This is a genomic window from Paenibacillus vini, from assembly GCF_018403325.1.
In the GTDB taxonomy this organism is placed as follows: domain Bacteria; phylum Bacillota; class Bacilli; order Paenibacillales; family Paenibacillaceae; genus Fontibacillus; species Fontibacillus vini.
In genome coordinates this window covers 173,014-230,684 of the sequence record NZ_BOSL01000004.1, presented here as the reverse complement: position 1 = coordinate 230,684, position 57,671 = coordinate 173,014, and the positions used below count along the sequence as shown (strand labels likewise).

The window sequence follows — 57,671 nt, the reverse complement described above, 5'->3', positions numbered from 1 at the left end:
TGTTGCTTTCATTTGCCGGCTTGTTGAAGCTCACCTTGATGTCGCCTGCGGTACCCGTGCTGGCTGTGGTCTCGGACCATACGCTCACTCCGGTAACCGGCTGTACCTTTGAATTATCCGACAGCGTAAATTCCGCTGCGGAGGACAGAGCATTATTTCCGCCATAATTGCTATTAGCTACCGAGAGAACGTAAACCCGGTACTTAACCCCATTCCGAATCGGATGACCGTCATAGTCTTGGGCGTTTGAGCCTAAAGTCTGGGTCAGCGTGCTTCCGGCCTTATAGACCGGAGTAAAATATTGACTCGCATTTGCCTTGGCCAAATCAAGCGTAGTTGTTGCCTTGGCAACGATAATCCGATAATGGTTGATATTGGTTTCGTCCGAAGCCCGGTTAAACTTAACTTGAAGGTCACGACCATCGCCGTAATCGCTGATATCTTCCAATACAGGAGTCGAAGCGGCTCCTACGCCGTAGTTGTTGCCTAACGTAATCTGGGATGATGCCGGGGATAATGTATTTTCTCCCGTATAACTGCCTCTGCCAATCGACAGAACGAACACGCGGTAACTGATTCCGTTGCGGATCAAATCCCCGTCAACGTCTCGCGCACTGCTGGACAGGACTTTGCTGAAGTTGCTTCCCGTATTCGCCTGAGTGTAGTATCTGCTGTCAACTGCATTTGCTTTGGCCAGCGTGAAGCTGTCGGATTTAGAAGCCTTCACCACCAAAATGCGGTAAGAGCTAATATTCGACTCATCGGACGCCCGGTTAAAGGAGACCAACAGGTCACGGCCATCGTTATAATCGTTCACGTCGCTAACATACAAGTTCGATACAGACCCCACACTGTAATTGTTCAGCAGGGTAATGGCATTCGATGCAGAGGACAACGCGTTATTTCCAGCATTGCTGCCGCTGCCGATCGCCATAACGAAGACGCGGTAGCTGACTCCGTTGCGGATCAGAGCACCGTCAACGTCTCTGGACGAAGAGTTCAAGTTAGGATTTTGGTTGTATCCCGTCTTGCTGAACTCGGTGTAGTTCGAACTGGAAACGGCATTCGCCTTGGCCAGTGTAAAGTTCGAATAATCGCTTGCTTTCACTACAAAAATTCGATATCCCGAAATTTTGGACTCATCGGAGATTTTAGTGAAGCTGACCCGTAAATCGCGGCCGTCCCCGCTATCGCCGCGGTCCTCAACCAGAGTAATAATCGGTGCTGTAACGGTTCCCACGCCTAGCGTAATGGCCGAAGAAGCTGAAGACAGTTTGTTGGACGCGCTCGTATTGCTCATGGAGAGTACGAACGTCGTGTAGGAAACGCCGTTCTTGATCAAATCGCCGGAAGTATCCCGCGAAGACGAGCTAAACGTTCCCGTCAAAGTTGTATTGCTTCCTGTCGGTTTGTTCACGGTAGTGTAATACTGGTTTGCATTGGCTGCAGCCAGGTTAAAGCTTCCAGCATCTTTGGTCTTTACGACAAATATGCGATAGCTCGAAATATTGCTTTCCGACGACGCACGGGTGAAGCTTACCGACAAGTCGCGGCCGTCCGTGTAGTCGCTGATATCATTGGCTCTAACATTCGTAGCGGCAGCTACGGAAACACCCGTATCCAGAGTAATTCTAGAAGAAGCATTGGACAATACGTTGCCCGCATTGTTCTTTCCGATGGCCAAAACATAGCCCACATAGGATTGATTGGACTGAATAAGCGCTCCGTCAACATCCTTCGAACCCGAGGACATCGTGATCGCCGGATCGGAGCCGTTTGGCCGTACCGTCGTATAATTCGCGGACGATACCTTCAAAGCGGAAGCCAGATTAAAGTTTGAAGCATTCGCCGCTTTCACGATCATAACCCGGTAATGGTCCACCAACGATTCGCTGGAAGAACGGGAGAAGCTAACCTCCAGATCGCGTCCGTCTCCTGTATTGCCTACATCACGCAGGGTAACATAGGATACCGGATACAGAGTCCCCGGCTGTTCCGAAGAACCGCTGGAAACGATCGTTACCGTCTTCGCGCTGGAGTTCCAGTTCACGGCCTCGCCGAGCGCCTCGCTCACGAAGCGTACCGGTACCATCGTTCTGCCCTTGATCGCCTGGGCCGGAACATCGAGTGAAACCGTCTCGTTATTGATTGTCGCCGTTTTTGATTTAAGCTTTAAAACAACCGTTGTATTGTTCTTGGTTGCTGTAACGGTTTGTGTCCACTGATTCCAATCCACCGTAGCGTCCAGCGCTTCAAAAATCGCGCGGAGCGGTAAAAGCACGCGTCCTTGAACGGCCACCGGCGCCTGATCCGTCGCCAGCTTGCTGCCGTTAATATACACGCTGATAGGCGTAGCGGCTTGTGCTGTATTTTGCAGCAGCATCGGAACGACCAGAATCGCCGCTAAAAGCGTAGTCCATATTTTCCTCACAGTTTCATCCTCCCTCAATTTAAACAAAGCATGTGCTTCTCCATGACTATATGACGCATCGAGACAGATAAAAGTTTCTGCAATTTAGCATCCTAACAAAAATTACCCATAGGCGAAAATTTAGAACCCCAAAAACTGAAACTAACTAGCTTGCCCAGCCGTAATACCTGTAGAAGGCTGGTTACATCACTCAGACAATGAAAGAGGTTTCTCCTATATGAATATAAAAAGAATCGTCATTGTAGGCACCATGGCTTGCGTAATTACCGTCATTCCCGGCATTTCGGGACACACTTCAAGCAAAGCCTATGCCGCCGCTTTTCCGGCGATGCTGTCTCATCTGGACAAATCGAGGGAAACCGGAAAGGACCGGTTCATCGAATCCCTCGGCTTAACCAACGAGCGTGTATTGTATGACTCATTACTGGAAGGTCAGTCGCTGGCGGACATCGCGGAATCCAATGAGAAAGAAATCGACACGGTCATCCAACTACAGACGGAGCAACTCCAACAGCAATTGACGCAACGTTTTGCATCCGGCCAGTTGAGCGAAACAGCCTATAGGCTGCAAATGGAGGAGACGCCTGAGATTATAAAAGAGAGCGTTTACCAATCTTATCGCATCTTAGGGTAGAATCATTCGTTCATAAAAAAGGGCTGTTCCCAATTCATCCGTGGATGAAGGGAGCAGCCCTTTTGTTATGCGTGAATATTTTAATGCCGTTTCGGAATAAGCTTTACGTACTCATCGGACAGTTTCATCAATTGAGTAATGTAATCGTAGTCGCTGCGGTAAGCGGAAATATCCGACACCGGTTCCAGCGTGTCCAGCGATACGGCCGTACCGTCATCGAATCCCTGGCCAGGCACGAACATGACTTCGTTGTTGAAAAACGAGCCCGTCGGCAAATAGTAGCGCATGCCGATTACGTTGCGGTCGATGTTCAGCAAATCCTGGCCGAGTGCGGTAAACTTGTCATCCTTCAGGGAAACGCCGAGCAGGTTAGCCATCGTCGGCAGCATATCGACCTGTCCACCGGTTACGTTGGAGACAATACCCATTTGCTGTCCGGGTACATGCACGATGAACGGAATATTGAACCGGCTGATCCGGTCGTCATAAGGGATTCCGAGCTTCTCCGTAATTTCGGAGGCTCCGGTCTCGCTCGGCTGAATGCCGAAATGATCGCCGTAAATCGCCAGCATCGTGTTATCCCACATGCCGGCTTCCTTCAACTGCTCGATCAACTTCCCGATCGCGTAATCCGTGTAATTGACGGCGGTAATGTAATTGCCGAGATTCGTCCCTTTCAGGTTGTCGGGCAATTGGATTTTCACCTTATCTTTCGGTACCACGAACGGAGAATGGCTCGATGTCGTTACAAACTGGGCATAGAAAGGTTTGCCCTGGGTTTGCAGCTCCGTTAATTTTTCTACCCCTACACGGTACATTTCCTCGTCCGAGGCTCCAAAATCATTAAAATGGTCGTTTTCAAAGTACGGCTTGTCATAATATTTATCAAAGTTCAACGCAGGGTACAGTTTGTTGCGGTCCCAAAATGTCACCTTGTTAATATGAAACGTGTTCGCTACATAACCATGCTGTTGCAGTAAACGCGGCAAACTAGGAAGCTCCCGGCTTCCATACCCTTTGGACATAGCCACCGCCGCCGTCGGATAGATCGACGTATTGGACATGAATTCCGCATCCGAGGTATTTCCCGGTCCGATCTGCTGGAACGTATGCAGGAAATAAGCCCCATCCTTAGCCAGTTGATTCAGCACCGGAGTTACTTCCTGGTCCCCCACCTTTAGATGGATGGGGAAGTTCTGGAAGGATTCCATTTGAATGACGATCAAATTCATGCCTTGAGCGGCTCCGAAATGTTGTGGAATCGCTCCTGCGGCCCCCTCCCGATAAGGATATCCGTACTGCAAGCTCTGGATGTTTGAGATTGTCTCCTGAATATTGCCTTTCGCAATCATCTCTTCCTCTTCACGATTACGCAGCGCGGCATCCACCTGATAATTCAAAAAACCGATGCTTTCTGCGCGAACCAGCTCGTTGTCAATCTTTTTGCCGGAAGAGATAAACCGCCCGGATATCACCACACTGACGATTAGAACACAGGCAACTCCGATTCTCCAGCCCCAGCCGGTGCGGCGGCTGCCCTGTCCCCAACTACTGCTCCGAAAGCTGAGCGTGCGGTTTCGGCGATGCTCCCGAATGCGCCCCGCTACGGCAATAATAGCCAGCACTACAAAATCGGCAAAGAATAGAAACTGCTCCGGCCGAATCAGTGCATTGACGCTGGCCCGAATTTGCGGCACCTGATTCAATTCGCTTAATACCGCATAAGTGGGCACCGTCCCAAAATGTGCGTGATACAAAGTCGCAGCAAACAGCATAAATGAATAAATAAAATTAAAACTCCAAAAGACGGGTCCTTTTCGCTTTAAAGGGAAGATCAGATCGACCAGACATAAAATGGCCAGCACCGATAAAGCCTCCGCCGGAAGCCCCTTCCACTGGATCCCCTCGTAGAAGAAAGAGCGCATCAGCCCGATTTTTAACAGTAACAAAACGAATGTTAGAACAAACTTGCTCCGATTCGAAGATAGATAACTACTCATTGCTATATTCAACTCTTCTCTATTACAAAATAATAATTCAGTGCTCAATGAAGCAGCATGAATAATCGCCTTTACTATTCGCTATCCCGGCATATTCCGCATGATCCGCGGATAATTAGCTCTGTCGGGATAATAAGTGTCGGCGGGGCAATATGCGGAGTACGGATCAATTGATCAAGCTGCAGGACGGCCTGCCTGCCGATAGTTTGAAAGTCTTGACGTATTGTTGTTAGCGGCGGATTCGTATATCGGGAGATTTCAATATCATCGAATCCGATGACCGACAAGTCCTGCGGCACGGTTAAGCCCGCCTCCGCCGCCGCTTCGATGACCCCCAGCGCGCTCATATCCGAACAGCAAATTACGGCTGTCGGAGGTGCAGAACACTCCAAGAACTGCTTCATCGCGGCGTACCCGCTGTCTCTCGTAAAGTCGCCGAAGAAAGTATATTCCGAGCTATAAGGCAAATCCGATTCCTGAATCCCCTGGCGGTAACCCTCAAAACGCAGCTTGCCCACGTAGGAATCCTGGTAGCCGGCCACAAAAGCAATTTTCCGGTGCCCCAGTCCTGTTAAATAGCTGACAGCCTGCCGCATACTATCCACATTATCCGAAGTAATGAAGCCCGCCCTGCTTCCGATCAAATCCAAATCAATAAACATCGTCGGGATTTCAGACTGCAGCATCTCATCAAAATTGAGGTCGTTCCGTTGAAAACCAAAGATCAGCACTCCGTCCACATTCCGGCTACGACAATGGCGCACCAGACTATATTCCGGATTCCAGTCGATCTGGGCCAGGTAGATGAGGTCATAACCCGACTCTTTCAAAGATTCTTCCAAACCGGCAAGCAGTTGAACAAAATAAGGATGTGTTAAACCCGTCGTCAAAAAAAGCCCTAAAGTTTGAGTACTCCCCTTGACGAGCCCCCGCGCGGTTGAGTTGGGTACAAATTGTTCTTCCCTGACAACCCGAAGTACGCGCTCTTTCGTTTTGTCGCTCACATTTGGATAATTATTAATCACTTTGGAGACCGTCGAAACGGATACCCCTGCAGATTTAGCGATGTCGCGAATAGTCCGAACCATGTCCCACCTTGCTCTTCCTGAACTTATTTTCAAATCAATACAAGGATACTCTGTTTCCCCCAGGGATGCAATGAAGCGGATCTAAGGACTGCACTGCCCTCCCGTTCCTTCAGGCCAGACAGGTTACTAGATTTTCTCCAGCTAACCTACCCGAAAATGGGCATTTTGGGGTTGTTCATCTTATATAGCTGTATTTCCTACAGGTAATTTGCACGAAACCGGGCATTTTGAGAAATTAGCTGTATTTCCTACAGGTAAATTCCACTTTTCCCGCCTCTTTCGTTGAACGAGGCCAAATTAGATGCAATTTTTCCAGTTAATGTATGTAAAAGCGTGAACTTCAGGAAATTAGCTGCAGGTTTTGCAGTTATTAAGTCATTGAATCCCGCTGGAGAAATGTAAAAAAACAGCAGCCCGCCAATGGCGAACTGCTGCTGTGCTTCCTTACATATTTAAATGACGTAATCCCGCATCGAAGTCACCGACAATGCGCCCGGCGTACCCGAAACAAAGGCGTCGCTTGCGTTATCGCCGCTGCGGCGGCGGAATTCCACGGTGACCGGCTGCCCAGGGATCAGATCGAAGAAGTTGTCCGAGAAAATCCCCTCTGCCTCGGCATGCAGCCATACCTGTCTCGCCAAGACATCCGTACTCAGCGTAAAGGCTCCACCCTGGCTGCCAGGGATTTCTTCTACCGTGATCTTGGCCTCAGGGAGAGTCAGTTCCCGATGCGATTCAAAATAGAAGTGCTGGCTGTCCAGTACCTGGCCGCCACTCTCCAGATCGACATGCAATACAACGGACTTGCCGTCATGTCCATTCAGCAGCTCTGCTGCCGAAGCGCTGTACACGATCGCCGCCGAGTCAGCTTCGATGCTGACAGCCCGGGACTGTTCGGACAGCAGAGCCCCGCTAAAGTCATACAGGGACAGGCGAAGCTCAGCCTGAAGCTCCTCCCGCCGGTCGGATACGACATGGAAAGCTACTGTTTCCTTATCCGATCCGTCTACCGACAGCATGACCTCACGGAAGCTGCGCCGAACCACATATTGCAAAGCCCTCCAGCGGCCATAATAGTCCATGCTGGCCCAGGAAGCGACCGGCCAGCAATCGTTCATCTGCCAGTATAGGGTCCCCATGCAGAACGGCTTGTTTCTGCGGTGCGCCTCGATCGCGGTTTTAATAGCTTCCGCCTGAAGCACCTGGCTCATATACAGGAACGCTTTGAAATCCCGCGGCTCCGGCAAATACTGCTCCATATATTCCTTAATGAGCTGGTTACCCCTGCCGTTCTTCTGATGCGCAAGCATAACCTCCGATTCCAGCTCAAGCTGCTCTTCTGTAGCATACTTAAGTACCGAAGACAGCTCGGGGAACGATTGGAACCCGTATTCACTCATGAAACGCCCAACACGTTCATTGTAATTGGAGAACGGTTCGACCGCGTGCCATACGCCCCAATAGTGCACATCTCCCTCGCCCGTAACCTTAAGCGAGTGCTGACGATTATCATTCGTGATCTCCCGCATTGGCGAGGATGGCCAGTAGGCTATCCCGCCGCCCAAGCGCTCCACGACCTCAGGCAGAAGATGATGAAAGATCGCTTCGTAATCGGCCCAGATTTTCTCACGTTGTTCATGAGTATAGTCCTTCTTCCATCCCCAGCCGCCATCTTCTTCAAAGTGCGCCCATGCCGAATCGATTTCATTGTTGCCGCACCACAAAGCGATGCTCGGATGATTCCGCAGACGCTTCACGTTATATTCGGCTTCTTCGCGGACGCTTTGCAAGAACGCTTCGTCTCCGGGATACATGCTGCAGGCGAACATGAAGTCCTGCCACACCAGAAGACCGTACTCGTCGCAAAGCTCGTAAAATACGTTCTCCTCATAAAACCCGCCGCCCCAAATACGAAGCATATTCATATTGGATTCCGCGGCGGAGGCAATCTCATGCCGATAACGTTCCACAGTTACTTCGGGAATGAAGCTGTCGTTCGGAATATGGTTGGCTCCTTTGGCAAACACGGCAACCCCGTTCAATTCAAAACGGAAGGTGGTTCCTGCGGCATCTTTCTCCCGGATCAACCGGATTTGCCGCAATCCTGTCTTAACCGAGCGCTCTGCAACCACTCCTTCCGCACCACTGCTCCGCAAGCTAGCATTGAACTCATACATGGCCGGCTCACCAAGCCCCCGGCACCACCACAGGCGGGGATTCTCAATTTCAAGTCCCAGTTCTACCGTCTGATGGCCCTTCTTCAAGGAAACTTCCTTTTCCCAAGTCAGCCCGTCGGCGGCAAGCACGAGATTGCCTTGCCAGTCGGCGTCAGCTTCAATTTCTACCACAGCCGTAAGCTTCGCAATTTGTCCGCTTACCTCGTCCTGCCGGATGAACAGGTCGGTCAGACGTGGTCCGGACCAGCCGATCAAATGCACCGGCCGCCAGATTCCGCTCGTCACCAAGCGCGGACCCCAATCCCATCCATAATGGTACGGCGCCTTACGGGCGAATACGCTGACCCGGCGATCCCCCAGTCCCCCTAGCTCCGACTGGTCGTTTGACGCCGGAAGGTTGTAGCCGAGCTTCTCGAGCTTCGGTAAGTCCTCCTTGATCGGCGAGCGCAACCGGACGTTCACGACATTATCGCCAGGCTCCAGCAATTCTTTAACTTCCGCACTCCAGGCTTTAAACATATTATCCGCGGACAGAACCTGCCGCCCGTTTACAAACACATCCGCATAAGTGTCCAATCCTTCAAATAGAAGCTCAACGCGGGAGAAGTCCTTCCATTCCTCCGTGAGCGTGAACGTTGTTTGGTATTCCCAGTCTTTCTTATCGATCCATTGCAAATCATGCTCGTTCGTTCCATAAAAAGGATCCGGAATTTTACCTTGCCGCAGCAAGTCGCTGTGCACCGTCCCCGGTACCTGCGCCGCATTCCACTCCGTCTCGTCACAAGCTTTAAAGCTCCAGTTTTTCAGCTCTTGTTGTTGATTCCTCATAAGCCCTCCATGAAAACGATGTCTTATCTCTCATTATCCCTGATTATCTGTAAATATCAATATTTTTGTTAGCTATTTGTTAGATCAGCACTAGAACAAATGACCCATTCCCTGATTTCTTTCTGTAATATAATATGAAAACACGCAGACAAAACAGCATAATCCAGGACAATAAAAAATAACTCAGCACATTTAAAGTCCCCTAACAAGTAGTATACAATTTAACTGTAAGCGCTAACAAATACCATAAAAGAGGGGCGATCGAAGCATGAAGAAAGGCATTCTACTTACATTTCTGATGGTTTTCTCATTATCCGCCATCCTGGCCGGCTGCGGCGGCAATAACGGAAACAGCAAGTCCGGAAACAGCGGAAATACCGGCAAATCGAACACGAACCAATCCGCAGGGGAAAACTCCGGAGCTAACAGCGGCGAAGGAACGGCGGAAAAGCTTAGCGGCAAGGTCACTTTCCTGACGAACCGCACGGATATGATCGGCAAGGAGTACGACGAATACGTCAAACGTTTTAACGAGAAATATCCCGATATCAAAATCGAATTCGAAGCAAGCCAAACCGATTACAATCAGCAAATCAAAGTACGAATGGCCAGCGGAGAGTTGCCGGACCTGATGTTCATTCCGGACATTCCGAATTCCGATCTTCCCAAATATTTCGCTTCGCTCGATGACTTGCAGTTCAGCAGCGAGCTGACCTTCAAAGACTTTAAATCGTATGACGGCAAGCTTTACGGAATCACTACCGGTAACTCGACTTCCGGGATCGTGTATAACAAAAAGGCGTTCGCCGATGCCGGAATTACGGAAGTCCCGAAAACCTGGGACGATTTCCTTGCCGCTTGCGAGAAGCTCAAACAAAACGGCGTCATCCCGCTCTCTTCCAACTTTAAGGATAAATGGCCGCTCGGAAGCTGGGTATACGATATGCCGCGCATCATCGAGAACAACAAGGATTTCCCTAACGAAAGAATCAATATGGAAGCTCCGTTCTCCATGGATAACGGCTACGGCAAAGCTATGATGCTGTTAAAAACGCTGAACGACAAAGGTTATCTGGAAAAAGACATCAACTCCACCAACTGGGAACAATCCAAAAAAGATATCGCTAACGGCAAAATGGCTATGTACTTCCTTGGCAACTGGGTTATCAACCAAGTTATCGGCGTAGGTGCCGAATCCGACAACATCGGTTTCTTCCCGCTTCCGTTTGACAACTCCGGCTCGAACAGAGCTCCGTTTAACCCTGACTTTTTCTACGCGGTAAACAAAGACAGCAAGAACCTGGAAGCAACCAAAGCTTTCCTGACTTGGATGATTGAAGAATCCGGCTATGAAGATTTCGCAGGCTTTATTTCTCCGCTGAAAGGCCGGGAATCCAAGCTTTCGCAATTGGCTGAATTCCAGGCAACCGGCGTGGAGATGCAAGAAGGCGTAGCTGATGATCCGAAGGTCATCGAAATCTCGAACAAAGCCCAAATCGATTTGCCTGCAATCGCACAGGAATTCGTACTTGCAAAGGACCCTCAAGCGGTTCTCGACAAGTGGAACAAGGCGTGGGCCAAAGCTAAAAAAGAACTCGGTTATTAATCTTCAGGCAAAATGGGTTATCGGTGGCGATAATCCATTTTGCTTTCAATCATCAGACGCGGAAAGAAGGGATTTAAGGAATGTTCAGGACTATGACCTACAACAGACAAAAAAATATCATCATATTTACATTCCTGCTCATACCGGTAGCCTTGTTGCTGCTCTTCACCTATTACCCGGCCGCCAAGCTCGTCTTCTTCAGCTTCACGGATTGGGACGGATACAGCCCGGAGAAACCTTGGGTTGGATTGGATAACTATAAGGAAGTATTCTCGAATCCCGATATCTTCGGGGTCTTTACTCATAACTTCGCCTATTTTGTCATGGGATTAATCCAGAACGTCGTGGCGATTTATTTCGCCGTGGTGCTGAACGGCAGGCTGCGCGGAAGAAACGGCTTCCGGCTGCTCCTGTTCCTGCCCTACATTATGAATGGCGTTGCGGTAGCTTTTATGTTCGGCTATGTATTTGATACTACACAGGGCTCGCTGAATTTGTTCCTGAACAGTATCGGGCTGACCAAGCTGGGCGAAACCAGCTGGCTCGGCACCGCCGGACTCGTCAACTACTCGCTTGCCTCAACCGGCCTGTGGCGGTTTATGGGCTATAACATGGTCATCTATATCGCATCCCTGCAGGCTATTCCGAAGGACATTTACGAAGCATCTAAAATCGACGGCGCCAATGCCTGGCAAACCTTTTGGCGCATCACCTTGCCCAACATGAAGCCGGTCATCCAGTTGAACCTGTTCCTGACCGTGACGGGAGCGCTCGAAGTCTTCGACCTGCCGTTCGTATTGACCAAGGGCGGACCGGCCGGAGCGAGCCAAACCTATGTGCAGCGCGTGGTTGATACCGCATTCGCCTTCAACAATTACGGTCTTGCGTCCGCTATGAGCATCATCCTCCTGTTCTTTGTCATTGCGGTAGTAGGGCTTCAGCAATTTGTGCTTAGCAGAGGAGGGAACAACAAATGAACGCGAAAAAATTCAAGATTATGGACGCGTTAAAGTACCTCTCTTTGCTGATCGGGGTCTTCGTGGTCCTGTTTCCTCCCTATGTGGTCATCGTAAACTCGTTCAAAGCGGATGAGGAATTCAACACGGCCAGCACCATGGCCCTGCCGAAGAGCTTCTTCAACTTCGAGAACTTCAAGGTTGTCTTTGAACGGGGCGGCCTCCTGAGCGGCTTCGGCAATACATTGATCATTATCTGCGTGGCGCTTGTATTTAACATTATGTTTGGCACGATGGTTGCTTACGTGCTGGGCCGATTTAATTTCAGAATGAAAAAGGCGGTGTTCGGGCTTTACCTGTTTGCCACCGTTATTCCAAGCATTACGACCCAGGTAGCTACCTTCGGGATCATCAAGTCGCTCGGACTGTACAACACGATGGGTGCCCCCATCATTCTGTATATCGGAGCCGATGTCATCCAGATCATTCTCTATTTGCAGTTTATCCGCAACATTCCGGTGGATCTCGATGAGAACGCCATGGTGGAAGGCGCTTCGCTCTTCCGGATTTACCGGTCGATCATTTTCCCGCTGCTGACGCCGGCAACGTCGACGTTGATCATTCTGAAATCCATCAGTATTTACAACGACATGTACACCCCTTATCTCTACATGCCAAAACAGAGCTTGGGGGTCGTAACGACCGTTCTGATGCGCTTCCAGGGCATTAACATCGCCAACTGGAATTTGATCAGCGCCGCGATCCTGCTCATTTTGCTGCCGACCGTAGTGCTGTACTTTTTCCTCCAAAAATATATCTTTGAAGGAGTTGCGAGCGGTGCGGTAAAATAGGAGGCAATCTGCAGGAAAGGACGAGGGGTTCTTTTGATCAAGCTGATCCGTAATCTATTCCGGAAATCGTGGCTGTTTTTTGCCAATCTGTCGATGCAGAAAAAACTGGTGGTCATCTTCGTATTTTTAATTACGCTGCCGATCACCTATGTCAGTTACTCTTCCTACCGTACCAATTCCAACTCCGTGCTCGCCAGCACGACGGCGTCGGCAGGCCAAATGACAGACAACGCGATGGATAAAGTCGACAGGTATATTGCGGATCTGAAGCGGTATACCATCCTTCCCCTGTATAACAAGGACGTTCAAAAATATCTTGACCAGAAGGGGACGGATTGGGATAAGAACTCAAGCGTCAATATGTTTCTTATGTATCTGGCGAACACGAAAGAAGAAATCTCCGCCGTCTATATGATCGATCATTACAATTCGATTTTTTACTATAACAAGCCTGGGGTCAATGAGCTGTATCCTTACGAAAGATTGGCGGAATGGAGGGTTCGGACCGAGCAGGCCAGCACGGCTACGGTACTGACCGGCACGCACCCGATCCGCGTCAACGTTTCCGAACAACGGCAAGTTTTTACCGTCATGCGTTCTATCCAGTCTGTCAGCACGCTCAAAAATATCGGAATGATCGTCATCGATGTCGATATCAGTTTATTCGAGGGAATTATTCAGCCCCTGAACACGGTAACCCATGGCGACACGTTGATCGTGGATGACCTTGGAAAGGTCGTCTATAACAGCGATCCGGCCGAGCTAGGCAAAGACTTAAGCGGAAGCCCTCTACTCGCTCAGGCGACTGCGTCGCGGGGCAACTTTCGGTTGGACATCGGCGGCGAACCGTATATGGCGGTCTATTCCGTTTCCGAGAGCACCGGCTGGAAGACGCTTGTGTATATTCCGCTTAAGGAACTGCTCGCTCCAATGAAGCAGAGTCGTAACGCCATGATGATCATGACGCTGTCGATTCTTTCTTTTGCTCTGCTGGTGGCGATGTTTATCTCGTATGCACTCACCAAGCCGATGAAGCGGACCGTCCAGTTAATGAAGCAGGTGCAGCGCGGTAAGCTGGATGTCCGGGTGAATGTGAAATACAACGATGAAATCGGGATGCTGGGCAGCCATTTCAACCGGATGATCGGCCGGGTCCGCGACCTGCTGCAGGAAGTGTACGAAACGGAACAGAGCAAACAAAAGGCCGATATGCTGGCCCTGCAAAATCAAATCAATCCGCATTTTATTTATAACACGCTGGAATCGATCCGCATGCTGGCCGAGCTGAATGATGACGACCGCGTCGCAGAGCTGACCTATCTGCTTGGACTGCTGCTCCGCTACAGCATTACCCGCAGCGATGAGATCGTTACCGTGAAGCAAGAATTGCAGCATGTGGAAAATTATTTGCAGCTGCTTCAGCTCAGATTTCCGGAGAAAATCAGTTACTGCTTCCTGATCCCTGAAACGTATCATTCCTTGCCGATCATTAAATTGGTGTTCCAGCCGATTGTGGAGAATGCCATTTTCCACGGGCTGGAGAAGCAGGCGGAACCCGGGACGATCACGATTACAGCCTGGAGCGAACGGGACGATGTGATTTTCACCATTCATGACGACGGGGTCGGCATGGACGAGGAAAGACTGGCTTCGCTCAATCAAAGCCTAAAGGATGGAAAGACGGATAAATTCGGCATCGGTTTGCGTAATGTGAATGAACGCGTTCGCCTGCATTATGGAGAGAATTCGGGGCTTGTCGTGAGCAGCAGACTTGGAGAAGGTACGATAGTTACCCTGCGTATTTCCGGCTTTTTGAGGACTGGGGAAATGCCTTTGCCGGAACCGAACAGTTATGCTTAAAGGAGGAATAGGCTATGCTGCGAATTGTCATTGTCGACGACGAATTATCCATTCGCGAAGGATTAGGCAAGATGATCGGCAAAGAGAGCGACCGGTTTCTTATCACCGGTTCTTTCTCCAACGGACAAGAATTGCTGGACTTTGCTCAAGACTCGGAATTTGACGCAGTCATTACGGATATCCGAATGCCGCTCGTTGACGGCCTGGAGCTGATCAAGGAACTGAGGAGCATTCGGCCCGAAGCCCGCTGCATTATCATGAGCGGGTTTACCGATTTCGAATATGCGCGGCAGGCGCTGAGATACTCGGCGGTGGATTATTTGCTGAAACCGATCAACAAAAAACAGTTATTCGGTTTGCTATATCAGTTAGACGAGGACAAAGAGCTTGCCTTGGGAAAAGAGCAGCAACTGCGTTCCGGCCTCCTCCTTTCTTACCTGAAGGGCGATCCGGCGCTCTGCGACCGACTTCCCGAGCTCATCTTGCCATTGCCTCATTTGTCGGTAACCGTCCTCAAGGGCAGCGATATGGAGGCGCTCCACTCCAGCGTCTCCCTGCTCCGGCGGCAGCCCCAATTCCGGTTTGACACTGTGGACACCGGGGAGGAAGGCATCACCCTGGTCAGCTATTATAATGAGCTGCCGGATGCTGACGATATAGCAAGGCTGGCGGATTCGCTCCGGCAATTCCCCCATCCGGGTATTGTTATGGCCGGATCGAGCCTCGGATACAGCCATCCGTCGGAACTTGGCAGAGCCTATTACGAGGCAAAGACCGCCTGTGACCGCGGCATGTATGGACGGGAGGCCTGGGGCTATTCCAGCTTCAGCCCGGCTTACGAACAGGAGCCCGATGTGGCCGGGTTGTTCGCGCGAAACCGGGAGACGCTCGCTCAAGCCGTCCAAGTGTTAAATATTCCTCAAGCGCTGAAAAGCCTGGAGCTGCAGCTTCATGAGCTTGAGCAGGCCAAGGCTTCGCGCGCTTCCATCCTTCAACTTTGCCGGTTTGCGATAGAAATCGCAGGCACCGAACTCCCGGAATGGGCGAGAATATTCGGGCCGGGCCTTCCGCTGCAATTGGAGGAACATTTGCTGACCTGCCTGACGTTCCATGAACTAAAGGACCGCTTTATGGAGGAGTTCTCCGAGACTTTGCAGCAAATCCGCGAAGGCCGGCTCGCCCAAGGCGGCAAATCCGTGGAAATCGTCAAGAAGTGGATCGCCGAGCATTATGACAAACCGGCGGACCTGAGCCATCTGGCCAGCATGGTGTATTTAACGCCGAGCTATCTTAGCAAGCTGTTCAAGCATGAAACCGGTCTGACCATAACCGACTACCTGATCGAAGTCCGGATTCGCAAGGCGAAGCAACTGCTGGCTGAATCCGCGGAGCTGAAAATACATGAAGTCGGCAGCGAGGTCGGATACCCCGATCCGGCTTACTTTAACAAGCTGTTCAAACGAATCGTCGGCGTTACGCCGAACGAATATAAGAGGATCAGCAAGTCCTCATAAAGACTCAGAAACCCCATGGATGTTCACTTTTAGGTGGATATCCATGGGGTTTCATTCTTTTATAAGACGTCCTTGCCCTCCACATTTCGGAGAGTAAGCAAAGCAACCAGGACACCGGTCACCGCCAAAGCTGCGGGAATATAAACGATGGAATTCAAGGTAAACTCTGTACCGCTGCCGATATTCAAAACCGCCATAAGGATAACCGCGGAGACGATAGTTGCGGACGCCGAGTATTTCCGCATTCCGAAGTAAAGCGGGACAAGACTGATACAACTGGTCATGACCGCCCCGGACAGAAACCCGGCTCCGTAATTAACCAGCATACTATTCGTTAGCTCCTCGTCAACGATCTGAGCGAACTGATTGAAAATATAAAATCCGGTGAAAATCACTACCCTGGAGAGCAAGCTGAACACAAAAGTAAACAGGACAACGATAGACATCTTTGCCGTCAGGAGCTTTTTCCGGCTTAAGGGGTACATGAACAGCACGGTCACGGTTTTGTTTTTGTATTCATTGATAATGAACTGCGATAACAATACGGAAGCAAAAATGATGAAAATGAATGAAGCGGAGTTCGTCAACAGGTACGCTTCTTTGTAGCTTTTTAAAGGTTCGTCATAGTTTACCGCGATAAGGGAGCCCATGAATATGAGAATGGCGATGACCCCTCCCAGAATGGTACCCTTTAGTTTATACTTTTGCATTTCCAGTTTTATTAAATTTAGCATTCCATTTGCCACCTCCCTTACGTTACATCCTTAACCTCCACGTTCCGAATCGCCAAATACGCAACCAGGATGCCGATCACAGCGAATGTAGCGGGAATAATAATGATCGAATTTAGCGTAAAACCATTGGTTCCACTCGTGGAATTCAAAATAACTCCAATGATAATCGCAGATACGATCGTAGCGGGAACCGAGTGCTTACGCATCCCGAAATAGAGTGAAGCCAGGCTGATGCAGCTGACCATGACCGAATTCACGAGAACGCCGACGCCTTGTTGAAGCAGCAATTCGGTCCCCAAGGTACCGGGAATAAAATGGGCATATTGGTTATACCAGTAGAAGCCAGTGAAAATCACAACACGGGATATGATCCCGAATAGGAACGTAAACAGGAAGACAACGGCGATTTTGGCAAGAAGCAGCTTTTTGCGTTCCAGCGGATACATAAATAGCACCGTGATAGAGCCGCTTTTATATTCATCAATAATATACTTGGCCAGCAGCACGGACGCGAATATGGTGAACGTGATGGATGTAAAGGTATTGATAAAAGCAAATATGGCATTGTAATCGGAGAAAGGTATCTCTTCCGTAGTATCATAATTAAGAACGATCACAAAGAACATGATCAGGAAGGTCGCAATAAATCCGCCCACAATATTACCGCGAATCTTATTCTTCTTCAATTCCAGCTTCATTAAATTAAGCACTTAATTCGCCTCCATTCAACAAGGACAAGAAGTAGTCCTCCAGAGAACTGTTCTTTTTGTGAATCGACTCGATCATCACATCGTTCACGACCAGAACTTTGGTCATCTCATTCTGCGCAGTACGGGTATCATACACGCGGAGCGTATGCTCGTCGATGACTTTGAAATTGGTCAAATTCAATTGATCCGATAACAGGAATGCGGCCTTCTTGCTGTCGCTCACGATCAGCTCGATATATTCGGTATTCCGCTCCCGTACCCGGTCCATCGGAACCTCCTCAATCAAACGCCCGTGATTGATGACGCCGATCGTATCGGCCATCTGCTCCATTTCCCCCAAGATGTGGCTGGACACCAGCAGCGTGATGCCATACTCCTTGGATAGCATTTTAAAAAGATCACGTATTTCCTTGATGCCTACGGGATCCAGTCCGTTGATCGGTTCATCGAGAATCAGCAGTTCGGGCTTGGTGATAATCGCTCTAGCGATACCCAGTCTCTGCTTCATACCCAGCGAGAAATCCTTTACCGGCTTATTGTCGATATTCGTCAAATTCACCAGTTCCAAGGCATCGTCGATCGATTTCTTGTTGTAATAGCCCATGTACTCGCAGTGCAGCTCCAGGTTCTCCCTGGCTTTCAGTCTGTCGTAAAAGACAGGCACCTCAATGATCGTTCCCATCCGTCCCAGCAGATGGTACGATTTGGGGGTCAGCTTTTCCCCGAAAATCTCAATTTCTCCGCCAGTGGGCTTCACCAGATTCGTGATCATTTTCATAATCGTTGTTTTGCCGGCGCCGTTCGGCCCTAAAAATCCGTAAATTTCCCCTTGCTTAATGTTCATATTGACATTGGAGACCACTTCTCTCCCCTGAAATACTTTCGTCAACTGCGTCGTTCTTAGAATCGAGCTCATCTCTCGTCCCGCTCCTTTGTTTTAGGTTGGCTTTCTTTTCTTCATAGTTTTATTGTAAAAGCCGATTTGGTCGTATTTATTAATCAAATCTTACTTAATTCTTAAGTTCCTGATGGTTTAAAAAAAGCCTAAAGAGAGCAGACCCTCTGCTTCCTGTAGGCTTCAGTTCAACCTAATACCGGAATGGCTTCAGCTGAACGGTAAAAATAGTTTTCTCGTACGGCTTACTGTAGAGATGCACGTCTCCACCCAGGTTTTGAGCGAGCCTTTTGGTAATCGTAAGACCCAGGCCGCTGCCCTGGAACGATTTGTTCCGGGAATCCTCCAGCGTGTACATCCGGTCGAAAACCCGGCCCTGATGAATGACGGCAATCCCTTTTCCCCGATCCCATACGTCGATATGTACATGATCTTGATCCTGTTTTAAGGTCAGCCCCACGACATTTCCGTCGCTGCCGTAACGAATCGCATTTGAAATCAGATTGTGCAGAATCCGGTCCAGAGCGCCCTCATTGGCATACGCGTAAATCGGCTCCTCCGGAATCCGGATGTCCACTTCCATCCCTTTGCCCGTCAGAACCTCGTAAAAGGCAAGTATGTTTCTTCGACACACTTCATTCAAAAGAACCCGGGTCAGCGGCAGCGGCTGATCTCCCGACTCCAGCTTCGCCAGATCAAAGAATTGCCGGATCATTTCCATTACTTCATTGGCCTTCCGAGTAATCTTAACCAGCATTTCCGCCCTCTCTCCGGCTTCCATATCCGGATCGAGCTGGATCGTCTCAATGTAGCCCAGAACCACGGTAAGCGGCGTATTCAAATCATGCGAAATATTGGACAACATCCTGCGGATCGATTGCTCGGTTCCCGTTCGTTCCGCCAGAATACGCTGGTTGGATTCCAGCAATTGATTGATGTCAGTAAGAATCACCCTGAGCTCGGGATCTTCCGTAAAGAGCAAGAGCTTTTCCCCGGTCTTATCGGACAAAATTCGTTGCAGCCTTTCATGAACCCGTCCCAACTGGTGGCTTCTTTTCTTGTACTTGTAATGCTGTCTATAGAGAAGTCCGGACAAAATTAAAATAATGCCGATCAGCGCAAGGTCCATCATTCGCGTCCATCCCACTTGTATCCGATCCCCCACAAAGTTTTCAAGTATCTCGGGTCGGAAGGGTCTTCTTCAATTTTTTCGCGCAGCCGGCGGATATGTACATTAATGACATTCTCGTCGCCCAAATAATCGTCGTTCCATATAAAGCCGTAAATTTGCGCCTTAGTAAAAACACGATTCGGATTTTTGAGAAACAGCTTGAGAATCTCCGCCTCTTTGGCGGTCAGCTTGACCTCTTGCTCATCTTTTCGAACAAGGTAGTTATCCAGATCGATCGCCAGCCGGTCCAGCATGATCATCGTATCCCGCTTCTCCTCCGGCTCACGCCGGGCGTACAAGGTCGATCTGCGGATCGCCGCCTTGATCCGGGCTGTGATTTCAATCAAGGAGAACGGCTTGGCAATATAGTCATCGGCACCGAAGCCGAGTCCCAGCGCCTTATCGATATCGCTGTCCTTGGCGGACATAATCAGAATGGGAACCGCGCTGGTCTCCCGGACGGTCTTAATGACCTCCATCCCGTCCAGCTTGGGCATCATAATATCCACAACAAGCAGATCAAAGGGTTCTCTTCGAAATAGAACTAGTCCTTCCTCGCCGTTATTAGCGGAACGGACCGTATACCCTTCCTTGGTTAAATACCCGGCAAGCATATCTATAATAGAAGCATCGTCTTCTATCAGCAAAATTGTATGCGACATCATCCACCCACCTCTCAACTTTTCCCATTATACTATGATTTGAGATGGCATCGGAGCCGTAAAATTATAAAATAACAATTAACGGCGATTTCGTTCCAGAAACATGCAAAAGAGCTGCGTCCTCTTCACGGGGCACAGCTCTTCTCTAAGTTTTATCGCCAAGGACAAGGATCATTTGCTGAATCTTCATCATCCGGGCTTCCTTCATGCAATCGGCTGCTTCCTTTGCAACTCTGCGTATTTGGCCTTGTTGTATTTATTGATCAATTTATCTAAAAGCAGAGATTGATGAAGCACTGCCTTATGGCGCAATCCGTATTGTTCAGCTAATTGGTTTAATTTTTGTCTCTCTTTTTCAATTTTCATTTTCATATACTCCTTATTATTCATAGCTCTCACCCTATGAATATATTATTGAGTGTTGCCAAACAATACATGTTGAGGCATTATGCATATTATAAAAAATTCCAAATTTAGAAAAGATGAAAATAGGATCAGCTTGTGAGCTGACCCTACTTAAAATGAAATTCAAATCGGAAGGATTATTACCGTCCGCCCCATCCATGGAAGAATGGAGTAATCGTTGGTCCAGCAACTACAACAGCAAAACTAAACATAAGCATACCCGAAACCACCCATGACATTTTCTTTTTCATAATCCCACACCCTTCTACAAAGTTCATAATATTCATTGCATTGAGTTTCCGAAGCATACCGACGATACATTTCAAACAATGCCATGCTATTAACCATGATGTCTTTGCTGCTTAATTTCATGGACATATTCATGCTGTATAAAATATACTTTAAGCCCTCTTCATACAAATCTTTCCTAAAGTTATAAAGGGCAAAGTTCTGAAAGAAAACGGAGTATCGAAAAAAATACGGGGGAACTTTTGTACCATCTTCCCCTATCGCTCTCCTGGTGAAAAAGTTGTCCTTGCCGGTGATTCTGTATTGTTCGATTTCATTTGAGAATTTGGTAAGAACATCGTCGATAAAGAATTGATGACGATTTGCCGATTCAATTAAAGTGATTAATCCCTCGACGACTTCATCTGGATGCGCTTCCAAAAAGGTGACATATTCCGGGATCTTTGAACTCTGACCACATTTAATATCCACGCATAGATAATTAGCTTCGGCGAACATTTGCAACTGTCGAACTTCCTCAAGCCCGGCCTCATCCATTCCCTCAAACCAGCTTAGATCCGCATATTTGGCAATCCATTTTCTGGACTCCTCAAACATCCCCCGGAGTTCATAGGTACCCGATTTATATAAATACGCAGTCCCATAATAAAATACGAGAGGCCGAACCGGTTTAAAGTCCTGGTCTTTCCAGATCTTTCGTTCATACAGCTTCCAGGTAAATTGACTAAGTTCATCAGCATAGTTTTCAACTTCGGCCCAATTAAACCTAACGGCGTACACCTCGGTTAACATTAATAGGCCATCAAGCGTTAGTGCTTCCGGCAGACGATAACAATAAGGGAGGAATTGTAAAGCTGCCTTAAACCCCTTCAGTCTGTCCGATTGATAGATTTGAAACAATCGATAATAACTCATGGCCAGCCGCTCCGAATGATTGGATCTTTCACTCTCGATCACAACTTCATACAAAACAGCGGCTGCTTCCTTCCACCCCTGCTCCAACATTAACTCGGCCGTTTCGAAGATTCCTCCGACCTGCTTCAAATCCTCAAGCAGACGACCTAGCACTTGTTCAATACAGTCCAGCCGATCTATCTCCGCACAACGGAGTAAAAACGGTCTGAGTCTCCGCCAATGCGGAGCGGTAGGGATAAAACATTCATCTACGTACAAATCATAGAAGTAACCTTCGGAGAGTCCCATCGCCATCGTGATACGATCGAGTTGCCCGAGGGCGATCGGCCGATTGCCATTTAATATACCGCTTAAGGTACCGACGTTCACACCCGAAAGTTCGGAAAATTGTTGAAGGGTTCCCCCTTCTCTCTTGATGTGGTCTTCCATTTCTGCGCGAATCGTGGTTGTGGAAATCAAATGGCGAATCACCCCCTTATCCAATTCGGCAAAAACTCCAATCATTATCCAAAATCTAGAATATGATGTATTTATATGTAATTATAATGTCAATATTTACAAACGTCAACTAGAAAATTGTAAATAAATAAGTAAAAAACAATAAGAATGTCATATTTTTATATAATTTGAGATTCTGTCTGTGATATGTAAGGTTATGATCGTGAATTACGTCGAATATAGCAAAAAAAAGAGAGGAACCGGATGCTCCCGCACCTCGATTCCTCTCCTATGTTGATCACTCCGTTACCAATTGCGCAGCACTTGCGTTCGACTCCACCTGCGCCGGGTTTTTGCAGCCTGGAATCACCGCGGTGACCGCCGGGTGGCGAAGGCACCAGGCCAGTGCCCATTGGGCCATGTTCACGCCTTCCGGCACCTCGTTACGTGCGATCTGCTCCACTTCTTCGAGCTTGCGGCGCGTGTTCTCCGGATCGTGACGGTGCCGGACATCGGTCGTATCAAACACGGCGCCCGGCTTGTATTTGCCGCTTAGGTACCCGCTGGCCAACGGTACGCGGGCCAGCACGCCGAGGTCCTGCCGCTCGCAGGACGGAAATACCCGCTGCTCTGGCACGCGGTCCAACCGGTTATATACGACCTGAATGACCTCGGAATTCACTTTCGTCGAAGCCTCGGTCTGATGCAGGTTATCATTGCTTCCGATGGAGGTGCCGAGATGGCGAATTTTGCCGGCTTGCTTCTGCTTGTCCAGCATCGTCCACAATTCATCGCTATCAAAAGCCGCATCCGGCCCGCTATGGAATTGGTAAAGATCGATATAATCGGTTTGGAGCGCCTTTAGAGAAGCATCCAGTTGCACCAGCACGTCTTTGGCGCCATACATATCTGTCCGGGTAAACCGCTCATGGAAGTGATGCCCGAACTTCGTCGCGATAATCCAATCCTCGCGTTTGCGGCGGCCGATATAGTTGCCGATAAACGATTCGGACAAATGATCGCCGTAACATTCGGCCGTATCGATGAGGTTAATGCCAAGCTCCTGGCCTTTGTCGAGAATGGCGTCGACTTCATCCTGCGTAAACTGCAGGCCCCACTCTCCGCCGAATTGCCAGGTTCCGATCCCGATAACCGACACGTTCAGCTCCGTCTTTCCCAATCTGCGAAATTTCATATTGTAATCCCTCCTCTTGAAAATTGTATCATGTCCCCGTTCCTATGCAAAAAGCGGCCTATTTCATCACCTTTTTTATCAGGTTCAGCTTCTTATCACTGTAGGGCGGGAAAATAAAGTTGATTTTCACCCGTGTCGATTTCTTCAGCACGCCTTTCATATGGGAGAAGGCTTCAAAACTGTACCTGCCATGATATGAGCCCATCCCGGATTGGCCTACACCGCCGAAGGGCAGATACGGTGTCGCCAAATGCAAGATGGTGTCATTTACGCAGCCCCCGCCAAAAGACACCGCCTCCATCACGTTGCGCTCGATTCCCTTATTCGCAGTGAACAAGTAAAGGGCAAGCGGTTTAGGTCTGGAATTCAACATCGAAATGGCCTGGTCCAGATGCTCGTATTCCAAAATAGGCAATATCGGCCCGAAAATCTCCTCTTCCATCACCTTGTCCCCCCACTGCACCTTATCCATCAAGGTCGGAGCGAGGTACAAATCCCCGCGGTCGCTCTCTCCACCGGTCACGACTTTAGAGGGTTCCAGCAGTCCGGTCAATCGCTCCCAATGCCGCTCGTTGACGATGCGTCCAAAGTCAGGGCTTTGTTTCGGGTCAGCCCCGTAGAAGGCCGTTATCTGTTCTTTCAGTTTAACCAAGAGGGCAGGCTTAATCTCCTTGTGGGCAAGCACATAGTCCGGAGCGACACAGGTCTGGCCGGTATTCACAAACTTCCCCCATACGATTCTCTTGGCGGTCAATTCGAGATCGGCGTCACTATGCACGATACAAGGGCTTTTGCCTCCCAGTTCCAAAATAACCGGAACAAGATGCTCGGCGGCGGCCTTCATGACGATCTTCCCGACCTGCGTGCTCCCTGTAAAGAAAATCCGGTCAAATGGGGCATGAATCAGATCCGAGGTCGTCTCCTTTCCGCCCTCGATGACCCGTATATAATCTTCATCAAAATGCTCCCGGATCAGCTTCGCGATGACCGCCGACACATGCGGGGTAAATTCCGACGGCTTGATGACAGCCGCATTCCCGGCAGCGATCGCCCCGGCTAACGGGTCCATAACGAGCATAAACGGGTAGTTGAACGGCCCGATGATCAGGGCCGATCCGTACGGCTCAGGGTAAATTACGCTTTTCGAGCCGAAATGCATGGCAGGGGTCCGCACTGTTTTCGGCTTCATCCAACGCTTCAGATGCTTCATCGTATGGCCTAAGCTGTCGAGCAAATATCCAATTTCCGTGGTGTACGCCTCATATTGAGATTTGCGCAAGTCCTGCCGCAACGCCTCCATGATGTCTTTTTCATATTTCTTGACGGCTGATTTCAGTGTTTGCAGCTGCTTCATCCGGAATGCCAGAGGCCGTGTTCCTCCGGAAGCTACGAGCCGCTTCTGTTTGTCGATCAGATTTTGTATCGCTGAAGCATCCATCGTTTCATTAATATTCTGCACAGTGATCCCTCTTTTCGAATCGTAACAGTCCTGTTAAATAGTATACCTCAATACCGGATTGAGAGTGTGTGGATAGAAAGATTGATCGGATCCCGTAAGTTTACCTTGCGATTCCTTCGGAAATAATGGTGGGATAGCTCAACTTGCGAGAGGAAGACAACCTATGCGCTATCGAAGAAAAAGCAATCAGTTCACCAACAAAACTCAAGCATCAGCTAAGGAGCCGCCATCTCCAGCTAAGCCCGAATCAAGCTCATCGGACATCTTGAATTGCAATCTTAAGGCCAATTTACAACAAATCAAAAAGATGCTCGGAAACAGCACTGACATTATTATTCGAGAAGTACCCGTTTCGGGGTCAAAAGAGCCGTCGATCGCCGTTATTTACACGGACGGGCTGGCCGATCCAAAGGAAATTAACAATTCAATTATGAGGCCTATCTCCTCTATTTCGGAAGGTTATAAAGATGGTTCTTCGTGTTCTTCTCCCTTGGACGGACAACACCTTTTGGACGATATCACTTCGGGATTAAAAGACTTTTCCGAGGTCCAGGACTATACATCGCTTTTGCACGACCTTCTCTCAGGAGATACGATCCTTATATTCGAAGGATTAAATAAAGGCATCTCAGTCTCTACGCCCGGATGGAAGGACCGCGGGGTCACGGAAACCTCGGCGGAGAACGTCGTGCGCGGTCCACGCGAAGCCTTTTCCGAATCGATCCGGACCAATACCGCTTTAGTTCGCCGGAAAATTAAAGATCCTGACTTGCGGCTGGAAACGCAGCAAATTGGGCGGCGCACCCAGACTAATGTCAGTATTATGTTTATCCAAGGCATCGCCAACGAGAAAATAGTCCAAGAGGTACGCGACCGGCTTGCTGTCATAGATGTAGACGGGATCCTGGAGAGCGGATATATCGAAGAAATCATTCAGGATAAAACCTTGACCCCCTTCCCCACGATTTACAATACGGAGCGTCCGGATGTAGTGGCGGCTGAACTCTTGGAGGGGAAAGTCGTGATTTTGGTGGATGGGACGCCGTTTGTTCTTGTGGTTCCAGCTCTCTTCGTCTCTTTCCTGCATGCGGCGGAGGATTATTATCAACGTGCGGATATCAGCAGCTTTTTGCGGATGCTCCGGTACTTAAGCATATTTATCTCTTTGCTGGCACCGTCCCTATACGTCGCGATTTCCACGTTTCATCAGGAAATGCTGCCGACCCAGCTTCTCTTTGGTCTGGCATCGCAACGGGAACAGATTCCCTTTCCCGCCTTCGTAGAAGCTCTATTGATGGAGTTGACCTTCGAGATCCTGAGAGAGGCAGGTGTACGTTTGCCTAAAAATATCGGCTCCGCGATTTCTATCGTAGGAACGCTCGTCATTGGACAAGCCGCCGTGGAGGCGGGGATCATTTCGGCGGCCATGGTTATTGTAGTCGCAACCACGGCCATATCCAGTTTCGTGCTCCCCTCCTTCAACATGTCCATCGCTTTTCGGATGCTTCGCTTTCCGTTAATGTTACTAGCCGGTTCCTTCGGACTTTTCGGCATCTTCATTGGCGTCACTACCCTGATTCTTCATTTATGCAGCCTGCGGTCATTCGGAATCCCATATATGGCTCCTTTTGCCCCATTAATTCCCGATGGGCAAAAAGACGCAATTATCAGACTTCCGCATTGGCTGCTGCTGACCCGTCCCCGGATTATAAATAAGAAGAATATGACACGCAGAAAGAGCACGCCTCCAGAAAAATCACGAGAATAGAAGAAATGACAGACAAGCCAGAAAGCGAGTGAAACTTGATGAAGCGAATATCGGCGTTAATTCTGCTTAATCTTGCCGTTTCTTTACTTCTTAGTGGTTGCTGGAGCCGAAGGGAATTAAACGATTTAGCCATAGCTGTTGCAGCGGGCGTGGACAAGGTAGGGGATCGCTACCGCTTATCCGTCCAGGTCGCCATCCCCGGTCAGGTCGCTTCGAAAAAGGCCGGGAGTTCCCAAGCCCCTGCAACCTTATATACGGCGGAAGGCGATACTTTATTCGAAGCGGCGCGGAGAATGACTCAAATCAGTCCGCGAAAAATATATTTCCCCCATCTCCGGGTATTCCTGATCGGCGAGTCGATGGCCAGGCAAGGGATCGCTGAAATTTTGGATTTTCTGCTTAGAGATCATGAATTTAGAACTGATTTCTTCCTTGTAGTCACCAGAGGAGTAACAGCGGAGGAAACTTTAAAAATTATGACCCCACTTGAAACCATTCCGGCCAACAAATTGTTCAATTCCCTGCAAACCGCAGCAAAAGCCTGGTCGCCCAGCAAAGCGGTAACCTTGGATGAATTGATCAATGATCTTATCAAGGAAGGTAAACACCCTGTCCTGACTGGCTTGGAGATTAGCGGTGACAGGAATATAGGGCAGACCAAGGAAAACATATTAAATATCTATACGCCCAGTCAACTGCAATATTCCGGTCTCGCCGTCTTTAAGCTGGACAAACTGATCGGCTGGTTAGACGAGAAGGATAGCCGCGGATACCGGTTTCTGATAGGAGAAGTGAAAAGCTCGGTGGGCTTCGAACGATGTAAAAACCAAGGAAAAGTGGTATTGGAAATACTGAAAACAAATACGAAGACCAAGGGAAAGATTGTCGATTCGCGCCCTGAGATGGACATCAAGGTGTACGTCGAGGCCAATGTAGCTTCCGTGGAGTGCCGAGGCCTGGATCTAACTAAACCGGAAACGATCACAGAGTTAGAAACCCGGATGGAAGAAAAGGTCACGGGCCTCCTGGAATCGGTAATCGCGAAAGTGCAAAAGGAGTACAAAGTGGATATTTTCGGCTTCGGGGAAGTACTCCGCCGTTCACATCCAAGGGTGTGGGCAAAAATGAAGGAAGATTGGAACGAATACTATTTTCCGAACTTGAAAACTCATATTCAGGTTGACTACACAATCCGCCGGAACGGAACTACCGGTAATTCCTTCTTGAACGAACTCAAGGAGTGAGGAATAACCATGCTGAATATTGTTTTTATTTTAGTGTCCGCCGCGTTAATATCCTGGCTCGAATTCCCCCGAATGATCCGGGAAGGGGAACGCCGGGAAATCTGGGGGTTCTCGGTCTTATTGCTGATTGGTATTGGGCTTAGCCTGGCCCAGAGCTTCATGACCGAAATCCCCACACCTTTGATATGGATTGCGATGATCATCAAACCGTTCAGCGATCTTCTCTCCGCGATGGGTTTGATCCAATAAGGAAGGGGGCAGGAACATGCCGGAAGTAAAAATTTCATTACGTCAGCTCAGCATTTTAACTGCCCTCTACACGATCGGCAGCGCTATTCTGATCATTCCCTCCAGCGTGGCCAACATTGCCAAGCAGGATGCCTGGATCGCCGCGTTGGCCGGGTTGGGGTTCGGCCTTCTCATCCTGGCGCTGCATCATCAACTCTCGCGAATGTATCCAGGAACGAACTTATTGCAAATGTCCGAGAAGCTGCTTGGAAAATGGGTCGGCAAAACGGTTAATCTTTTGTTTCTGGTTACCTTATTTTTGGGCGGACCCGTCACGGTATTGTACGATATCGGCAGCTTCATGATCATCCAGATCCTCCCCGAAACTCCCATTCAGGCGATTCTGCTTCTCTTCGGAGCCATTATTGTATTGGGTATCCGATTAGGGATTGAAGTGCTGGCCAGGTCCGCTGAGCTGCTGTTTCCATGGTTCCTTCTGCTATTTCTATCCATGACGGTTCTGTTGTTGTCGATCGTTAAATGGGAGAGGGCGATGCCTATTCTCGAGCACGGAACAGGTCCGATCTTCCCGGCTGTACTTTCTTTTTTAAGCATTGCCTATTTGCCGCATATTGTCCTGCTGATGTTCTATCCATCATCGGTCGCCCGCCCGCAAGATGCCCCAAAAGCGGTTTATATCGGGAGCCTGTTGGGGGGAGGGGTGCTTATTATCGTTATTGCATTGACAATTCTAGTGCTGGGTCCGGATCTAGCGGCAAAAAGCGCATATCCTAGTTATATGCTCGCCCAAAAAATCAATATCGGTAATTTCCTTCAGCGCATAGAGGCGATCATGGCTGTAATGTGGTTCATTACCTTATTCTTTCGCATCACTCTATATATGTACGCTATTGTTACCGGCATAAGCCAGTTATTTAATATTAAAAACTATCAGCCGCTGGTCCTGCCAATCGGATGGATTATGGTCTCTTTGGCGGTCTTCATTTATCCTAATATTCCTTTTAAACATGATTGGGACAAGAGGATTTGGACCCCGTATATCATCATCATTAGCATTGGATTGCCACTGCTTCTCCTCGGCGTGCATGGCGTCCGGAATATGTTTTCAAAAAGTCCAGGAAAGACATCATGATAACGCGGGTGCAAATTAAATTGAAAGACCTCCAGATCCCGGAATGACCGGAAATTTGGAGGTCTTTCTAACCTTGAAAAAGCACTCAAGGCTTTACCTGTTGAATTTGAATCAGGTTGGTCGTTCCCGCTTGACCAAGCGGCAATCCGGCGGAAAGTACAACCGTATCACCGGGAGTTACATATCCTGTCTTCAAAGCGCTTCGAATCGCCGAATCGAACATCTCATCCACAGCGGACACCTGCTCCCCCTGAAATGGAAATACCCCTGACAGCAGACACACCTTTGAGAGTACGTGCACGTCATGCGTAATTGCCAAGATCGGAGCCTTCGGGCGGTACTTCGAGATCATTCTCGCCGTAAAGCCGCTCCCCGTGGAGGTGATAATGGCCTTAGCGTCGAGTTCAAGCGAAGCGCTGACTGCGCTTTGGCTGATCACTTCGGTGATGTTGGTGGCATGCTGCTTTCTTTTCCGGTCGAATTGATCGTAGTAATCGATCATCGCCTCGGCCTGATGGGCCACTCTGGCCATCGTCCGGACGGATTGAACCGGATATTTCCCCGCAGCGGACTCTCCGGACAGCATGACCACGTCGGCTCCCTGCATAACGGCGTTGTAAACATCGCTGACTTCGGCACGCGTCGGACGCGGGTTGACCTGCATCGACTCCAGCATATGCGTAGCCACGATGACGGGTTTGCCGGCAAGGTTACACTTGTCGATCATTTCCTTCTGCATCATCGGTACGTTTTCGACCGGAACCTCAACCCCGAGATCGCCCCGGGCTACCATAATGCCGTCCGAAGCTTCCAGAATGTCGTCCAAATGCTCGATGCCTTCCTCATTCTCAATCTTCGAAATAATCTGTACATGGCCTGCGCCGCGCTCATCCAGAATCCGGCGGACCTCACGGATATCGTCTCCTTTTCTGACAAACGAGACCGCAATCATTTCGATATTCTGTTCCAAGCCGAAGCCGATATGGCGGATATCCCGTTCGGTTACGCCAGGCAGGGTCGTTTTGATCCCCGGCAGGTTCACGCCTTTGCGAGGCTTGAGCGTCCCTCCGCTGATAATGCGGCAGGTGATCTCCGAGCCTTCTACGGAGAGCACCCGCAGCTCTACGAGGCCGTCGTCGATCAGAATCCGGTCGTTCTCATGTACCACCTTAGGCATCTCCGGGTAGTTGACGGAAATCCGGCGGGCGTCTCCCTCGATCTCTTCCGTCGTCAGGATGAGTTCCTCTCCCGCAATCAATTGGCAGGATGCTTCCTTCAGTTTCCCGATCCGCACTTCAGGTCCCTTGATATCCATCATGATCGGAATAAACGTGTCCAATTCCCGCGCAGCTTGACGGACACCTTCGATCCGCCGCGCATGCTCTTCCGGCTCCCCGTGGGCCATGTTCAGCCGCCCGACAGTCATCCCCGCCTGAATCATCTCCTTCAGGATTTCCGGCCGGTCGCATGCCGGCCCCAGCGTACAAATGATTTTCGTCCGTAGCATGAAATGAATCCCTCCTTGGTCGTTTGCTCCTTATTCTACTTCAAGTTTAGAACCAGCCCTGTACCTATTATCACCCTTCGGATGGCAGCAAGGTGAAAATATCGGCAGCCTTTATCCCCTGCGCTTCGGCCACGGCCGGATAAGTTACCTGACCGGCCATTACATTGATGCCTTTGGCCAAGGCTTTGTTGCCGAGCGCCGCCTGGCGTATGCCCTTCCCGGCAATTTGAAGGCCGTAGGGAGTCGTGACGTTAGTCAGCGCGATGGTGGAGGTACGGGCGACCGCCCCGGGCATATTGGCGACCGCATAATGAATGACGCCGTGCTTTTCGTATACCGGCTGGTCATGGGTTGTGATCCGGTCGATGGTGGCAATGGACCCGCCTTGGTCGATCGCCACGTCGACGATGACGGAGCCGGGCGACATGGCCTTCACCATATCCTCCGTCACGAGACGCGGCGCCCGCGCACCGGGAATCAGTACCGCTCCAATCAATAAATCGGCCCTTTGCACAGCTTGAGCGATATTGAACGGATTGGAGATCAGCGTTTTGACCCGGCCCATGAACATTTCATCGATTTGGCGCAGCCTTTCCGCGCTTAAATCGATAATTGTCACTTCCGCGCCCAGGCCGACGGCCATCCGGGCTGCGTTAGTCCCGACGATGCCGCCGCCGATGACGGTTACCTTGCCCGGCTCGACGCCAGGAACGCCGCCAAGCAGCAGGCCTTTGCCGCCGTGCGCTTTTTCCAGAAAATGCGCCCCGATCTGAATCGACATCCGGCCCGCCACCTCGCTCATCGGCATCAGTAGCGGCAGCCGCCCGTCATCCAGTTGAATCGTCTCATAGGCAATCGCCGTCACTCCGCGCTCTACAAGAGCCTTCGTAAGCTCCGGCTCCGGTGCGAGATGCAGGTACGTGAACAGGATAAGGCCTTCCCGAAAATAGCCGAATTCCTCAGGAATCGGCTCCTTCACCTTGACGACCATTTCAGCGGCCCAAGCTTCCGCCGCCGTTGGGACGATCCGGGCTCCTGCCGCCTCATAATCTTGGTCGCCGAACCCGATGCCTTCTCCGGCACCGCTCTCTACCAGCACTTGGTGGCCCGCTTGCACATAAGACACCACCGAGCCCGGCGTCATGCCGACGCGGTGCTCGTTATTTTTCGTTTCCTTGGGTACCCCGATTATCACTTGCTCCACCGTCCCTTTACTCGTCAGGCTACTTCAGCCCTTACCTTCTTACCTTCATGCCTTATGGCTTATCCCCTTATTACCCGAAAACCGCCAGTTCTTGCCTTTTATTCAGTATATTCCGGGTTTATGGCTCCGGTTTGCCAAAAATAGGTTTCCCGGGAAAGAATAGCGTTATCCTGCTACCACCTGATTTTTGTGATAAGTTCAAGGATTCGATCACGCTCCGGTAAACTTATCGGCCATTCCATGATTTCGTTCCTGATGCGCTCCAGACTTGTATAACCTTTCGCTAACCCGTTCAGTCTGGCCGCAATCGTCGAACCGTCGATTTCTTCCTGCGAGGGATATAACTGGCTCAATTTAGCTAGCGCGTCCGGAAATCTTTTCAGATAATATTTCTGATGTCTCTCTTCGGCAGGATAAAAGACAGTATATGGTGCAATCTCGGTCTCCGGTCTGCGATCGCCGCTATCTATGCGCTGCTCGATGCAGTGTTGAATGGCGCGCTCCTGCTCGGCGTCATGGAACAGTAACAAGGACAAATATTGACGCCCTTTATAATCGTTGATATTAGCGGGATTATGATTGTCCCAAAATACTTTCAGCAGTTGCTCATACGAAATTTGTCCGGGATCAAAATCGATCTGAACCGTTTCCGTATGGTCTCCCATCCGCCGGTATTCCGGGTTATCGGTCGTTCCCCCGGCGTATCCGGTACGAGTTCGGATTACTCCCGGCAATTGGCCGAACAAAGCTTCCGGCGACCAAAAGCATCCCATTCCGAGCGTTGCTGTCTGATGTTGCGGGTGACTCTTAGTTTCCGATTCCGTGCGGCTGTTGTTGAATTGTTCCGGCCCCTCGTTCAGCATAGCTGGAAAACCTCCCGTTAATGTAGTCGGAAATTGCGTTTAACCGGCTATATTAGAAACGAGACAGTTCCCCTGTAAAAAGAAACCGTCCCGCTCTATATTTGTGTACGACCTCACATCTCCCGAAGTCTAGCATCCAGCATCCGGAACATCGCCTCGCGCTTTTCCTCCGGAACTTGGGAATACATATCCCCTACACTTAGCTCGAAATAACTTGTATCCCCGTCAAATTCTCTCACATTTCCGGTGATTCCGATCCCCGACGCTTCACATAACTCGATCAGCACCGGTTCGACTTTGGCCTTTGGAGCATCAAAATGTACATGGAACATATTTGATACAGGTACCGCCGGGCGGGTGTTCACGCGAGTGCAGGCATTGAAGCATTCCGCCAGCCGGACGGCATCCCGGTAGTATTGCTCCATTTTGCCGATCCGTTCCTTAAAATAGTGCGCGCTGCTCAAAATATACGGATATAAGCTGATGAGATCGCCGCCGTGCCGTCTTTTCCAAACCTTCGACTTTTCGGTGAAGTCCGCGTCTCCCGCGAGAATCGCCCCGGCAATCCCGCCGATCGTTTTGTAAAAAGAGACGTAGACACTGTCGAACAGCGCGCAAACCTCGGCGGCACTCTTTTGGTAGTACGGTAAAATCTCAAAAAGTCTCGCGCCGTCCAAGTGCAGCTTGATGCCTTTCTCCCGGCAATAAGCGGAGATCGCCTCCAGCTCCGAGTATTCCGGCAACTGGCCGCCGATTTCGCGCTGCGGCAGTTCCAGCAGAAGGCAAGCGATATCTTCCCGTAAATTTCGGACATCCTCCAAAGTGATTAGACGGTCCTTGTCCGCAAGCAAAACAGGCTTGATGCCATGCAGCTCCTTTAATCCGTCCTCTTCGTGGATCTCCAAATGGCTTAGAGGATGATAAGCCACTTGCTTGAGATTTCCCTCGTCGCACCAGATTCTTAAAGCGATTTGCTGCGCCATCGTGCCGCTTGGGAAAAACACCGCGCTTTCCTTGCCGAGATACGCAGCCATCTCGCTCTGGAACTCCTCGATGACTTGGCCTTTGCCATATATATCGCTCTCTAAGCTTCCCTCAACTTGCTCCAAGACCGATTTTAAGACTTCTACATTCCGGAGGCCCTGGCCCGACAGGCGGTAAGCGGTCCGGTTAAATGCTTCCGATAGGGTTTTCTGCTCATTCATCGCTGTTCTGCTCCTTTATTCTTTTTCCGGATAGTGTTATCCGGTCCATTCGTGACCTGTATAATACTCCTATTTTAACACTTCCACAGGCTAACGTAATAATCTCATACCTCCGCTGGAAGAGGCCCTCATTGAGTCAAATGGCATTCCTGTTTAATGACAAGCATACATTTGGAGAAGAAGGGACGATAGTCTGACGAAGCCCGACTTCAGCCCTTCATATTCTTTAAAGGAAGCGATGCTTGTGAATCTATTATCTAGCAGAACGAAGGGCTATCTTTTGCGCCGATCCTGTTTAAAAGCCTCCTTGATTCTCGCTGGTTCCCTTATCCAGGGATTCGGCATGGGCGTCTTTCTGTTTCCGCATGCCATTCCTCCCGGCGGGGCCGGAGGGCTTGCTTTGCTGCTAAATCATTGGTTTTCCTTGCCGATGAGCATCGGCTTCTGGCTGATGAACTTTCTGTTTCTTTTGACCGCGATTCCGTATCTTGGAACGATCAGCACTATAGGCACGATCGGGGTGATCACCACCACTTCGGTATCCTTTAACATCTTCGGCGTCTACTTCACAAGCCCGTTTGGTAACGTCTGGTTCGATCTGCTGGTCGGCTCGGTTCTGCTTGGGCTCGGCATCGCCGTTCTTCTCACCCAGCGTTTCTCCAACGGAGGCATCGGATTTGCGGCGCTCGCAATATCCAGGCAAAGGCATGCCGATCCGGGTAAAACGCTGCTGTGGATGAACGGATGCATTTTTATCCTTACGGCCTGCGTTATCGATTGGATGATTATTATTCAAGCCCTCCTATGCCAATGGATTTCCACCAGCATCGTGAGCTGGTTATATAGCGCCTCTTTCCCCACCAAACCCCTTTATGTCTGGCGTGGTAGAAAAGGAGGCTGAATCTGGAACGGAAGGTTCCAATCCAACTTTTAGGGAAACAGCTCCCTCCCGCTTTCGTTGGAAAAAATACAGCCATTTCTTTCACCACTCTGCCTTAAAGCCATTTCATTGGACAAAATCCAACCAGTACGAGCGTATATGCCGCTTTAACCCTGAAAATCCGAGTAATGATTGGATTTAATCCAATCATGGCATCAAACCTTGCTGTTTGTGCGCCGTTTGATTGGATTTCTTCCAATGAGCGACAGCAGAAGTGATGGCAGCGAACAAAAAACAAGCCACCCAAGGATTATTACACCCTGGAGCAGCTTGTTTTGTTAGGACGCTCACACATCCTTATTACTAAGTATGCTCAATGAAAAGGCCGCCAAGCAGCGGCCTTTATCATGCGCTCACAAATTGGAAGATCCCGATTAGTACCATAAGGAAAACAATAACGAGCATTAGCATTATGGCTGTTTTAAGAGGTCTGAAGCTCTTAGATCTTCTCTCCAACTGTGCCTCAACATGTTCCAATCGATCTTTAAGTTCTTGAATTTCATTTTTCCGGTCCATGATTACCTCCTTTATGCAGCTTTTAAACTATATATCTATTCAATAAACAGAGGCTGCATGCTCCTTCTATATAGAATGGATACGCGAAATGAGAACTGACCCGGTCCCCCCGGGTATCCCCTACCGCAGACTTTAAGTATAATGGAGGTAGATTTTTCTATTTGCAATCTGGAGGTAGAACGATGGGACTGTTTTCTTTTTTGAAAGGCCAATTTATTGAAGTCATCGAATGGCTGGACGAATCGGCGAATTCCGGCTCGATGGTGTACCGTTTTCCTGTATACGATAATGCGATCAAAATGGGCGCCAAGCTGATTGTCCGCGAATCTCAGGCCGCTGTGTTCGTCAACGAGGGACAGATCGCCGATGTCTACGGCCCCGGCACTTATACGTTATCCACGCAAAACATGCCTTTGCTGACCGCCCTTAAGTCTTGGCCGTATGCGTTTAACTCGCCGTTCAAGGCGGATGTTTATTTCGTCAGTACAGCCAATTTTACGAATTTAAAATGGGGAACGACCAATCCGGTTATTCTCCGGGATACCGAGTTTGGCGCCATCCGGCTGCGGGGCTTCGGAAGCTATGCGATCCGCGTAAAAGACCCGGCCATGTTCCTGAGGGAATTGTTCGGTACCCGCAGTGACTTTACGACCGAGCAAATTTCCGGGTATTTAAAATCGATTCTTGTTACCGGAATCAGCGATCTGATCGGCGAATCCCGCATTCCCGTGATGGATCTGGCTTCTTCGTATGAAGAGCTGAGCGCCCGGGCCATGGAACGCCTGCAGCCGCATTTCGAAAGCATGGGTCTGTTCCTGTCGCTGCTGCTGATCGAGAACCTGTCGTTACCGCCGGAAGTCGAGCAAATGATCGACCGGAAGTCGTCGATGAACATCGCCGGCAACCTGGACCAATATATGAAATATCAGACCGCCGAAGCCATTCGCGAGGCGGCAAACAACCCGGATTCGGGTGCAGCCGGAACCGGAGCCGGTCTCGGCGCCGGCATGGCGATGGCCCAGATGATGGGCCAGATGATGAACCGGCCGGCCGAACCGGGACCGGCAGCCAGCGGCGGCGGCCCCGCAGCGGCAGGGAATGGGAATGCCGCGCAAACTGGCGTACCGAAACGGTTCTGCACGGAGTGCGGTTCGCCGCTGGTGGAAAACGCAAAGTTCTGCTCCGGTTGCGGTACGAAAGTGTAGGGGATGACGATGGAAGCTTCAGCACCAAAAGAAGCCAACGCGAAGGCTCCAGTTACGTTTCCCTGTTCCGGCTGCGGCGGCCCGATGCTGTTCGACTCCGAAGCGCAAAATCTGAAATGCCAATACTGCGGGCGTGAAGAGGCCATTGAGGATTCCGGCAGCCAGCCCGTAGAGTACGATCTGGATTTGTCCGGAACGGATGAAGAAAATGCAGCGCTGACGGATTGGGGATTCCGGAAGCAGACGCTGCACTGCGAAAGCTGCGGCGGCGATATCGTGTTGCCTGAACTGGAAACCGCCGCGATCTGCCCCTTCTGCGGATCCTCGAAAGTTCTAAGTCAACAGGACACGGCCAGTATCAAACCGGAAACCGTGATTCCGTTCCAAATTTCCATGAAACAGGCCATGGCTTCGTTCAAGACATGGAAGTCGAAGCGATGGTTTGTGCCGAATGCCTTCAAGAACGGGAACATTGTCGCTCGGCTGTCCGGTCTGTATATTCCCTACTGGACCTTCGATGCCGATACGGACTCGGTGTATACGGCGGAACGCGGCGACTATCATTCTCGCACCGTCACTCGTACCCGGACCGTCAACGGTAAAACCGAAACGTATACGACCCAGGAACGGTACACGGTATGGCACCGGGTCGGCGGGGAGTATGACCGCTGGTTTGACGATGTGTTGGTCCCGGCTTCCCGGCGTTATGACGGGAAGCTGCTGGAGAAGCTGAACAATTTCGACCTGTCGAAATTAAAAGAGTACCGACCGGAATATCTGAGCGGCTACCTGGCCGAGAAATATTCCGTGCCCCGCAGCGAGGGCTGGCAGCAAGCCAAGGTGCGCATCGACAATGCCATCGAAGTCGGCATCAAAAGGCAGATTGGCGGCGATGAGATCCGCTCGTTGCGTACCCGTACCCAATACAGCGGGCTTACCTACAAACATCTGCTGCTGCCGATCTGGAATGCGGGCTATACTTATCGCGGAAAGCCTTACCGTTACATGGTCAACGCTCAGACCGGACTTGTTTCAGGCACTGTTCCGCGCAGCCCGTGGAAAATCACTTTTTTTGTGCTGTTCTGCGTAGCGGCGGTCCTGATTGTGTTGTACTTCATAGGGCAAAGCCAATAAAAGTGAAGGCCTATGCATGCGACATCATACTTAACAGAGAAAAAGACAGTCTCCCGAAATCGGAAGACTGTCTTTTGTTATGCTACTAATTATTTTGAAAGCAGATTGTACAGGATCTGCGCCACTTGGGCACGGGTCGATGCCTCTTGCGGGCCAAGCTTCCCGTTGCTGCCCGTTATAACTCCGGCTCCTGCAAGTTGCCGGAATGCCTCTTGCGCGTAGCCGGCAATCTGTCCAGCGTCGCTATAGCTTGCAAGCGATGCTGCGGATTGGTCCGAAGGGAGCTCGCTGAGTACGCCAAGCGCACGGTACAGCAGCGTGATCAACTCCTGACGCGTAATTTCAGATTCCGGAGAGAACTTGTTATCGCCCGCTCCGTTAGCGATACCGAGCTTTTTCGCCGCGGCCAAATAACCGCTGTAGTATGATTCCCCGGCATCGGAGAAATTGTCCGCTCCAACTGCCTCTGGAGAAATATTGTAGGCTTTCAGCAACAGCACGACAAATTGTCCCCGGGTCACTTTGGCATTCGGGCTGAAGTTGTTGTCATCAACCCCCGACGCAATGTTTCTGGCCGCCAGATAATCGATAGCCGGGTAATACCACGACTCCGCTGCGACATCGGCGAATGCGACTTTATGGTATCCGATAATAAGTTGGGATAACTCGTTGACCGCAACATCAACCGTCCCCGTTGCAGGATTAAATCCGCCTCGCAATACCTCCAACTCACCCGACTCGCTGACCCGGTACACGATGATCGCATTATTCGTTTCGCCGGCTTGCGGCCGGTACGGAATGCTGATCTTAATCTTGCCACCGGTGCCTGCGCTCGTGATGCTCTTGTCGCCGGCAAAGATGGAGAAATCATACACAGGACGATCGCCAAGCGCCTGTTTACCTTCTTCCGTGAGCTCGGCTTTCGCAATCAGGATACTAATATCGCCGCTCTCCTCGGATGCGCTGAGCTTATCGATGGTGCCGGCATCCAACGTAATCGTCGCAATCCCCTCATAATTGATCACGACAGCAGCGCTTGTTCCGGCTGCCAATTCGTTAAAGGCCTTTCTTGGGATCGTAAACTGAGCCGTTTGCGTGCCGGCTGCTGCCGTGGCCTTGAATTCGATCACGGCTGTTTTGCCGGCTGCCTCCGCCTGTTTCGCGCTATCCGTTAGACTCGTCACGGCTGCTGCCGAAGCTAATGCCGTACTTGACCCTGTTGCTTCGTCCGTAACAGGCTTCACCGTTATTGAGACAACAACGGAATTGCCATTCGTTGTTACCGCCGGCTTTCCGCTGTCAGTTGGTGCAGTCGTACCAGTGTTCCCGCCGGAGCCGCTGCCAGACGATGAATTCGAACCTCCGCCGCCCGAGCCGTTTCCGCCATTGTTGCCACCGCCTTTATTGCCGCCGCCTCCCGGCGCCGGTGCGTAGGCTGGAACGATTACGGCCGTATCCGGGCTGGCATGATACCCCGTCTTGGCTGCATATCTGACTTGGTAAGTGCCCGGCACCAGTCCGGTAATCGATGTGCCTGTCACCGCCGTATACTCTGCCGCACCCGACAGCTTATACTCCTGTCCTTGAACAGTACCGTTGATCTTGCCGTCGTTATTTGCCGAAGTTGTCGGAGCCACGCCTGTCAATCCGGCTGGAGCCGCTTGTTCCGCAGCATAGGCCGGAACTTCCACATCGGTCGGACGGCTTGCCTTGTAGCCTTCTTTTTCCGCATACCTTACATTGTAAATTCCCGGAACGAGCCCGGTAACCTCAATGTCCGTAGCGTATACGTAATCCGTAGCGCTGACCAGTTTATATTGCATCGCGGTCGTCGTTCCGACGATTTTGCCGTCATCATTGGCCGGCGTCGTTGGCGCCACGCCGATTAATCCCGTCGGCGCAGCCTGCTCGCCGAAGCCCGGGACTTCAACCAAAGTATCCGGGCTCGCTTTGAATCCCTCGCGGGCCGCATATCTTACGGCATAGAGTCCCGGCACTAAACCGGTAATAGCACCCTCTACAGCCGGTTTATAAGTGGAGTCGCCTTCCCGTTTATATTCCTGGGCAGATGTAGTACCCGTGATTTGTCCGTCTAGATTGTCGGCCGTCGTTGGCGCAATCCCCTTTAATCCGCTAGGTGCGTCTTGTTCTTGATCTTGCTTAGCCGCCGGAACCACGACTTCTACCGACTGGCCCGGCGCGTAGGAAATCGCGGTCGCCCCTTCTTTGCTGGTCGGTCCCTGATAGCCCGGTTTGGACGCATACCGCACCTGATAAGTGCCCGGAACCAATCCGGTTATCGACGCACCGGATACCGGCTTGAACTCGGATTCCCCGGCCAGTTTATATTCCAAGGCAGAAGTCGTACCCGTGATTTGTCCGTCATTGTTAGTGGACGTCGTCGGCGCTATTGCATTCAATCCCGTCGGCGTGGCTTCCAGTCTGGAATGCAACGATTCAAGCGCTTTGATGTAGTTGTTATATCTGGCGCCTACCGCGTATCCATCGCCTTCCTTCACGTAATCCGGTTGAATGTTGGTCCAGGAATACATCAGCTCGATATGTCCCAGAATTGGAGCGCCTTGGCCATCCGCATCCTTGTTATCCTTGTTGTAAGCGAACAGATAAGGAACCTGGAGACGGTCCCCGGAAATCACGGTTCCCTGTCCATCTACATAGCTGATCGTCGTCGGTTTGGCAGCCGTATTATTCTGAGTCTTGATATTGGTCAGATAGCTGTTGACCAGATCGACGTACAATTTGGCATATGGATGATTTGTCGTCCGGACTTGAAGCGTTTCATTGCCGTGCGGATTATCCCCTCTCGGTCCGCCCGTATTATTACCGGACTCCCGGACTTCCAGTCCCCCATCCAGCTTGGTATCCCAGAAATAGATTTTATCGATGCCCTGCTGCTTGGCATATTCGTTAATGTATTTGATTACCGCCTGCGTATTCGGGCACCACGATCCCCCGAACAGAAACAAGTAGTTCCCTTCGCTCTGCAAAATCTGTTGCAGTTGGTGATAGGTTACATGCTCATAGACGAGATCCCCGTCGGCTTCCGTAAAAATAGTCTGCCCGGCGTTCTCCCCGGCATAGTTGAGGTTGAAGGCTTCCTTAATATAATCGGATTCGTTGATCGTGCTGTATCCTTGCGCAGCCTTGAATACGGTGCGAACCAACTCTTTATACGCTCCGACCTTATTAGAATCCAATTGGCCATCCGTCAAAAAGTCATCCCAAATCCGGCGTTCGTCCAAATAGGTCACGATCGGTGCCGGAATTCCCTGCTCGTCTTTATGATCCTTGTTGTATACAAACAGGAACGGGGCTTCGATTTTGTTGGCGGCTACCGTATTGCCGTCCTTCGTGTAGCTGACGTTGTAAGCCGGGTCATTCTTGTCGTCCAAATTCAGGTTTTTCAAATACTTATTGACCAGATCTACATATTTGTAAGCGAACGGGTTACTGGAATCCGCAATCTGCAGGGAATCCCCATCCAGCTTGGTATCGAAATTATAAACGGTATGAATGCCTTGTTCTTTCGCCACCTCGTTAATGAATCCGATGGTCGCCTGAGTTTGCTCGCTCCACGCCCCGCCGAACAGGACAGCGTAGTTGCCTTCGCTCTCGAACAGATGGGCGATGTCTTCATATGTAGCCGTTTTGAACACATGGTTCTCATCATTCAAATGCTCATACACCTTATCGAAATAATTAAAGTGACTAACCGCCGATTTAGCGATGCCGCTACTGTTTGCAGCCTCAGCGGCGCTGGCGCTGGCTCCGCCGAATACCGGCACAGCCAGGAATGCCGCCAGCAGCAACGTCAACCATCGCCGGGACTGGTTTAATCTGATTTTGTTCATATTAACACCTCAATGTTCTTGTGTGATTTGAACCTCATTTGGTATTGCTTAATTAGCAATCTTCATCGGAGCTCGGCGGTGCTGGAGCTGGTTCCGGAGCAGGAGCCGGAGCTGCCGGTTCTGGTGCCGGAGCAGAAGTTGACGACGAAGATGATGAGGAACCGGACGACGAGCTGGATGATGATGAAGAAGATGACGAGTCGGATGAAGAAGAACTCGAGCTTGACGCAGGCGCTGCGGCCGATTTGGTTTCGGTCACTGCAGGTGTTGTCACTTTAGGTTGATTATTCTGCTTCTTGATAAAAGAGACAGACGAACCGGAACCGGTGTTTTGCTCTTTAACAGCTGGAGCCGACGCTTGCGTTGACGGCGCCTTTTGTGATTCCGCTGCCGTCGTACCCGCTTTGTCCTTGCTCTCCTCGGAGGCCGTACTAGCCGTAGGTGCAGGCTTACTGTCCTGCTTAGCCGCGGATGCTGTCGTCTTGGACGGTGTCGATTCCGTTGCTTTGTTTACAGCGGCTGCATTCTTCGCCGAAGACTCCGATGCTGCCACCGTAGAAGACCCAGACCCTGCCGCTTTACTTCCTTCAACCTTCACAGGAACCACTGTCGTCGCTGCTTCGGCAGACCCAGCCGTTTCACCAGCCGATTCGCTTTCCGCCACAGTCGATTCGTCAGCCGCAGACGCGTCCGGTGTGGCTGCTTCAGCCTGCAGCACGGATCCGCTATCCTCCGCATTGACAGGCTCTTCCGTAATCGGAGGTTCCGCCGCCGTATTATCTAAAGACGAGGTTGCCGGAGCAACCGGAGCGCCCTCCGCCGCGTTTACTTCCCTGGCGTGTTTATTCGCGGAAACCGCCGCAAATGTCAATACGCCGAATACCAAAGCCGCTGAAACTAGGGATATCGCAATCTTTTTCATGAGTACACAATCCTTTCTGAGTTTAAAATTGTTGTTGTTGCATCACCGCACTAATCTTCGCTGCTCACCCTCTTTGTCTGCTTCATCCGGATAATAAAAAAAGACCCAACAAGCCGCATAGATGCGTGCTCATTGGATCTCTGGCCGTCCAGTAGATCACTCTTTTTCATCATCCTGAATGATGTGGTTGATAGGTGCTTTTGTTTCTTGTAACCCTATATTAGGGTCCGATCATCGCAATGTCAATCATTATTTTAATTTTTCCTATTGGTTTTATCGGAATTATTGAACTATTCCGTCTCGTTACGGTGTTCCGGCGTAATCAGTAGCGTATTCAGCGGCGTTTTCTGCCGTCCATTCATCCTTACTCAACCAGCAGTTGAGTTCCAGCCGAGTTACTCGTCCTAAGATACATAGCGTTTCTGCCGCCCGTGTTTATAATGAAGATAACGACGTCGTAATCTGATTTAGGAGAAGAAACGATGAACAACGGGGATAAAGTAGGTAAACGCATCGCCATGCTTCGCAAGGAAAAGAAGTTCTCACAAGAGGAGCTCGCCGAGCGGCTCCATGTAAGCGCACAAGCGGTCTCCAAGTGGGAAACGGGGAAATCGCTTCCCGAGACGGCTACGCTGCCCTTGCTCTCCACGATCTTGGGACATTCCATTGACAGCATCCTCATGCCGCAAGAATTAATCATTCTCTCCGCATGCTATACGGATGGACAGGAGAGCCATGAAGTTACTCACTTCTTGAATCAGTTTGTTGTCGGCAATCAATTGACGTTTCCCGTAAGCGAACAGACCCTTCCTTTTAAAATTCAAAGTGACCGGCTCAAGGTACTGCTCGTGAAATATGAAACTCCCTCCGGGGTTTATTCCGATTACGCTTTAAAAGGGGACACCTTGACCATCGGGATCGACTCACAAACTTTCATGACCAAGGACGGCGAACTGGACTTTATCTTTGCAGCCTACGGCAATGAAACGGCTTATCTGAACGTGATGAAGAAAATGACGCATCTCCAGTATTTCCGGTGGGATCAGTTTCAGGCCAATCATGAAGTGTTTCCAAGCCTCATCGACAATGAAGGACAAGACTATTTGCTGCTGATTTACCGAAATGCCGAAGGTCTCCACGCCGTCAGTTGCCGGGAGGGTGAACGCATCCGCTACAGCCCGGATCGAATGTCATTATTTTGGTACGACGACTCCAGCGAGAGTTACATTATCGAACAGGTTGACCGGCTGGGCTTCGGCAAAGGAATGGACTGCTCTTGGGGCGGCGCAATGTACCTTTCTCTGAAAAGTATGGGCGTTCAGACTTCCTATGAAAAGATCATGGGCGTCTCCGGGGCATGCTGGAGAATCTCTTTTACCCCGGCCTGGGACTACAGCTCCGCTGATGCCTTAGTAGCTTACGATTATGCCGTTCCCGCCTTTGCGGCCTATGGCTTTCAACCGATCTGGGCGGATCGGATCAGCCAGAAAGAACGAAAAGCGGAAAAGCAGCAAGTGTTGGCCAGCATTCGCAAACATCAGCTTCCTATTGCCATCAACCTGCGCGTCGCACCCGAGTGGGGCGTCATTACGGGATATCTTAATAACGGAAACACCTTGCTCTGCCGATCCTATTTCGATGACGAAACCTTCCGGGATCTTCATGATGATCCCGAATTCCAAGCCTCCATGGAAGAGAGCAAAGGTTATCTTTATGTCGATCAGTGGCCGTTCGCCATGGTGCGGTTTGGAGATCAAGGCCCGGTTCCTTCCGACTTCGACAACCTGCTTCGTTCACTGCATACCAAGGTAGACTCGATGAGCCAAACCGAAAATCGGGGTTACCGGATGGGATACGCCGCTCTGGAGACGTGGAGAGAAGGACTGCTGGATGAGGCATGGTATCGAACGGCGGAGGATTCGGATATTTCCCGGAGGCTTAGCGTCAATCATTTTTGCATGATGGCCCTAACCGACGCCCGGAAATGCGCGGCTGCTTATTTGCGTGATTCCCTTTTCATCCCGCAAGGTGAATATGTCTCTCAACAGCTCTCGGAACTGGCCAAAATTTACGATACGGTGTATTCACGGCTTTCGGCTTTTTATGAAGCCATGCCAAGTGATGAAACTTTAAAAACCTCTTTCTCGGTCCGGCAGGCTTGGTCGAATGAGCAAAGAGCCGAACAGGCACAACTGCTGGAGTGGATGGCAAACCTGGAGAGACAGGGAGACGAGCTGGCGAGGCTGGTTTTGGAAAATGCGAATAACAGGCTAGCCAGCGACAAACGTTAGTTCCGTTAGTTCAGGGACTAGTTCAAAAAGGGGGTTATCTCCGCACCTTATCCTCATCCGGTGCGGAGATAACCCCCTATTTTTGCGAACAACATTTATTTTATGATATCTTCCAGCTTGTTCATTAATTCCCGTAGTTGATTAATCGATGTGACAATCTCTACTACATGCTGCTGCTGGACATGCGAACTTGCCAGTACCTGCTCAACCGATGCCGCGGATTGTTCCGTGAAAGCGGCCACCGTGGTAACCTCCTGGACGACGGTTTCAGAAATTTGGCGCAGACGTTCATTCATTTCGCGAACCTGTACCGCCTGTTCCAAGACCCCGGTTGAATTCGACTCGATTCCGGCAAACAGCTGTTCTGCATTCATCGCCGATTCTTTGCCCGCATCCACAACCGTACGGCCATGCTCCACTAAATCCGTCGCCTGCCCGATGCGGCTTTGAATGGATCCGAGAATGACCGAGATGTCCGTAGATGCCTCCTGAGCATGCTGGGCCAACTTCCGGATTTCCGTGGCCACCACCGAGAATCCTTGTCCATGTTCTCCAGCTCTCGCCGCTTCGATAGAAGCATTCAAAGAAAGCAGGTTTGTCTGGTTCGCAATGTCCTTAATAAGGTCCACGATGCTTTCGATTTTCCGGTTTTCCTCATTCACTTCTCCCATAACCAGGGAAGTATTTTGAACGATTTGGTCGATTTCATGGATTTTCCCCGTCAATTCGTCCATTTTAACTTTGCCTTGAACCGTAAACTCGGAAGTCGCCTTCGATTGTTCACTCATTTTAACGGAGGCCTGGCTTGTGGCACTTACATTCTCATCCACACGATGGATAGCCTCCGATATATCGGAAATGCTGGCGGACCCAGTCTCGATACCGACCGCGATTTCATTGAAGGCGGTTACGACCTGATTGGATATTTCCCCTGTATGGGTGGCATTCGCCTGCAAGCTTAGAATCGAATGACCCAGCACTTCCACCGTATTTTTAACCTCTCCCAAGACTTCCTCCGTCCGATTTTGCGCAACCGCGGATTCCGCGGCGCTGGCTTCCGCTTTCCTTCTCATTTTGGCGCCGATCAGGCTCTGTGCAATCAAGGCCGTTAGGGTGACGATCAGATAACCATTTAAGTTAATGTCACTTTCCGTTGACAGAAATTCTTTGGTCTGCAAAAAGTAGTTCGTCATCACTATCGCAAGCAGGCCGCTAAGCAGTAAGGGACGATAATTATGATAAATTGAAATAAGAGCTAGCGTAAAGAAAATAAGAAGCAGGCTGCTGTATCCCGCGCTCGCATTAATAAAAAAGAAGGTGATGATGCTAAGCCCGATCGATACGAGGTACATAATATAACGAACCCCTATTTTTCTCCAAATCAGAATCACGCACAGCAGGGCGACCGGCAGTCCGGAAATAGCCAACGTCTGTCTTATGTGTGGAACCGACAAGACAAGCCCCAGAAAAAGAGTTCCCCATAGCAACCAAACCATTAATTTGTTCCTTCGGTGCAATTCGATTAATTTCTCTGACATCACAATCACTCTCTCTCTGAGCTGTTTTATTCTACGGGGTTGCTGTATTACATAATTACTTGAACACTGCACTGTAATTCGACATACTCGAACAAAATCCCTCCACCCTTTTCATGAACTCTACTATCGTTTTTTGAGCGCTGCTTTCCTATTAAACTCAAGCGTATTGAAAGCGATATCAAACAAATGATAGTATAAGGACTGGGAGATTCTCTCTACCTTATTTTGAAAGGAAGTACTCAGTCTATGGTCAATACAAAAGGGAAATGGGCATTAATTACGGGCGCAAGCCGGGGCGTAGGCTATGAGACCGCCATTTTTATGGCGCAGCAGGGTTGCAATCTCATCCTGCACAGTAGAACGTTGGAGCATACGAAGGCTTTGGAAGAAGAGGTTAAAAACCTCGGCGTGGAAGTATATAGCGTGCAGGCGGAACTCGCCAATCACGAGGAAGTGGTAGCGATGCTGGATGAAATTGAGGCAAAAGGGACGCAGGTCGACATCGTCTTCAACAATGCCGCCGTTCAGATCGCTTACCGGACGGATTACTGGAATACTCCGGTGGAGGACTTTGAACAGAGCTTCCGCATCAATTTCATCTCTGTCGTTACGATTTGCAACCGGCTTATTCCGAAAATGATTCAGCGCGGCTTCGGACGCGTTATCAATACAACCAGCGGCATCCGCAATGAACCGGAGCAAGCGGGGTATGCGGCCAGCAAAGCCGCGCTGGACAAATTCACGAAGGATTTGGCCTCCCGTCTGGAAGGCACCGACGTCATGCTGAACCTGACCGATCCGGGCTGGTGCCGGACCGATCTGGGCGGACCATCGGCCCCTAATGACGTGAAGAGCGTCATCCCGGGGATTGCGATCGGCGCCTTTGTCGACGACAAGAAGAGCGGGCGCTTCTTCCCTGCGCAAAGCTTCACCGGCTTATCTCTTGAAGAAGCCGTCGTGAAAGCGGAGCAGATCGAAGCCCAGCCTCATGTTATTTAAGAGCGTACTGTAACTGTAAATAGCATAAAAAGGCCCGTATCCGGATCAAAACATGTCCGGGATACGGGCCTTTATTTTTGGAGTCCGAAGTTGATTCATGTGTCTCCTGGGGAGTGTATGAGCGCATTTCCCTTCCCTGCTTAGTCGGTGCCAACTTGCTCCATGATCGCCGCCGTTACGGCCTCCCAATGCTGCTTCATTTCCTCCCGGGCCCAAGCGTCCGTCAGCTTCTCCTGATGAAAGCTGATTGTCGTCTTGTCGGCATGCGACGGGTTGGGAATGAGTCGAATCTGGAGCGTGGACGGCTGACTCCACCCTTTTCGTTGCCAGATCAAGCGAAGCTGCTCCAGCGGCTTTACGACGCGCAGCTCCCCAAAGTTTCCTTCTTCGGTCGTATATTGGTGCCCCGGTTCGAGCTCCAGCGACGACAAATCGCCCAACCACAGCTTCAATCCTTCCGTGGAGAGCAGAAATGCCCAGGCCGCCTCCCTGGAAACGGGAAAAGTCCGGCGCACGCCGATCTGAAATCCGGCCGCTTTTGTTTGTCCTATCATCGAAACCACTCCTCTCAAAATTAAGGCGTAAGTCCTCTTACGAACAATTCGATGCTCGAATCCAGAAATTCCGTCAATGCCACGCCGGCAATGCCTTCCGAACCGTACAGATGAGCCATGAACGCACCGTAATTCATCCACATGAACGTAATCGCCTGCGCTTCCGGCGAAGTAGGAGTCAGCTTCCCCTTCTCCATCATCCCGGTAAAATAATTAGTCAGCAGTTCCCGAAGCTGCCGCGGGTGCTTTTGTGCCTTTTCCCGCGCGGCGGATAATTCCGCTTCCTGGAGAACGACGCGAATCCACGTCCGATTCCGATTCATGATTTCATGGTACGTTTCGGCGACCAGCCGCAAATCGCTCCGCAAATCCCACACCAGCTGCTCGGCAAAAATCATCTCCATGGCACCGGTATAATAAAACCGGTCAATCGCCTCGTCCAGTAAATTGGGCTTGCTGCCAAAGTTACGAAACAGCGTCATCTCGCTGACTCCCGCCTCAGCCGCAATCTCCTTGGTGGAAACGCCATTGTAGCCCTTTTCCGCCATCAAAGAGAGCGCCGCCTGCATCAGCTTATCCTTGCTGGTCAACTTTTGCTTGCCCGCAGGCTTTTGTTTACCTGTCGACTTCTGTTCGCTCGTCAACTTCTGTTTGCCTACCGGCTTCTGTTCGCTCGTCAAGTTCTGTCTATCTCTTAATGTCTCATTAAATTCCATGCTCGCTCCTCCAAAATGTTAGTCAACACTAACATATGGATATTATATACGCTGCCTTTCTATAAGTCAAAAAAAGGAAACAAAAAAGACGCCGTACAGGCGTCTTTTCTCTTGAAATTACCTTTCTGGTTCTGCATATAAAGCACACATCCGCCGTTTCCGTCCACCATCCAACAGTTCCTTATCTTTCTTCGGCTTCCCTACTCACTCGCGCAAAGGGCAGCTTGTTGGATTTTTTCCAATGATATAGAAGTTACTTTTACTTTGGTGATGTTTGGTTGGAAAATATCCAATGAAAAATGAGTGTCCGTGCCGATTTAGAGTTATAGAGAGCTTTTCATTGGAAATTATCCAATGAAAATGCTGATTGGACGCTGAATCAGCCATCTGGTTAGATTTTTTCCAATCATCCCTTAATCGATCCGGCGACCATCCCCTTCATGATCTGCTCCTGCAGAATGAGGTAAACGACAATCGTCGGGAGGACGGCGATCGCCATCGCGCCCATCGTCAGGCTGTAATCGGTACCGAAGCCGTCCGAGAACAGGGACAGGCTGAGCGGCAGAGTCTTGAGCGCCTGCGTGTTGATGAACACAAGGGCGAACGAGAAGTCGTTCCAGAACCGGAGGAACGCCAGAATGGAAATCGTAGCGATGATCGGCGTGCACAGCGGCAGCACGATTTTTCCGAAGATGCCCCACCAGCCGTTGCCGTCGATCATGGCCGCCTCCTCAATCTCCCGGGGGATCGAAGCCATATATGCCATGGCCAAAAAAATCGCGATCGGCAGCTCGAACGCTGTGTAAGGCAAAATTAGCGCCCCGTACGTATCCAGCAGATGGATTTTATTCATGATGATAAACAGCGGCACAAGCGTGCTATGGATCGGAATGAGCATGCCCGCCAAAAAAATTCCAACCACCGCTTTTTTGAAACGGAACGGGAACCGGGCCAGCACATAAGCCGCCAGAACGCTGAGCAAGATCGTAAGTACAACCGCGGCCAGCGTGACAATGGTGGAATTCACCATGGCCCGTCCCATGTGCCCAAGCTCCCAAGCTCTAACTATATTCTCCTTCATCCAGACGAGCGGCAGGCCGTAAGGCCGGTTGAAGAAATCCTGATTCGTCTTGAACGCGCTGATAAACAGCCAGTATAACGGGTACAGCGTAATCACGGAATACACGAGCAGCAATAGCTTGCCAAGGCCCGATAAGCCCTTGACCGCCAACTGTCTGCCGGATAGATCCCGTCTCATCCCGCCGTTCCCACCATTTCCTTTTTGAAGGCTCTGATCGTTGGTTACCCCTGTTTTCAAGGCCGGCTCTATTTTCATGTCGCCTTCTCCTTCCCGACTAACCCGATTTCTGCCGGGTCAGGATGTAATTGATGCCGATCAAGAGCGCACTGATGAGTATGATCATGGTCGACACGGCGGAACCGTATCCGTACCGGTACACGTCAAAAGTACTGTTGTACATATACGTCGCGAGCAGCTCCGTCGAGCGCGCCGGCCCGCCGCCGGTCATGACGATGACATGGTCGAAGGCCTTCAGGCTGCCCGAGATGCACAGGACGAGCGTGACGACGACCGTGCCCCAGATCATGGGCAACGTTACATAAAGGAGTTTGCGCCAACCCACGGCGCCATCGATTTTGGCCGCATCGTCGACCTCCGGTGAAATATTTTGCAGAGCGGCAATAAAAATAACCAGGTACGGCCCGACATTGCTCCAGTTGATCGGTATGGAAATCGCCAGCATGTTGACCTGCGGATCGGACAACCAGGCCCTGGTCCAGGACTCTAATCCGATCATTCTCAGCACTGTATTGGCGAGCCCGAATTGCGTTTGGTAGATATATCCCCAGATCAGACCGACGACAACTGTAGACAGCACCATCGGCATGAAGACGGCGGAACGGACGAACCGGGAAAAGAGAGTATTTTTCAGCAGCAGCAGAGCCAGCAGAAGTGCAATCGGAATCTGTCCGATGATCGAGGATGCTACCAATATCAAATTGTTGCGGAGCGCCCGCCAAAAGATTCCGTCCTGAAACATTTCGCGGTAATTGTCCAAACCGATAAAGCTTGCCGCGCCGAAGCCCTTCCAGCTGAAAAATCCGTAATACGCCGACCAAAACACCGGCACGATAACGAACATTAAGAATAGTAACAGGGCCGGAAGCAGCGCCACGGCAATGAATCCCTTGCTTCGTAATGCGGTTGGCATGAATGCAGCCTCCTTTCTTAAGCAAACAGTCCATTTGTGTCATAAGGCTGACTTGGGGAGGGCTGGCCTCCCCCGTCCAATCCTGTATCTAACTAAAAACTGCTCGCCTTAAGGAGTAACTGATCTAGCCTGCGCATCCTGTACCTTCTGGGCTACCGATTCCGGCGTACCGCCCATCATAATTTCCTGCAGTCCGTTATTGATGACATCCGCCGCATCGGCGGACAGATAAGCGTCATAAACCGGCGTAATCCCCGTTTTCTTGACCAGGTTGAAGGCTTTATAGTACAACGAGGTAACCTTCGCCTGATCGATTTCCGTATCATACATGACCATGGAATTGCTCTCGGCAATCGCTTTTTGAGCTTCGGGGCCGCTGACGGCATAGATCAGCTCCAGCGCCGCTTCCTTGGCCTTGCCCTCCGTCCGGCTGCTTAACGCAAGCCCGCCGCCGGCTCCGCCGGTAATCGTGTTCGGGTCGCCCTTGCCGCCAGGAATCGCCGGAAGGACGGTGACGTCGATCGCTTTCATCTGCTCTTCCGTGGCTGATGCCGCCAGGTTCGTGAGCGTCCAAGCGCCGCTGATCATCATTGCCGCGTTCCCCTGGATGAAGTACTGTTCGGCCTGGGTATTGTCGATGCTGTTCGCGCCTTCCTGGAATGCCTTATTATCCACCAGCTCCTTGAAGTAACCAAGCGCTTCCACAAACTGCGGATCGGTAAATTTGGCGTCCTTCTGGGCTACCGCATTTTTGAACCAGTCGGTTCCAGTTACCCGGTCGGCCAGCGAGCCGATAATCGTCGATTGCGCGACCCACGGCGCCTTGTTCCCCAGCGCGATCGGCGTAATCTTGTTCTCATTGAACACTTTGATCGCCGTCATCATTTCATCCCAAGTTGTCGGGACTTTTACGTTATATTTCTCAAACAATGAAGTGTTGTAATACAAAATCGAGGTGGCCGACATACCGAGCGGAACCGAATATACCTGATCCGCTTCGAACTTATACGCGTCGAAAGCTCCCGGCAAAAACTTATCTCTCCATTCCGGATGTGCGTCCAACGCTTCTGTAACCGGTTGCAACAATTTCGCGTTGTAAAGCTCGGAAGAATGGCTTCCCGCATACACAAAGAACAAATCCGGCATCTCATTGGCCGCCGCTACGGTGCTCAAGCGCTGACGATAGCCGTCCGGCGGAATCGCCTGCGCATCCAATTCCACGTTCGGATGATCCTGTTTATACTGATCGATAAAGCTGCGCACGGTTTTCGCCCGCAAATCATCGCCGGCAAAATTGTGCCAGATTGTCAGTTTTACCTTCTCCTCTTTGCCCTTCGATCCCTCAGCTTTTTCCCCGCTCTCTCCTCCGCACGCCGAAAGCAGCAGTGCAACGATTAGCAGCAGCAGACCTATTTTTCCTTTGGCTTTCATCGTCAGTCCCCCTTGATTGGATTGAGATTGTATGAAGCTCCTTGTTGATTAGCCCTAGTATAAAAGAGGGGGCCGTTACTCCACAGGGGAGAAACTTCAGTCGATAGAGGGACATTTTTCAGGTCTTTCCCGATACTCGGACGGGGTAAGCCCCGTGAATTTCTTGAACAGGCGGTTAAAATACTTCAAATCCTCATACCCGATCCCGTTCGCGATCTCGCTGATTTTCGCCGTCGTTTCCCGGAGCATAGCCATCGCCCTTTGCAGCTTCGCACGGGTAACGAATTCAATATAATTTTGCCCGGTCTCCCGTTTGAACATCGCGCTGAAATAATTCGGGTTCATATGGACATGACCGGCTACCTGATTCAAGGATAGAGATTGACCCAGATGATCGTGAATGTATGAAATGGCGCTCTGGACGGGGCTGATTCCCCCGACCATGACCTGGTGCTGGTTCATGAGCGATTCCAGATGGGCGAACAACGCCTCTTCCGGCGCGCGCGCCAGCTCATCCAAATCCAGCTCCTCCTCCGAACCGCTAAAGGTATAAGCATGGCCGATGGAGGAAGCGGCGCGCTCCAGCCAGCGCCGGCCGGCAACGGCAAGCGAATGCAGGTAAGCGCGGACCGAGCCCGGCGTCGCTTGTTCGTCCAGGCGGAGCCGCTGCAGCTGCCCGCAGATCCATGCTCTCAGCTCTTCCGGATTGCCCGCCCGCAGCAGCAGGGAGAGGGCATGCTCCTCCTCCTGGGAGCAAACGGCTCGGCAACCTTTGCGCCTCCGGATCTCATCGTACCGGAGCGTCCGCTTCGGGTGGAGCAGCCAGTGGAACTGGGCGGTCTCCTCCGCGGTTTCTACGGCGCTGCGCAGACCGCGGGCCGATACCGTCGGCTCTCCGCAGGCAGCCAGAATCGGGCAGCCCAGCGACTGCTCGGCGGACCGGATCGCCGTTTCCACGGCGCACCAGCCGTCACCGCAGTCACGCTCCCGCCGCACAACCAGCAGAAGGCCTTCTCCCCAAGGCAGCCACTCGCCTTGGAGCCGCCCTGCCAGCATGGCACCGATCTGCTCGGTCAACGCTCCGGATGCCTGCTGCAGACGTTCCCCGCCCTTAGCGCATTCAGCATCAGGGTCTTTCTGGTTGTTGGCGGTGATCCGCCAAACCTCCAACCTTTCTCCACTTTCAGTCAATCGGAGGTCCGGATACCGCTCCCGAAACTCGCGTTCCGCGATTTCCTCATCGGCTCCCGTGCCGGAAGCAAGCAGGTTGCGGAGAAAGCCTTGATTCACCAGCCGCTGCTGCATGGCGCGAAGCTCCTTGAGCCGCCTCTGCTCCAGCACTCGGCTTCTCGCCTGGTCCGCCGCCTGTACGATTTCGCCCGGGCGGCTGGTCTTCAACAAATAATCGCCCACTCCCTCCCGAAGCGCCTGCTGCACATACGAAAAATCATCAAAGCCCGTAATGATGATCAATTCCGTATCCGGAAACTTCAGCTTTACCTCGTGGGCCAGTTCCAAGCCGCTCCTTCCGGTCATACGGATATCGGTCATGACGATCTCCGGCTGTTCTTCCGGGATTCGTTCCAGCGCTTCTTCAGCCGAAGCCGCCGGCTCCATGACCTCGAACCCGTGCTCTGCCCAAGGAATTACCGTACTTAGCCCGGTCCGGATAATAACTTCATCATCGACAATCAACACTTTCATGGCTGTTCCCCCTTGCAAGGAATCGTAAAACTGACCCTGGTCCCTTCTCCTTCCGTACTTTCCACGCGCAATCCGGAATCCTTGCCGTAATGAAGCAGCAAGCGCTTGTGGACATTACGCAGTCCATAGCTTCCCTGCGGAGAGCGCGTCGGCTCATATCTCGGATTCTCGGCCAGTTGCTCTCTCAACCAGTTCAGCCGTTCGGCGGACATACCCACGCCGTCGTCTTCCACATACAATTCCAGCCGCTGTCCCTCCCCCTTGATGGAAATCGTGATCGTCCCGGGCAGCTTTTGCTTCAAGATCCCGTGAAGCATCGCATTTTCCACCAGAGGCTGCAGCAGCAGTTTTAGCATGAAAACCTCGTTCAAGCTTTCATCGCACAAAATTTCTAGCGTAAATCGATCCGGATAACGGGCTGATTGAATGTTGGCGTAGTTGCGGACATGCATGATTTCCTGGTGGACCGTGCAATATTCCTGGCCGCTATTCAGGCTAAACCGTAAAAAGTCGCTCAAAGAGCCGACCATATCCGCAATCTTCGTATCCTGGTTCATTAGCGCCAGCCAATGGATCGAGGACAGCGTGTTATAGAGAAAATGAGGATTAATCTGTACCTGAAGCGCATGCATATCGGCTTCCTTTTTCAGCGATTCGTTCAATTTAACTTCCTCGTTTAGCTTCATAATCCGCGAGCTTAACCGGTTATAGCTGATGATCAGCTGCCCTACTTCATCAATCGATTTGACCGGGAGGGCCGGTAACGGCTCGTCAGGACTGGCATTCTTGAGGAATCTCGTTAATGCGGATAAAGGCTTGGTAATCTTCTGTATTAAAAACAAAACGGAGAAAATAACGAGCAAAATGGCCCCGGTAACAGCTACTGCCGTCAAGGAAAGAAAATACCGGTTCTGCGACCGGTATTCCTGCGCCGGAATCAGGCCGACCAGCTTCCAGCCGACCCCGTCCATCGTCCGGTACAGAATCGTCTTTTTGTCGCTGCCTTCCCCATAGTTAAGGTCTCCGCTTATCCCGTCCAGATCCCCGATCCCCGGATAGTAATGGTCAAGCGGCAAGTTCGTCCCCATGTCCGCAGGTCCGGCAATGATCCGGTTCTCCGCATCCAGCAGCAGAACAAATCCGCTCTCCTCCATCGCGGCCTGACTCACCTGATGGGCGACGACCGACTGATCCAGATTGATCTGGAGCTTCCCGATCGGTTTGTACTTATCGGTGCTGCGAACCGGCCGGGACAGCGTTATCACCTCACGCATCCCCTCGAAGGTCCACTGGCGATGAACGGGGGACCACCATTTCGGATGACGTGCGTAGTATCCTGATTCCGTCCCGGTAATGTCCGCGAAATCCGAACGGATCAGAGACTTAAGCGTGATGCTTCGTTTGGCGTCGAGCGGCTCGATCACGATATTGGCGACGTAATCTTTGGAGAATGCCAGACTGTTCAACAGCAGAATGATGGAATTCTGCAGCTTCAAGTCGCTCTCCGGTGCTTTTAAATAGCTTTGGACGCTGCTGTTTCCGATCAGAAACAAGGACATATTCTCCGCATCCCCTACCATCGTCCCGAGATAAGCCTCCAGTTGGCGAAGCGTGTTCATCCCCGATATTTTGGCCTTTTCTTCGGACACGCCCTCCGCCATTTTGTAGGAGAACAATCCGAGAAACAGCAGAGGAACCAGCGTGGCGAAGATGATTAAGAGCGACAACTTATGCTTGAGCGATTTCCCAAGCCACTGCTGCATGCGGCAAGCTCCCCCCCATTTGGAACAATTTTTATATAATATACCATTGGTAGCGCTTTCTCGGAATACTTTTTACTAAGCGTGCTTCTCTTCAATTAGCCCCCCCGAGCTTGGCATGAAATGAGACCCGGTTTAAAACAAAAAACACGCCGTGTCCGGCGTGCTCATTGTTTGTGATTCATATTCATATTCATATTCGTATTCTTAAATCTATTTTCTAGTAACCGTAAATCCCTTTTCCTCCAGCAGGTTCACGATCCCGATGTCTCCGGCCATATGTGCCGCACCCACCACGATCAGATAGACGGAAGATTTTTGGCCTTTCAAATAGCCTTCGATTTTATCGGTCATTGCAATGTTCCGGTCTACGAGCATCGCCTTGTTGAATTCCTCGTTCTTGCCCATTTCCTGGACCAGCTCCAGCAAGGCCGCGTCGTTACCGGTTTTCCACATGTCCGCCATAGCAGTCACGCTGTCGTCAACTTGATCGAAGTTATTCAATACGGCAAGCAAATTGTCTTCCTGCAGCTTCGGCGAAAAGCCGTTAAACATGCCCAATTGGGATTCGTACGACTCCAGTTCGATAATCGGAAGCTTGCGCTCCATCGCCTTCGTAAGGAAGTAAAGATCGATGCCGGTTTGCCCCTCATATCCTGTTTTGGAGGCCTGGAGCGTTGAAAGCGTCGTTTCGACCACCCATGGCTTGAATGCATCCAGCGCATCCTTAGGCAGGCCGTTTTCCGCTAAAATGTTACCCAGCTTGGCGTAAGTCGTCTCGGAAATATGATCCTTCAGTGTGGTTCCATCCTGATAGGCACCCAGCTTCATGACCAGTTCCTGGGTTTCCGGATCGGCGGCCTTCGCAATATCGACTTCTACCCCAAGGTAATCGGCCTCTTCAAAGGCTTGTTCTATAGAAGGATGCAGCGGGTAAAAGCTGGCGTCCGCCAGGTGCATCGAACCGAGCAAATATACCTTATTGCCGGCATTCTCGACCTCCCACAGGAATCCGCGTCCGCTTGCCGCTACCTCCTTGCTCTTCAGGATTACGGTTCGGGACGCCTCATCCCAGAAAACCTCGTATCCGGCTGCATCCCCGAACGAACGTACCGGAAGATATGTAACTCCTTCAATCTGCTTTGGCGCGGAGCTTAACTGAACCGATTGTCCATTGACGACGGCTGCATTCCGGCCGTTCTCAAGCTCGATCGTCAGTCCGTTTTTCGTTCCTTTGACAAGTTTGGACTTGGCATCCTGTTCAAACTTGAAATTGAGCGCCTCAAACAGTTCCTCCATAGGGACCAAGGTCATCCCGCGATCGATCACCGGCGCATGTCCGTCAAATCCGACCCGCTCCCCATCCACTTGCAGTGCCACCGGTTTGGCGGCAGCGGAGGCCGCTGGCGCAAACAAAGTCACCGCTAAAAGCAGCGATAAAAAGGAGGCTGCTATTCTCTTCATTCCCATCTTCCAAATTTCCCCTCTCATAGATATTCTTTCATAGATTATATCGAATTCATTCTATGAAGCCAACCCAAGCCGCTTAAGAGCCCGGGTTATGCGCGCCATAATTTCGACACATGAACAAAAACCGCGCAAAACAGGCCTGCTGCGATGGTGAAAAAATACGGATGCTATGCTACAATACTGAAATGTTCTTAGGGAAATTAAGTAGGAGGTTATTTGAATCGCCATGTTAATTATCGGCATCGCCGGCGGCACCGGCTCCGGAAAAACAACAGTTGCCCGCTCCGTCATTGAGCAGCTTGGATCGGATAAAGTTACGTTTATATCGCAGGACAATTATTATAAAGATCAGTCTCACTTAACGATGGATGAACGTCAGCTGACCAATTACGATCATCCCTTCGCGTTTGACAACGAGCTACTGATCGAGCATTTAAC

General features: G+C 50.7%; 44 protein-coding genes (2 of these 44 only partly in view). 16 read left to right on the top strand and 28 right to left on the bottom strand.

Annotated elements, in window-relative coordinates; translation table 11 throughout:
* A protein-coding gene (locus tag KJS57_RS08590) for a copper amine oxidase N-terminal domain-containing protein (RefSeq protein WP_213654431.1) crosses the window boundary here: on the bottom strand, positions 1-2,431 show its 5' portion. It extends 677 nt beyond the left edge of the window; only the first 2,431 of its 3,108 coding nucleotides appear in the window; its start codon is at positions 2,429-2,431; its stop codon lies beyond the left edge, outside the window.
* A 217-nt stretch (positions 2,432-2,648) separates the two neighbouring features.
* Between KJS57_RS08590 and KJS57_RS08585 the strand changes: the two genes are divergently transcribed.
* Entirely contained in the window at positions 2,649-3,065 is a 417-nt protein-coding gene (locus KJS57_RS08585) for a hypothetical protein (RefSeq protein ID WP_211022340.1), read from the top strand.
* A gap of 80 nt (positions 3,066-3,145) precedes the next feature.
* Here KJS57_RS08585 and KJS57_RS08580 read toward each other — a convergent pair whose 3' ends face one another.
* From KJS57_RS08580 to KJS57_RS08570, 3 genes are all read right to left on the bottom strand, one after another.
* Entirely contained in the window at positions 3,146-5,065 is a 1,920-nt protein-coding gene (locus KJS57_RS08580) for an LTA synthase family protein (RefSeq protein WP_213654430.1), read from the bottom strand.
* A gap of 74 nt (positions 5,066-5,139) precedes the next feature.
* Entirely contained in the window at positions 5,140-6,153 is a 1,014-nt protein-coding gene (locus KJS57_RS08575) for a LacI family DNA-binding transcriptional regulator (RefSeq protein WP_211022342.1), read from the bottom strand.
* 452 nt (positions 6,154-6,605) lie between these two features.
* Positions 6,606-9,158, bottom strand: coding sequence for a beta-mannosidase (locus KJS57_RS08570; RefSeq protein ID WP_213654429.1), 2,553 nt, complete (start codon positions 9,156-9,158; stop codon positions 6,606-6,608).
* Between the two features lie 268 nt (positions 9,159-9,426).
* Between KJS57_RS08570 and KJS57_RS08565 the strand changes: the two genes are divergently transcribed.
* From KJS57_RS08565 to KJS57_RS08545, 5 genes are all read left to right on the top strand, one after another.
* Positions 9,427-10,764, top strand: a complete 1,338-nt coding sequence (locus KJS57_RS08565) for an ABC transporter substrate-binding protein (RefSeq protein ID WP_211022344.1) — start codon at positions 9,427-9,429, stop codon at positions 10,762-10,764.
* A gap of 92 nt (positions 10,765-10,856) precedes the next feature.
* Positions 10,857-11,741: a carbohydrate ABC transporter permease gene (locus KJS57_RS08560; RefSeq protein ID WP_373316812.1), complete on the top strand. Its 885-nt coding sequence runs from the start codon at positions 10,857-10,859 to the stop codon at positions 11,739-11,741.
* A complete protein-coding gene (locus KJS57_RS08555) occupies positions 11,738-12,571 on the top strand; it encodes a carbohydrate ABC transporter permease (RefSeq protein WP_213654427.1) in 834 nt (277 codons plus the stop codon). Before KJS57_RS08560 ends, KJS57_RS08555 begins: the two co-directional genes overlap by 4 nt.
* 33 nt (positions 12,572-12,604) lie before the next feature.
* Positions 12,605-14,431 carry a cache domain-containing sensor histidine kinase gene (locus KJS57_RS08550; RefSeq protein ID WP_244861454.1) on the top strand — a complete coding sequence of 609 codons (1,827 nt, stop codon included), beginning with the start codon at positions 12,605-12,607 and terminating at the stop codon, positions 14,429-14,431.
* Between the two features lie 14 nt (positions 14,432-14,445).
* Entirely contained in the window at positions 14,446-15,945 is a 1,500-nt protein-coding gene (locus KJS57_RS08545; RefSeq protein WP_213654426.1) for a response regulator transcription factor, read from the top strand.
* Between the two features lie 59 nt (positions 15,946-16,004).
* On the opposite strand, the gene KJS57_RS08540 is transcribed toward KJS57_RS08545, so the two are convergent.
* The 9 genes from KJS57_RS08540 to KJS57_RS08500 all read right to left on the bottom strand — a co-directional run bounded on the left by KJS57_RS08540 (position 16,005) and on the right by KJS57_RS08500 (position 24,757).
* The gene (locus tag KJS57_RS08540) at positions 16,005-16,679 is read right to left on the bottom strand and encodes an ABC transporter permease (protein ID WP_213654425.1); all 675 of its coding nucleotides are present in this window, start codon (positions 16,677-16,679) and stop codon (positions 16,005-16,007) included.
* A 17-nt stretch (positions 16,680-16,696) separates the two neighbouring features.
* Complete coding sequence (locus KJS57_RS08535) at positions 16,697-17,389, bottom strand: ABC transporter permease (RefSeq protein ID WP_213654424.1); 693 nt, start codon at positions 17,387-17,389, stop codon at positions 16,697-16,699.
* Positions 17,382-18,305 (bottom strand): ABC transporter ATP-binding protein, encoded by a 924-nt coding sequence (locus tag KJS57_RS08530; protein WP_213654423.1) that lies wholly within the window; start codon positions 18,303-18,305, stop codon positions 17,382-17,384. The genes KJS57_RS08535 and KJS57_RS08530 overlap by 8 nt, the downstream gene beginning before the upstream one ends.
* A 172-nt stretch (positions 18,306-18,477) precedes the next feature.
* Positions 18,478-19,431, bottom strand: coding sequence for a sensor histidine kinase (locus KJS57_RS08525; protein WP_306434207.1), 954 nt, complete (start codon positions 19,429-19,431; stop codon positions 18,478-18,480).
* Positions 19,413-20,117, bottom strand: coding sequence for a response regulator transcription factor (locus tag KJS57_RS08520; protein ID WP_280520370.1), 705 nt, complete (start codon positions 20,115-20,117; stop codon positions 19,413-19,415). The genes KJS57_RS08525 and KJS57_RS08520 overlap by 19 nt, the downstream gene beginning before the upstream one ends.
* Positions 20,118-20,321: 204 nt before the next feature.
* Positions 20,322-20,483 (bottom strand): aspartyl-phosphate phosphatase Spo0E family protein, encoded by a 162-nt coding sequence (locus KJS57_RS08515; RefSeq protein WP_244861453.1) that lies wholly within the window; start codon positions 20,481-20,483, stop codon positions 20,322-20,324.
* Positions 20,484-20,726: 243 nt separating this feature from the next.
* On the bottom strand, positions 20,727-22,169 hold the full coding sequence (locus KJS57_RS08510; RefSeq protein WP_244861452.1) for a helix-turn-helix transcriptional regulator: 1,443 nt from the start codon (positions 22,167-22,169) through the stop codon (positions 20,727-20,729).
* 253 nt (positions 22,170-22,422) lie between these two features.
* Positions 22,423-23,319, bottom strand: a complete 897-nt coding sequence (locus tag KJS57_RS08505) for an aldo/keto reductase (protein WP_213654420.1) — start codon at positions 23,317-23,319, stop codon at positions 22,423-22,425.
* 58 nt (positions 23,320-23,377) lie between these two features.
* On the bottom strand, positions 23,378-24,757 hold the full coding sequence (locus tag KJS57_RS08500; protein WP_213654525.1) for an aldehyde dehydrogenase: 1,380 nt from the start codon (positions 24,755-24,757) through the stop codon (positions 23,378-23,380).
* Positions 24,758-24,941: 184 nt separating this feature from the next.
* Here KJS57_RS08500 and KJS57_RS08495 point away from each other — a divergent pair, with 184 nt between their 5' ends.
* From KJS57_RS08495 to KJS57_RS08480, 4 genes are read left to right on the top strand one after another with little or no spacing between them, the layout of a single operon-like run.
* Positions 24,942-26,546 (top strand): spore germination protein, encoded by a 1,605-nt coding sequence (locus KJS57_RS08495; RefSeq protein ID WP_213654419.1) that lies wholly within the window; start codon positions 24,942-24,944, stop codon positions 26,544-26,546.
* A 38-nt stretch (positions 26,547-26,584) separates the two neighbouring features.
* Complete coding sequence (locus KJS57_RS08490) at positions 26,585-27,790, top strand: Ger(x)C family spore germination protein (protein WP_213654418.1); 1,206 nt, start codon at positions 26,585-26,587, stop codon at positions 27,788-27,790.
* Positions 27,791-27,799: 9 nt separating this feature from the next.
* Complete coding sequence (locus KJS57_RS08485; protein WP_211022356.1) at positions 27,800-28,039, top strand: hypothetical protein; 240 nt, start codon at positions 27,800-27,802, stop codon at positions 28,037-28,039.
* Between the two features lie 16 nt (positions 28,040-28,055).
* The gene (locus tag KJS57_RS08480) at positions 28,056-29,171 is read left to right on the top strand and encodes a GerAB/ArcD/ProY family transporter (protein WP_213654417.1); all 1,116 of its coding nucleotides are present in this window, start codon (positions 28,056-28,058) and stop codon (positions 29,169-29,171) included.
* Positions 29,172-29,256: 85 nt separating this feature from the next.
* Here KJS57_RS08480 and pyk read toward each other — a convergent pair whose 3' ends face one another.
* The 4 genes from pyk to KJS57_RS08460 all read right to left on the bottom strand — a co-directional run bounded on the left by pyk (position 29,257) and on the right by KJS57_RS08460 (position 33,950).
* A complete protein-coding gene (gene pyk / locus KJS57_RS08475; protein WP_213654416.1) occupies positions 29,257-30,678 on the bottom strand; it encodes a pyruvate kinase in 1,422 nt (473 codons plus the stop codon).
* 70 nt (positions 30,679-30,748) lie between these two features.
* Positions 30,749-31,873: an alanine dehydrogenase gene (gene ald / locus KJS57_RS08470; RefSeq protein WP_213654524.1), complete on the bottom strand. Its 1,125-nt coding sequence runs from the start codon at positions 31,871-31,873 to the stop codon at positions 30,749-30,751.
* A gap of 182 nt (positions 31,874-32,055) precedes the next feature.
* Positions 32,056-32,745, bottom strand: a complete 690-nt coding sequence (gene msrA / locus KJS57_RS08465) for a peptide-methionine (S)-S-oxide reductase MsrA (RefSeq protein ID WP_213654414.1) — start codon at positions 32,743-32,745, stop codon at positions 32,056-32,058.
* 113 nt (positions 32,746-32,858) lie between these two features.
* Positions 32,859-33,950: a threonine aldolase family protein gene (locus KJS57_RS08460; protein ID WP_213654413.1), complete on the bottom strand. Its 1,092-nt coding sequence runs from the start codon at positions 33,948-33,950 to the stop codon at positions 32,859-32,861.
* 238 nt (positions 33,951-34,188) lie between these two features.
* On the opposite strand from KJS57_RS08460, the gene KJS57_RS08455 reads away from it, so the two are divergent.
* The 3 genes from KJS57_RS08455 (at position 34,189) to KJS57_RS08445 (ending at position 37,745) form a co-directional block, all read left to right on the top strand.
* Positions 34,189-34,851, top strand: coding sequence for a YitT family protein (locus tag KJS57_RS08455; RefSeq protein WP_213654412.1), 663 nt, complete (start codon positions 34,189-34,191; stop codon positions 34,849-34,851).
* Positions 34,852-35,588: 737 nt separating this feature from the next.
* Positions 35,589-36,611, top strand: coding sequence for an SPFH domain-containing protein (locus KJS57_RS08450; protein ID WP_211022361.1), 1,023 nt, complete (start codon positions 35,589-35,591; stop codon positions 36,609-36,611).
* A gap of 9 nt (positions 36,612-36,620) precedes the next feature.
* Positions 36,621-37,745 carry a TFIIB-type zinc ribbon-containing protein gene (locus KJS57_RS08445; RefSeq protein WP_244861450.1) on the top strand — a complete coding sequence of 375 codons (1,125 nt, stop codon included), beginning with the start codon at positions 36,621-36,623 and terminating at the stop codon, positions 37,743-37,745.
* A gap of 89 nt (positions 37,746-37,834) precedes the next feature.
* On the opposite strand, the gene KJS57_RS08440 is transcribed toward KJS57_RS08445, so the two are convergent.
* Both KJS57_RS08440 and KJS57_RS08435 read right to left on the bottom strand, forming a co-directional pair.
* Entirely contained in the window at positions 37,835-41,617 is a 3,783-nt protein-coding gene (locus KJS57_RS08440; RefSeq protein ID WP_213654410.1) for an S-layer homology domain-containing protein, read from the bottom strand.
* A gap of 52 nt (positions 41,618-41,669) precedes the next feature.
* On the bottom strand, positions 41,670-42,539 hold the full coding sequence (locus KJS57_RS08435; protein ID WP_213654409.1) for a hypothetical protein: 870 nt from the start codon (positions 42,537-42,539) through the stop codon (positions 41,670-41,672).
* A 482-nt stretch (positions 42,540-43,021) separates the two neighbouring features.
* Between KJS57_RS08435 and KJS57_RS08430 the strand changes: the two genes are divergently transcribed.
* Entirely contained in the window at positions 43,022-44,830 is a 1,809-nt protein-coding gene (locus tag KJS57_RS08430) for a helix-turn-helix domain-containing protein (protein WP_213654408.1), read from the top strand.
* A 95-nt stretch (positions 44,831-44,925) separates the two neighbouring features.
* Here KJS57_RS08430 and KJS57_RS08425 read toward each other — a convergent pair whose 3' ends face one another.
* A complete protein-coding gene (locus KJS57_RS08425; protein WP_213654407.1) occupies positions 44,926-46,368 on the bottom strand; it encodes a methyl-accepting chemotaxis protein in 1,443 nt (480 codons plus the stop codon).
* 246 nt (positions 46,369-46,614) lie between these two features.
* On the opposite strand from KJS57_RS08425, the gene KJS57_RS08420 reads away from it, so the two are divergent.
* Entirely contained in the window at positions 46,615-47,367 is a 753-nt protein-coding gene (locus KJS57_RS08420; RefSeq protein WP_211022367.1) for an SDR family NAD(P)-dependent oxidoreductase, read from the top strand.
* A 140-nt stretch (positions 47,368-47,507) separates the two neighbouring features.
* Here KJS57_RS08420 and KJS57_RS08415 read toward each other — a convergent pair whose 3' ends face one another.
* The 8 genes from KJS57_RS08415 to KJS57_RS08380 all read right to left on the bottom strand — a co-directional run bounded on the left by KJS57_RS08415 (position 47,508) and on the right by KJS57_RS08380 (position 57,233).
* Positions 47,508-47,921 carry an SRPBCC family protein gene (locus tag KJS57_RS08415; protein WP_213654406.1) on the bottom strand — a complete coding sequence of 138 codons (414 nt, stop codon included), beginning with the start codon at positions 47,919-47,921 and terminating at the stop codon, positions 47,508-47,510.
* A gap of 20 nt (positions 47,922-47,941) precedes the next feature.
* A complete protein-coding gene (locus KJS57_RS08410) occupies positions 47,942-48,490 on the bottom strand; it encodes a TetR/AcrR family transcriptional regulator (RefSeq protein ID WP_244861463.1) in 549 nt (182 codons plus the stop codon).
* Between the two features lie 553 nt (positions 48,491-49,043).
* A complete protein-coding gene (locus tag KJS57_RS08405; RefSeq protein ID WP_213654523.1) occupies positions 49,044-49,895 on the bottom strand; it encodes a carbohydrate ABC transporter permease in 852 nt (283 codons plus the stop codon).
* 97 nt (positions 49,896-49,992) lie between these two features.
* Complete coding sequence (locus KJS57_RS08400) at positions 49,993-50,868, bottom strand: carbohydrate ABC transporter permease (RefSeq protein ID WP_211022370.1); 876 nt, start codon at positions 50,866-50,868, stop codon at positions 49,993-49,995.
* Between the two features lie 108 nt (positions 50,869-50,976).
* A complete protein-coding gene (locus KJS57_RS08395; RefSeq protein WP_213654404.1) occupies positions 50,977-52,299 on the bottom strand; it encodes an extracellular solute-binding protein in 1,323 nt (440 codons plus the stop codon).
* 96 nt (positions 52,300-52,395) lie between these two features.
* Positions 52,396-54,003, bottom strand: coding sequence for a response regulator (locus KJS57_RS08390; RefSeq protein ID WP_213654403.1), 1,608 nt, complete (start codon positions 54,001-54,003; stop codon positions 52,396-52,398).
* A complete protein-coding gene (locus tag KJS57_RS08385; RefSeq protein WP_213654402.1) occupies positions 54,000-55,766 on the bottom strand; it encodes a cache domain-containing sensor histidine kinase in 1,767 nt (588 codons plus the stop codon). The genes KJS57_RS08390 and KJS57_RS08385 overlap by 4 nt, the downstream gene beginning before the upstream one ends.
* A 210-nt stretch (positions 55,767-55,976) precedes the next feature.
* Complete coding sequence (locus tag KJS57_RS08380) at positions 55,977-57,233, bottom strand: TraB/GumN family protein (RefSeq protein ID WP_306434206.1); 1,257 nt, start codon at positions 57,231-57,233, stop codon at positions 55,977-55,979.
* A 226-nt stretch (positions 57,234-57,459) separates the two neighbouring features.
* Here KJS57_RS08380 and udk point away from each other — a divergent pair, with 226 nt between their 5' ends.
* Positions 57,460-57,671 carry the 5' portion of a uridine kinase gene (gene udk, locus KJS57_RS08375; RefSeq protein WP_211022375.1) on the top strand. The gene runs 421 nt beyond the window's last position, so the window shows 212 of its 633 coding nt (coding positions 1-212); it begins with the start codon at positions 57,460-57,462; the stop codon falls past the right edge of the window.

Coding starts and splice junctions, on each gene's coding strand:
- KJS57_RS08490 (WP_213654418.1), top strand. CDS start 26,585: ATGAAGCGAATATCGGCGTTAATTCTGCTTAATCTTGCCGTTTCTTTA.
- KJS57_RS08555 (WP_213654427.1), top strand. CDS start 11,738: ATGAACGCGAAAAAATTCAAGATTATGGACGCGTTAAAGTACCTCTCT.
- KJS57_RS08495 (WP_213654419.1), top strand. CDS start 24,942: ATGCGCTATCGAAGAAAAAGCAATCAGTTCACCAACAAAACTCAAGCA.
- KJS57_RS08480 (WP_213654417.1), top strand. CDS start 28,056: ATGCCGGAAGTAAAAATTTCATTACGTCAGCTCAGCATTTTAACTGCC.
- KJS57_RS08460 (WP_213654413.1), bottom strand. CDS start 33,950: ATGAATGAGCAGAAAACCCTATCGGAAGCATTTAACCGGACCGCTTAC.
- KJS57_RS08545 (WP_213654426.1), top strand. CDS start 14,446: ATGCTGCGAATTGTCATTGTCGACGACGAATTATCCATTCGCGAAGGA.
- KJS57_RS08440 (WP_213654410.1), bottom strand. CDS start 41,617: ATGAACAAAATCAGATTAAACCAGTCCCGGCGATGGTTGACGTTGCTG.
- KJS57_RS08390 (WP_213654403.1), bottom strand. CDS start 54,003: ATGAAAGTGTTGATTGTCGATGATGAAGTTATTATCCGGACCGGGCTA.
- KJS57_RS08385 (WP_213654402.1), bottom strand. CDS start 55,766: ATGCAGCAGTGGCTTGGGAAATCGCTCAAGCATAAGTTGTCGCTCTTA.
- KJS57_RS08410 (WP_244861463.1), bottom strand. CDS start 48,490: ATGCAGGCGGCGCTCTCTTTGATGGCGGAAAAGGGCTACAATGGCGTT.
- msrA (WP_213654414.1), bottom strand. CDS start 32,745: ATGCTGAACGAGGGGCCGGAACAATTCAACAACAGCCGCACGGAATCG.
- KJS57_RS08425 (WP_213654407.1), bottom strand. CDS start 46,368: ATGTCAGAGAAATTAATCGAATTGCACCGAAGGAACAAATTAATGGTT.
- KJS57_RS08585 (WP_211022340.1), top strand. CDS start 2,649: ATGAATATAAAAAGAATCGTCATTGTAGGCACCATGGCTTGCGTAATT.
- KJS57_RS08455 (WP_213654412.1), top strand. CDS start 34,189: ATGCTTGTGAATCTATTATCTAGCAGAACGAAGGGCTATCTTTTGCGC.
- KJS57_RS08500 (WP_213654525.1), bottom strand. CDS start 24,757: ATGGATGCTTCAGCGATACAAAATCTGATCGACAAACAGAAGCGGCTC.
- KJS57_RS08580 (WP_213654430.1), bottom strand. CDS start 5,065: ATGAGTAGTTATCTATCTTCGAATCGGAGCAAGTTTGTTCTAACATTC.
- KJS57_RS08575 (WP_211022342.1), bottom strand. CDS start 6,153: ATGGTTCGGACTATTCGCGACATCGCTAAATCTGCAGGGGTATCCGTT.
- KJS57_RS08515 (WP_244861453.1), bottom strand. CDS start 20,483: ATGAAAATTGAAAAAGAGAGACAAAAATTAAACCAATTAGCTGAACAA.
- KJS57_RS08395 (WP_213654404.1), bottom strand. CDS start 52,299: ATGAAAGCCAAAGGAAAAATAGGTCTGCTGCTGCTAATCGTTGCACTG.
- KJS57_RS08560 (WP_373316812.1), top strand. CDS start 10,857: ATGACCTACAACAGACAAAAAAATATCATCATATTTACATTCCTGCTC.
- KJS57_RS08400 (WP_211022370.1), bottom strand. CDS start 50,868: ATGCCAACCGCATTACGAAGCAAGGGATTCATTGCCGTGGCGCTGCTT.
- KJS57_RS08530 (WP_213654423.1), bottom strand. CDS start 18,305: ATGAGCTCGATTCTAAGAACGACGCAGTTGACGAAAGTATTTCAGGGG.
- KJS57_RS08445 (WP_244861450.1), top strand. CDS start 36,621: ATGGAAGCTTCAGCACCAAAAGAAGCCAACGCGAAGGCTCCAGTTACG.
- KJS57_RS08570 (WP_213654429.1), bottom strand. CDS start 9,158: ATGAGGAATCAACAACAAGAGCTGAAAAACTGGAGCTTTAAAGCTTGT.
- KJS57_RS08485 (WP_211022356.1), top strand. CDS start 27,800: ATGCTGAATATTGTTTTTATTTTAGTGTCCGCCGCGTTAATATCCTGG.
- KJS57_RS08380 (WP_306434206.1), bottom strand. CDS start 57,233: ATGGGAATGAAGAGAATAGCAGCCTCCTTTTTATCGCTGCTTTTAGCG.
- KJS57_RS08420 (WP_211022367.1), top strand. CDS start 46,615: ATGGTCAATACAAAAGGGAAATGGGCATTAATTACGGGCGCAAGCCGG.
- KJS57_RS08430 (WP_213654408.1), top strand. CDS start 43,022: ATGAACAACGGGGATAAAGTAGGTAAACGCATCGCCATGCTTCGCAAG.
- KJS57_RS08415 (WP_213654406.1), bottom strand. CDS start 47,921: ATGATAGGACAAACAAAAGCGGCCGGATTTCAGATCGGCGTGCGCCGG.
- KJS57_RS08520 (WP_280520370.1), bottom strand. CDS start 20,117: ATGTCGCATACAATTTTGCTGATAGAAGACGATGCTTCTATTATAGAT.
- KJS57_RS08565 (WP_211022344.1), top strand. CDS start 9,427: ATGAAGAAAGGCATTCTACTTACATTTCTGATGGTTTTCTCATTATCC.
- pyk (WP_213654416.1), bottom strand. CDS start 30,678: ATGCTACGGACGAAAATCATTTGTACGCTGGGGCCGGCATGCGACCGG.
- KJS57_RS08450 (WP_211022361.1), top strand. CDS start 35,589: ATGGGACTGTTTTCTTTTTTGAAAGGCCAATTTATTGAAGTCATCGAA.
- KJS57_RS08435 (WP_213654409.1), bottom strand. CDS start 42,539: ATGAAAAAGATTGCGATATCCCTAGTTTCAGCGGCTTTGGTATTCGGC.
- KJS57_RS08505 (WP_213654420.1), bottom strand. CDS start 23,319: ATGAAATTTCGCAGATTGGGAAAGACGGAGCTGAACGTGTCGGTTATC.
- KJS57_RS08405 (WP_213654523.1), bottom strand. CDS start 49,895: ATGAGACGGGATCTATCCGGCAGACAGTTGGCGGTCAAGGGCTTATCG.
- KJS57_RS08540 (WP_213654425.1), bottom strand. CDS start 16,679: ATGCTAAATTTAATAAAACTGGAAATGCAAAAGTATAAACTAAAGGGT.